Annotated in this window: 55 protein-coding genes, 2 tRNA genes and 5 pseudogenes (1 of these 62 only partly in view); 22 read left to right on the top strand and 40 right to left on the bottom strand. The window is 59.1% G+C overall.

Translation table 11 applies throughout. The features are described from left to right. The 3 genes in view from mksF to mksB are tightly spaced (each overlapping or abutting the next) and all read right to left on the bottom strand, a layout consistent with a single transcriptional unit that may run on beyond the window. Window positions 1-1254 carry the 5' portion of an Mks condensin complex protein MksF gene (mksF, locus tag H8S56_RS22515; protein WP_187519837.1) on the bottom strand. Its footprint begins 1566 nt before the window's first position, so only the first 1254 of its 2820 coding nucleotides appear in the window; the start codon lies at window positions 1252-1254; its stop codon lies off the left edge, out of view. Next, window positions 1251-1952: an Mks condensin complex protein MksE gene (mksE, locus tag H8S56_RS22510; RefSeq protein ID WP_073173212.1), complete on the bottom strand. Its 702-nt coding sequence runs from the start codon at window positions 1950-1952 to the stop codon at window positions 1251-1253. The genes mksF and mksE overlap by 4 nt, the downstream gene beginning before the upstream one ends. Next, window positions 1942-3219: an Mks condensin complex protein MksB gene (mksB, locus tag H8S56_RS22505; protein ID WP_024693989.1), complete on the bottom strand. Its 1278-nt coding sequence runs from the start codon at window positions 3217-3219 to the stop codon at window positions 1942-1944. The genes mksE and mksB overlap by 11 nt, the downstream gene beginning before the upstream one ends. Window positions 3220-3363: 144 nt before the next feature. Between mksB and H8S56_RS22500 the strand changes: the two genes are divergently transcribed. Both H8S56_RS22500 and rimI read left to right on the top strand, forming a co-directional pair. After that, window positions 3364-4161, top strand: a complete 798-nt coding sequence (locus H8S56_RS22500; RefSeq protein WP_024693988.1) for a hypothetical protein — start codon at window positions 3364-3366, stop codon at window positions 4159-4161. Further along, window positions 4154-4606 (top strand): ribosomal protein S18-alanine N-acetyltransferase, encoded by a 453-nt coding sequence (gene rimI / locus H8S56_RS22495; RefSeq protein WP_024685761.1) that lies wholly within the window; start codon window positions 4154-4156, stop codon window positions 4604-4606. The genes H8S56_RS22500 and rimI overlap by 8 nt, the downstream gene beginning before the upstream one ends. 18 nt (window positions 4607-4624) lie before the next feature. Here rimI and H8S56_RS22490 read toward each other — a convergent pair whose 3' ends face one another. Continuing rightward, a complete protein-coding gene (locus tag H8S56_RS22490) occupies window positions 4625-5032 on the bottom strand; it encodes a hypothetical protein (RefSeq protein ID WP_024685762.1) in 408 nt (135 codons plus the stop codon). 161 nt (window positions 5033-5193) lie between these two features. On the opposite strand from H8S56_RS22490, the gene can reads away from it, so the two are divergent. Beyond that, a complete protein-coding gene (can, locus tag H8S56_RS22485; protein ID WP_024685763.1) occupies window positions 5194-5832 on the top strand; it encodes a carbonate dehydratase in 639 nt (212 codons plus the stop codon). Window positions 5833-5886: 54 nt separating this feature from the next. On the opposite strand, the gene H8S56_RS25080 is transcribed toward can, so the two are convergent. From H8S56_RS25080 to H8S56_RS22475, 3 genes and pseudogenes are all read right to left on the bottom strand, one after another. Beyond that, on the bottom strand, window positions 5887-6675 hold the full coding sequence (locus tag H8S56_RS25080; RefSeq protein WP_408003842.1) for a methyl-accepting chemotaxis protein: 789 nt from the start codon (window positions 6673-6675) through the stop codon (window positions 5887-5889). Between the two features lie 69 nt (window positions 6676-6744). After that, window positions 6745-7611: pseudogene (locus H8S56_RS25075) on the bottom strand (MCP four helix bundle domain-containing protein); the annotation flags it as partial. Between the two features lie 70 nt (window positions 7612-7681). Then, window positions 7682-8341 (bottom strand): HD domain-containing protein, encoded by a 660-nt coding sequence (locus H8S56_RS22475; RefSeq protein WP_187519836.1) that lies wholly within the window; start codon window positions 8339-8341, stop codon window positions 7682-7684. Between the two features lie 280 nt (window positions 8342-8621). On the opposite strand from H8S56_RS22475, the gene H8S56_RS22470 reads away from it, so the two are divergent. From H8S56_RS22470 to H8S56_RS22460, 3 genes are all read left to right on the top strand, one after another. Next, window positions 8622-8963, top strand: coding sequence for a zinc ribbon domain-containing protein YjdM (locus H8S56_RS22470; protein ID WP_187519835.1), 342 nt, complete (start codon window positions 8622-8624; stop codon window positions 8961-8963). Between the two features lie 62 nt (window positions 8964-9025). Further along, the gene (locus H8S56_RS22465; protein WP_024693985.1) at window positions 9026-9475 is read left to right on the top strand and encodes a thiol-disulfide oxidoreductase DCC family protein; all 450 of its coding nucleotides are present in this window, start codon (window positions 9026-9028) and stop codon (window positions 9473-9475) included. 369 nt (window positions 9476-9844) lie between these two features. Then, window positions 9845-11056 carry a sugar transporter gene (locus tag H8S56_RS22460; protein WP_187519834.1) on the top strand — a complete coding sequence of 404 codons (1212 nt, stop codon included), beginning with the start codon at window positions 9845-9847 and terminating at the stop codon, window positions 11054-11056. 50 nt (window positions 11057-11106) lie between these two features. Here the strand turns inward: H8S56_RS22460 and pcsA are convergent, their stop codons facing one another. After that, window positions 11107-11826 carry a phosphatidylcholine synthase gene (gene pcsA, locus H8S56_RS22455; RefSeq protein WP_024686071.1) on the bottom strand — a complete coding sequence of 240 codons (720 nt, stop codon included), beginning with the start codon at window positions 11824-11826 and terminating at the stop codon, window positions 11107-11109. Window positions 11827-11913: 87 nt separating this feature from the next. Next, a complete protein-coding gene (locus tag H8S56_RS22450) occupies window positions 11914-13923 on the bottom strand; it encodes an alkaline phosphatase D family protein (RefSeq protein ID WP_187519833.1) in 2010 nt (669 codons plus the stop codon). 204 nt (window positions 13924-14127) lie between these two features. On the opposite strand from H8S56_RS22450, the pseudogene H8S56_RS25070 reads away from it, so the two are divergent. After that, window positions 14128-14679: pseudogene (locus H8S56_RS25070) on the top strand (MCP four helix bundle domain-containing protein); the annotation flags it as partial. A gap of 24 nt (window positions 14680-14703) precedes the next feature. Continuing rightward, a pseudogene (locus H8S56_RS22445) lies at window positions 14704-15843 on the top strand (methyl-accepting chemotaxis protein); the annotation flags it as partial. 57 nt (window positions 15844-15900) lie between these two features. On the opposite strand, the gene H8S56_RS22440 reads toward H8S56_RS22445, so the two are convergent. The 4 genes and pseudogenes from H8S56_RS22440 to H8S56_RS25060 all read right to left on the bottom strand — a co-directional run. Continuing rightward, window positions 15901-16329 (bottom strand): GNAT family N-acetyltransferase, encoded by a 429-nt coding sequence (locus H8S56_RS22440; protein ID WP_032622619.1) that lies wholly within the window; start codon window positions 16327-16329, stop codon window positions 15901-15903. 97 nt (window positions 16330-16426) lie between these two features. Then, window positions 16427-17623, bottom strand: a complete 1197-nt coding sequence (locus H8S56_RS22435; protein ID WP_187519831.1) for a GGDEF domain-containing protein — start codon at window positions 17621-17623, stop codon at window positions 16427-16429. A gap of 160 nt (window positions 17624-17783) precedes the next feature. After that, window positions 17784-18287, bottom strand: a pseudogene (locus tag H8S56_RS25065) (methyl-accepting chemotaxis protein); the annotation flags it as partial. Window positions 18288-18917: 630 nt separating this feature from the next. Further along, a pseudogene (locus tag H8S56_RS25060) lies at window positions 18918-19430 on the bottom strand (MCP four helix bundle domain-containing protein); the annotation flags it as partial. A 279-nt stretch (window positions 19431-19709) separates the two neighbouring features. Here H8S56_RS25060 and H8S56_RS22425 point away from each other — a divergent pair. Beyond that, entirely contained in the window at window positions 19710-19967 is a 258-nt protein-coding gene (locus tag H8S56_RS22425) for a DUF1652 domain-containing protein (RefSeq protein ID WP_024694417.1), read from the top strand. Between the two features lie 119 nt (window positions 19968-20086). Here the strand turns inward: H8S56_RS22425 and H8S56_RS22420 are convergent, their stop codons facing one another. Both H8S56_RS22420 and H8S56_RS22415 read right to left on the bottom strand, forming a co-directional pair. Next, on the bottom strand, window positions 20087-20539 hold the full coding sequence (locus H8S56_RS22420; protein WP_235986848.1) for a GFA family protein: 453 nt from the start codon (window positions 20537-20539) through the stop codon (window positions 20087-20089). 218 nt (window positions 20540-20757) lie between these two features. Continuing rightward, a tRNA-Met gene (locus tag H8S56_RS22415) sits at window positions 20758-20834 on the bottom strand. A 631-nt stretch (window positions 20835-21465) separates the two neighbouring features. Between H8S56_RS22415 and H8S56_RS22410 the strand changes: the two genes are divergently transcribed. Both H8S56_RS22410 and H8S56_RS22405 read left to right on the top strand, forming a co-directional pair. After that, on the top strand, window positions 21466-23523 hold the full coding sequence (locus H8S56_RS22410; protein WP_024686065.1) for a methyl-accepting chemotaxis protein: 2058 nt from the start codon (window positions 21466-21468) through the stop codon (window positions 23521-23523). Window positions 23524-23716: 193 nt separating this feature from the next. Next, entirely contained in the window at window positions 23717-24703 is a 987-nt protein-coding gene (locus H8S56_RS22405; protein WP_187519829.1) for a glycosyltransferase family 2 protein, read from the top strand. Between the two features lie 10 nt (window positions 24704-24713). Here H8S56_RS22405 and H8S56_RS22400 read toward each other — a convergent pair whose 3' ends face one another. The 11 genes from H8S56_RS22400 to H8S56_RS22350 form a co-directional block, all read right to left on the bottom strand. Continuing rightward, window positions 24714-25616 (bottom strand): glycosyltransferase, encoded by a 903-nt coding sequence (locus H8S56_RS22400; RefSeq protein ID WP_187519828.1) that lies wholly within the window; start codon window positions 25614-25616, stop codon window positions 24714-24716. A gap of 44 nt (window positions 25617-25660) precedes the next feature. Beyond that, on the bottom strand, window positions 25661-26551 hold the full coding sequence (gene rfbA / locus H8S56_RS22395; RefSeq protein ID WP_024695384.1) for a glucose-1-phosphate thymidylyltransferase RfbA: 891 nt from the start codon (window positions 26549-26551) through the stop codon (window positions 25661-25663). Next, a complete protein-coding gene (gene rfbD, locus H8S56_RS22390) occupies window positions 26548-27453 on the bottom strand; it encodes a dTDP-4-dehydrorhamnose reductase (protein ID WP_187519827.1) in 906 nt (301 codons plus the stop codon). The genes rfbA and rfbD overlap by 4 nt, the downstream gene beginning before the upstream one ends. Before the next feature lie 198 nt (window positions 27454-27651). Beyond that, window positions 27652-28752, bottom strand: coding sequence for a redox-regulated ATPase YchF (gene ychF, locus H8S56_RS22385; protein ID WP_024686060.1), 1101 nt, complete (start codon window positions 28750-28752; stop codon window positions 27652-27654). Window positions 28753-28773: 21 nt separating this feature from the next. Then, on the bottom strand, window positions 28774-29358 hold the full coding sequence (pth, locus tag H8S56_RS22380) for an aminoacyl-tRNA hydrolase (RefSeq protein ID WP_187519826.1): 585 nt from the start codon (window positions 29356-29358) through the stop codon (window positions 28774-28776). Window positions 29359-29523: 165 nt separating this feature from the next. Beyond that, window positions 29524-30132 (bottom strand): 50S ribosomal protein L25/general stress protein Ctc, encoded by a 609-nt coding sequence (locus H8S56_RS22375; RefSeq protein WP_024686058.1) that lies wholly within the window; start codon window positions 30130-30132, stop codon window positions 29524-29526. A gap of 138 nt (window positions 30133-30270) precedes the next feature. Continuing rightward, entirely contained in the window at window positions 30271-31212 is a 942-nt protein-coding gene (locus tag H8S56_RS22370; RefSeq protein WP_002552145.1) for a ribose-phosphate pyrophosphokinase, read from the bottom strand. A gap of 45 nt (window positions 31213-31257) precedes the next feature. Further along, window positions 31258-31332, bottom strand: a tRNA-Gln gene (locus H8S56_RS22365). 37 nt (window positions 31333-31369) lie between these two features. Next, complete coding sequence (gene ispE, locus H8S56_RS22360) at window positions 31370-32218, bottom strand: 4-(cytidine 5'-diphospho)-2-C-methyl-D-erythritol kinase (protein ID WP_024686057.1); 849 nt, start codon at window positions 32216-32218, stop codon at window positions 31370-31372. Window positions 32219-32220: 2 nt separating this feature from the next. Continuing rightward, a complete protein-coding gene (gene lolB, locus H8S56_RS22355) occupies window positions 32221-32838 on the bottom strand; it encodes a lipoprotein insertase outer membrane protein LolB (RefSeq protein ID WP_024686056.1) in 618 nt (205 codons plus the stop codon). Between the two features lie 4 nt (window positions 32839-32842). Beyond that, on the bottom strand, window positions 32843-34570 hold the full coding sequence (locus H8S56_RS22350; RefSeq protein WP_080266009.1) for a tetratricopeptide repeat protein: 1728 nt from the start codon (window positions 34568-34570) through the stop codon (window positions 32843-32845). Between the two features lie 226 nt (window positions 34571-34796). Between H8S56_RS22350 and hemA the strand changes: the two genes are divergently transcribed. The 6 genes from hemA to H8S56_RS22320 all read left to right on the top strand — a co-directional run bounded on the left by hemA (window position 34797) and on the right by H8S56_RS22320 (window position 40194). Continuing rightward, window positions 34797-36074, top strand: coding sequence for a glutamyl-tRNA reductase (gene hemA, locus H8S56_RS22345; protein ID WP_187519825.1), 1278 nt, complete (start codon window positions 34797-34799; stop codon window positions 36072-36074). Continuing rightward, a complete protein-coding gene (gene prfA / locus H8S56_RS22340) occupies window positions 36071-37153 on the top strand; it encodes a peptide chain release factor 1 (RefSeq protein ID WP_187519824.1) in 1083 nt (360 codons plus the stop codon). Before hemA ends, prfA begins: the two co-directional genes overlap by 4 nt. Next, window positions 37154-37987 carry a peptide chain release factor N(5)-glutamine methyltransferase gene (gene prmC / locus H8S56_RS22335; RefSeq protein ID WP_187519823.1) on the top strand — a complete coding sequence of 278 codons (834 nt, stop codon included), beginning with the start codon at window positions 37154-37156 and terminating at the stop codon, window positions 37985-37987. It abuts the gene before it with no gap. Next, complete coding sequence (locus H8S56_RS22330; RefSeq protein WP_187519822.1) at window positions 37981-38751, top strand: molybdopterin-synthase adenylyltransferase MoeB; 771 nt, start codon at window positions 37981-37983, stop codon at window positions 38749-38751. Before prmC ends, H8S56_RS22330 begins: the two co-directional genes overlap by 7 nt. Next, window positions 38744-39559, top strand: coding sequence for a glutamate racemase (gene murI, locus H8S56_RS22325; protein WP_187519821.1), 816 nt, complete (start codon window positions 38744-38746; stop codon window positions 39557-39559). Before H8S56_RS22330 ends, murI begins: the two co-directional genes overlap by 8 nt. A gap of 116 nt (window positions 39560-39675) precedes the next feature. Continuing rightward, window positions 39676-40194: an acyloxyacyl hydrolase gene (locus tag H8S56_RS22320; protein WP_024686049.1), complete on the top strand. Its 519-nt coding sequence runs from the start codon at window positions 39676-39678 to the stop codon at window positions 40192-40194. 115 nt (window positions 40195-40309) lie between these two features. Here H8S56_RS22320 and H8S56_RS22315 read toward each other — a convergent pair whose 3' ends face one another. The 12 genes from H8S56_RS22315 to H8S56_RS22260 form a co-directional block, all read right to left on the bottom strand. Then, window positions 40310-40612 (bottom strand): YkgJ family cysteine cluster protein, encoded by a 303-nt coding sequence (locus H8S56_RS22315; RefSeq protein WP_235986847.1) that lies wholly within the window; start codon window positions 40610-40612, stop codon window positions 40310-40312. A gap of 8 nt (window positions 40613-40620) precedes the next feature. Then, the gene (locus H8S56_RS22310; protein WP_187519820.1) at window positions 40621-41142 is read right to left on the bottom strand and encodes a DUF2878 domain-containing protein; all 522 of its coding nucleotides are present in this window, start codon (window positions 41140-41142) and stop codon (window positions 40621-40623) included. Then, entirely contained in the window at window positions 41135-42403 is a 1269-nt protein-coding gene (locus H8S56_RS22305; RefSeq protein ID WP_024695391.1) for an SAM-dependent methyltransferase, read from the bottom strand. Before H8S56_RS22305 ends, H8S56_RS22310 begins: the two co-directional genes overlap by 8 nt. Further along, on the bottom strand, window positions 42390-43190 hold the full coding sequence (locus tag H8S56_RS22300) for a DUF1365 domain-containing protein (RefSeq protein WP_187519819.1): 801 nt from the start codon (window positions 43188-43190) through the stop codon (window positions 42390-42392). The genes H8S56_RS22305 and H8S56_RS22300 overlap by 14 nt, the downstream gene beginning before the upstream one ends. Further along, window positions 43187-44434, bottom strand: a complete 1248-nt coding sequence (locus H8S56_RS22295; protein WP_187519818.1) for an NAD(P)/FAD-dependent oxidoreductase — start codon at window positions 44432-44434, stop codon at window positions 43187-43189. Before H8S56_RS22295 ends, H8S56_RS22300 begins: the two co-directional genes overlap by 4 nt. Continuing rightward, window positions 44431-45228 (bottom strand): SDR family NAD(P)-dependent oxidoreductase, encoded by a 798-nt coding sequence (locus tag H8S56_RS22290; RefSeq protein WP_024686043.1) that lies wholly within the window; start codon window positions 45226-45228, stop codon window positions 44431-44433. The genes H8S56_RS22295 and H8S56_RS22290 overlap by 4 nt, the downstream gene beginning before the upstream one ends. After that, window positions 45225-45650, bottom strand: coding sequence for a nuclear transport factor 2 family protein (locus tag H8S56_RS22285; protein WP_024695394.1), 426 nt, complete (start codon window positions 45648-45650; stop codon window positions 45225-45227). Before H8S56_RS22285 ends, H8S56_RS22290 begins: the two co-directional genes overlap by 4 nt. Beyond that, entirely contained in the window at window positions 45643-47091 is a 1449-nt protein-coding gene (phrB, locus tag H8S56_RS22280; protein ID WP_024686041.1) for a deoxyribodipyrimidine photo-lyase, read from the bottom strand. The genes H8S56_RS22285 and phrB overlap by 8 nt, the downstream gene beginning before the upstream one ends. A gap of 9 nt (window positions 47092-47100) precedes the next feature. Further along, window positions 47101-48003 (bottom strand): MerR family transcriptional regulator, encoded by a 903-nt coding sequence (locus H8S56_RS22275; RefSeq protein ID WP_408003841.1) that lies wholly within the window; start codon window positions 48001-48003, stop codon window positions 47101-47103. 2 nt (window positions 48004-48005) lie between these two features. After that, window positions 48006-48968 carry a YbgA family protein gene (locus H8S56_RS22270; protein ID WP_024686039.1) on the bottom strand — a complete coding sequence of 321 codons (963 nt, stop codon included), beginning with the start codon at window positions 48966-48968 and terminating at the stop codon, window positions 48006-48008. Between the two features lie 252 nt (window positions 48969-49220). Then, window positions 49221-49436, bottom strand: a complete 216-nt coding sequence (locus H8S56_RS22265; protein ID WP_024686038.1) for a TIGR02450 family Trp-rich protein — start codon at window positions 49434-49436, stop codon at window positions 49221-49223. Further along, window positions 49433-50419 (bottom strand): NAD(P)/FAD-dependent oxidoreductase, encoded by a 987-nt coding sequence (locus H8S56_RS22260; RefSeq protein ID WP_187519816.1) that lies wholly within the window; start codon window positions 50417-50419, stop codon window positions 49433-49435. Before H8S56_RS22260 ends, H8S56_RS22265 begins: the two co-directional genes overlap by 4 nt. 299 nt (window positions 50420-50718) lie before the next feature. Here H8S56_RS22260 and H8S56_RS22255 point away from each other — a divergent pair, with 299 nt between their 5' ends. After that, a complete protein-coding gene (locus tag H8S56_RS22255; protein WP_024686036.1) occupies window positions 50719-51621 on the top strand; it encodes a TIGR01777 family oxidoreductase in 903 nt (300 codons plus the stop codon). A 23-nt stretch (window positions 51622-51644) separates the two neighbouring features. Further along, complete coding sequence (hemH, locus tag H8S56_RS22250) at window positions 51645-52667, top strand: ferrochelatase (RefSeq protein WP_024686035.1); 1023 nt, start codon at window positions 51645-51647, stop codon at window positions 52665-52667. 81 nt (window positions 52668-52748) lie between these two features. On the opposite strand, the gene H8S56_RS22245 is transcribed toward hemH, so the two are convergent. Both H8S56_RS22245 and upp read right to left on the bottom strand, forming a co-directional pair. Beyond that, window positions 52749-54026: a uracil-xanthine permease family protein gene (locus H8S56_RS22245; protein WP_024686034.1), complete on the bottom strand. Its 1278-nt coding sequence runs from the start codon at window positions 54024-54026 to the stop codon at window positions 52749-52751. A gap of 4 nt (window positions 54027-54030) precedes the next feature. Next, window positions 54031-54669, bottom strand: coding sequence for a uracil phosphoribosyltransferase (upp, locus tag H8S56_RS22240; protein ID WP_024686033.1), 639 nt, complete (start codon window positions 54667-54669; stop codon window positions 54031-54033). A 212-nt stretch (window positions 54670-54881) separates the two neighbouring features. Between upp and H8S56_RS22235 the strand changes: the two genes are divergently transcribed. The 3 genes from H8S56_RS22235 to H8S56_RS22225 all read left to right on the top strand — a co-directional run bounded on the left by H8S56_RS22235 (window position 54882) and on the right by H8S56_RS22225 (window position 56356). Next, window positions 54882-55439, top strand: a complete 558-nt coding sequence (locus tag H8S56_RS22235; RefSeq protein WP_002552171.1) for a hypoxanthine-guanine phosphoribosyltransferase — start codon at window positions 54882-54884, stop codon at window positions 55437-55439. A 69-nt stretch (window positions 55440-55508) separates the two neighbouring features. Continuing rightward, window positions 55509-56003, top strand: a complete 495-nt coding sequence (locus H8S56_RS22230; RefSeq protein WP_187519815.1) for a hypothetical protein — start codon at window positions 55509-55511, stop codon at window positions 56001-56003. A 65-nt stretch (window positions 56004-56068) separates the two neighbouring features. Then, entirely contained in the window at window positions 56069-56356 is a 288-nt protein-coding gene (locus H8S56_RS22225; protein WP_187519814.1) for a PA4642 family protein, read from the top strand. Window positions 56357-56367 lie beyond the last annotated feature (11 nt).

The following is a 56367-nucleotide window of genomic DNA, read 5'->3' as shown; positions in this document are numbered from 1 at the left end:
CATCAGGCGTTCGACATCGGGCTGCGAGAACTCTTCGCGCAGGCGCGCATAGCTGTTGTTGTCTGCGTGATCGAGTTGCTGCTTGACCGATTTGAGACGCTTCTCCAAGTCGCGCAGTCGTTCATCAAGGTCCTCGGCGCTGAACTGCCGAGACTGTGCCAGTGCACCGGCCAGCTCATCGTGAGCATCCTTGGCGGCGAGCAATTGCTGCTCCAGGACTTTGACGTCGTCGACCAGGGCAAAACGGTTTTTCAGTACGGAAAGCTCACCGAGCCAGCGCTGAAGGCTGCTGATTTCGCGTTCCAGACGCATCAGCTCCTGAGTGCTGCTGCGCTGGTCGTTCTGCATGGCATCCTGCTGAGCGCGATAGTGCTCAGCCTGGATGACCAGTTCTTCCTTGCGGGCCCCGGAATAGTCCGACCAGGTACCCAGCAGCGAGTCCAGCACCGGTGAAAGGCGATGCAGTTTGCCGCGTAGCAGGTCGCGTTGCTTGACGCCTGCAGCCAGTGCCTCGACCAACGGTCCGGCCAGCACCAGCGAGTTGTAGTCCTGTTCCATGCGGCGCACATCGCGGAAGGCTTCTTCACACGCGGCAATATAATCGACGCTGCCGGAGCGCAGGCTGTGCTCGAACGCATCGAGAAACAGCTGCTTGAGTTTGGCGGCGGTGATCTCGCGCATGTGCAACAGGTTGATGAACAGTGCGCGGAAGGTCTTGAGGCTCTGCTCGCTGGTCGAGCGCAGCGGGATCAGCGTCAGGTCCAGCGGAATCGAGGTGTGGCCGCCGACCAGCAGGCGACGCAGTTCGTCTGGCTTGAGCTCGTAGGCTTTGAGGCCCTTGCTTTCCAGATTGCTGAACAGCTCCTTTTGACGCAGGCAGGTGTCATCTTTCTGGTAATGCCCCAGGTCCAGCTCGCCAGCGTAGGCGAAGAACTGGTGCCCGAAGCCACCGCCCGGGCCGCGTCCAACTACACCTATGACGTGCGGGCCGTGAGGCAGGGAGACCTCGACCAGGATGTAGCTGGTATCCGAGGCAAAGTAAAAGCGCCGGGATTGCTCCAGGCTGTATTTGCCGAAGCTCATGTCTGACATGCGCGCCAGAATCGGGAATTGCAGCGCGTTGATCGAGGCGCTTTTGCCGAGGTTGTTCGCGCCGTACACCGACAGCGGATTCTCCAGCGGGAACAGACCCAGGCTGTAGCCTGCGGTATTCAACAGGGCGAAACGGCGAATGCCAAAGCGTTCCTGGCTCATGCGTCCAACTCCTGTTCATCGGCGATGGCGCGAGCCAGAGCCTCTTCTTCGGTTTCCTCGCTGAATTCAGCCAGGTCCAGTGGATCGTCGGTTTCCAGCAGCTTTTCATCGCTGTCGTCATCGATGAGAACGGGCGTCGGCAAGGGCAGGGCGCTGTGCAGGCTGGCTGCCAGGTCACGGTCCTGTTGCACTGACAGGCACACGTCGAGAAAACGGTGCATAGGCGGCAAGAAGCGATAGGTGCCGACTTCTTCGCTGGCAAAACCCAGTTGGGTCATGCGGCGCATGATTTTCTCTTCCAGTTCTTCCTGGGTCTGGACCTCGGCCTGCAGAAACAGGTCGCGGTACTTCTCCAGCATGGAGGGCAGCTCATCGCGCCCCAGGCTGCCGCCGTCCAGCACCGCCATCGGGTCGCGACCCTGATCGGCCAGGTGCTCAACCAGAATGAAGGTGAACAGTGCCAGGCGCTGTGCAGTCTTGTTGACCTGCGCGGCAGCCAGGTCTGGCACGAAGTAATAGAAGCCGCGGGTGTCGCACACCAGCTCAAAGCCCAGTGCCTTGAACAGGGTGCGGTACTGGTCCTGGAAATTGGAGAGTTGAGCGTACAGTTCCGGGTCGCGGCGGCTGACGTGGTAGCCCTTGAACAGCTCGCGAAAGATCGGGGCGAGCTGGGACATTTCGGATAGATCAAGATGCATGAACAGTGCTCTCGGAATTCTCTGGCTGCTTGTCTTCACCAGCAAGCAGGGCAAAGGAGCGCAGGCTGACGCGGTGCTCCCGTGTGTAGTAGTCGCGGCGCTCCAGGCGTTCGCGCTCGAAGCGCTTGTCGCGGGACAGGCGCGAAAACCAGTACAGCAATTCTTCTGTTTCGCCGTTCGGTTCCTGCTCCAGCAGCCAGGTCATCAGGTCCGGCATCGGCAGAGCGTTTTCACAGCGATCAAGCATTTCCTTGACCGTACGTGGCGCGCGCGGTGGCTCGCCTTTGCGCGTGGTGCTGGCCTTGGGAAAGCGTGCGGGTTTGGGCTCGAAGCGTGCCAAAGCGTAAACGTAGGCTTCAACCTGACTGGCGCTGCCCAGAAAGGTGCTTTGCGGACGCGTGAACATCGGCATCGCCGCCTGCGGCACCGCATCAAGCCCTTTACGGCGGATGGCCGACAGCGCCAGCGCGGCACCTCGCGTGACCGCGTTGTGGCGGCGTGCTTCTTCGCGCAGCGGCAACAGCAGCTCGCGAGCATGACGCAGAGTGAGCTGGGCGCTGGTCTGCATTTCCAGAATGCGCGCATGGGTGCGCAGCAGCATGTCGTCATCGACCAGATGACCGAGACGTTGCTGTTCGGTCAGCAGGCGCAGCAGAACATTTTCGACCTTACGCACACCTTGCTCGAACGCGCCGTCGGCGTTGACCAGTTGAATCATCGGCTCGACATACTCATCCCACGTTGCCAGCACTTCTGCATAGCGTTGACGTAGCGGGATCTGTCGGTCGCTGGTCTTGGCGCGATCGGCTACAGCCACCAGTGCCTGTTCGTCATTGGCGAGCTTTTTAAGTACGTCGCGTACGCGCATGTCCAGCAGTCGCAGTTGCCGGGCCAGGTCATTGGCATCGCGGATATCGAAAGCGTCCTGGATGTAACCGGCCAGGCGCTCCAGATGGCGCAGATAGGCTTCGATCTCAAGGCACAGGCCCAGACGGTGTTCGCGGCGCAGGTACGACAGAAAGTCGTGAATCTGCGCGTTGAGTTCAAAGCGGTTCGGGCTTTTGGCGACAGGTACCAGAATGTCCAGACGAATCCACACGTCCAGCAGATTGGTGATGTCTTGCGGGGTGCTGTCCTGTTGTTGAGCGGCAAGCTGCAGGCGCAACTCGCTCAGGCTCAGGGTGCCCTGGTCGAAGTGTTCGCATAAGGGCTCGAGTAGCGCCCAATGCTCGGCAAGGGCGCGCAAGACGCGCTTGGGTTCGATCATGGAGAGGCCGACTGTTGGCAAATGAAAGGCGGCGATTGTACTGCATCATTCGCCCAAGATTTCACCGCCGGACGATATGCTGCAGCACGAACGGGCGAACAACGCTAGAATTGCGCGCCTAACTTATCCACAGGTGACCGACCCTTGCTCAATGAGTCCCGTCGCCGCGCCTATCTGACCGCCATGCAGGTGGTCAACTGGCTGCCGCGCACTGAACTGCCGTTCGCTGCACCGTCCCGTCCGGAACTGCTCGCGCCGTTGCCGCCGCCGGTCGAGGTGCCGAGTGCCGTGCCAGCAGTTTCGTCGCCTGAGCCGGTGGTCGCGGATAACGTCGTACCGATGCAACGGCCGCCTGAGCGCCCCAGGATTGAAGTACCGCGGCCCTCTCTGGCCAGTACCCGAACCGTCGCGGCTGCCGCCGAGGAGGCCGAACCCGCGCCGCCCAAGGCAGTGGTGATCCCGCCGCCGCGCTTTGCCCTGCAATTACTGCGTGCCGGACGTTGCTTGCTGCTGGTGGAGTTATCCACTGGCCAGCCGTTCCAGAGTCGCGACCCCTCCTATCTGTTGCTCAAGGACATGCTGCGTGCCGCCGGTTTGCCGGACAGCCCGCAGATCATCGGCGAGCCTGTGCGCTGGCCGTTATTGGTTCGTGGTCAGATGGATCAGGGGCCGGAAGCGGCGCGTGATTTCTTGCAGGGTTTCGTGGGTGCCAGGCTTGAGGATGAGCCGTGCGCCTGTCTGTGGCTGGTCGGTCTGCCTGCCGTGAAATTCGCTGGCGAAGCCGATGCCGAATCCTATAATCGCGAGCTTCAGGTGGAGGGCCTGGGTACTGCCTGGGCGCTGCCGGGGCTGGAATTACTGATGGACGAGCCTGAACGCAAGGCCGATGTCTGGACAGCCATGCGTCGGCTGATGACGCGCTGGAAAACAATTGATGAGTGATGCAATAAGCTTCCGCCCGATGACCGAGGCCGATCTGGATGCGGTGCTGAAGATCGAATACGCAGCCTTCAGCCATCCCTGGACCCGTGGCATTTTTCTGGACGGGCTCAAGTCGTATGAAATCTGGCTGATGTTCGAAGGCGCTCAGCAGGTAGGGCATGGCGTGGTTCAGGTCATCATCGACGAAGCACACCTGCTCAACATCACGGTGAAGCCCGAAAGTCAGGGCCGTGGCCTGGGGCTTCTGCTGCTGGACCACCTGATGAAGCGTGCCTATGCGCTCAATGCCCGTGAGTGCTTCCTTGAGCTGCGCGACAGCAACCGCCCGGCCTATCGTCTGTATGAAAACTACGGTTTCAACGAGATAGGCCGGCGGCGCGATTATTACCCGGCAGTGGGCGGTCGCGAAGACGCTGTGGTCATGGCCTGTACTCTGCTGGAATAAACCGGGTCATAACCGGCCTCAGCGCCCGGCCTTGCCGTCCAGCGGGTCGACGATAGCCATTTCTTCTTCATCCAGCCCATCACCTCCACCGATATCGTCTTCATCGACGACCGTCAGGTCCAGGTCCGCAGGGCTGTTTTCGCCGCGTTCATTGGCCGAGCGCGCACCGTCTTCGTGAATCAATGTTTCCGGGGAAAGGTCGTCGTCGGTCGGCTGATGGTCTGGCGTGGATGCCCCTGTCATTCCCGCCTGGCGTACGCGCTCATCCGGAATTTCATGTTGCAGCTCGTCTTCGGGAATAAGATCACCGATACGGGCGGTTTCTTCATCCTTGAAGTTCAGCTCTTCCATCGAGCCCATCCGGTCTTCGTTGTCGTCGATGGGCTCCGGTTGGGTGGCATCGAATGGACGGCGTGAATCGTTCATGACAAATCCTCTTTGCAGGTGGTCTTGTTAGGTGGACCGGTCGCACCTTTGAAGATTCCTTTTTTTGTCATGCAAGGTGATTGCAAGTAGTGGCACAAAGACGTGACTCCCGGTGCCGAAGACCAGTCCAACGCTGAGCACCATAAACGAGGCATCAAAGCATGAACGATCTACAAGATTTGATTGATAACAATGCACGTTGGGCCGAGGCGATCAAACAGGAGGATCCTGATTTCTTCGCCAAGCTGGCTCGCCAGCAGACCCCGGAGTTTCTGTGGATTGGTTGCTCGGATGCACGCGTTCCCGCCAACGAGATTGTCGGCATGTTGCCTGGCGATCTGTTCGTACACCGCAACGTCGCCAATGTTGTGCTGCACACGGACCTGAACTGCCTGTCAGTGATTCAGTACGCCGTGGACGTCTTGAAGGTCAAACACATTCTGGTGACCGGTCACTATGGCTGTGGCGGCGTTCGCGCCTCCATGCAGGACCGTCAGTTCGGCCTGATCGACGGCTGGCTGCGCACGATTCGTGACTTGTATTACGAAAATCGTAATGTGTTGGCGCAACTGCCTACCGAAGAAGAGCGTGTCGATCGCATGTGCGAGCTGAACGTGATTCAACAGGTCGCCAACGTCGCCCACACCAGCATCGTGCAGAACGCCTGGCACCGTGGTCAGAGCCTCTCGGTGCATGGCTGCATCTATGGCATCAAGGATGGCCGCTGGAAGAGTCTGGACACCACCATCAGCGGCTTCGAGCAGTTGCCGCCTCAGTATCGCCTGCGTCCGCAGGACTGATCGAACGTCCGTATCCGGCGCTGTGCTGCCTGCAAGGCACACAGCGCCCGGTGTTCACAGGACAAATCGTTGCACCATCAGGTTCAGATCGGTCGCCAGCATCGACAATGCGTTACTGGCGACCGTGGTCTGCTGCGCGCCGGATGCGGTTTGCGTCGACAAGTCGCGAATGCTGCTCAGGTTGCGGTCCACTTCACCCGCCACCTGCGCCTGCTGTTCTGCAGCACTGGCGATCAACAGATTGCGGTCGTTGATGGTGCCGGTCGAGCTGATGATCACGTTAAGTGCCTCGCCGGTCGCAGCGGCTTGCTCCAGAGTCAGGCTGGCTTGCGAAGCCGTGTTACGCAGTGAGCTGGCGGTTTGCTGGGTGCTTTGCTGCACGCCACTGATCAACCCTTCGATTTCCGTGGTCGAGGCGCTGGTGCGCTGCGCCAGTGAGCGAACTTCATCGGCGACCACGGCAAACCCGCGCCCGGCTTCACCGGCACGTGCTGCTTCGATGGCGGCGTTGAGCGCCAGCAGGTTGGTCTGGTTGGCGATGGCACGAATCACATCAAGAATACTGCTGATGCTCTGAGTGCGCTCGGCCAGCCCTTCGGCCTGATGCGAAGAGTCCAGCACGTTCTCGGTCAGCTCCTTGATTGAGCTGATGGTTGCCGACAGTTTGACCTGGCCCTGCGCTGCCGCCTGAGTGGACGCTTCGGACTCGCTCACTGTGTTGCTGGCATTGCCTGCCACTTCGACGGCAGCCTGACTCATCTGGTTAACGGCCACTGCCGCCTGTTCGATTTCGGTGTTCTGCAACTTGAGATTGAGGGCGCTGGCTTCTGCAATGCTGCCCATTTCCTGCACCGCCTGAGACAACTGCGTGGCGGCCGCATAGATCTGATCGATGGTGCCATGCAGGTTGGTGCGCATGCGCCCCAGTGTGGTCAGCAGCAGCGCGGTTTCGTCCTTGCCTTGCGGTATGTCGTGCTGGGTGAGGTCGCCATCGGCAATCGTGCTGGCGATGTGCAGGGCGTGGCGAACGGGGTGGATGATGCTCACGCTCAGGCGCCAGGCCAGCAGCAGGGTCAATATCAGGGCGGATGCAATAGCACTTAGCGCAATGATGCGCGTTTGCTCGAAACTGACGCTTGCGGCGTCTACGGCAGCAGCGGCACTTTGCTTGTTGAGTTCGCGCAGCAATTGCACCTGCATGTCCATCAGGTCGCCCTGCATCGCCAGCATGGTATTAGCCAGCATGCGTGCGTCATTCAGCTTGTTTTGTTCGATCAGGGCAATCTGATCCTGCAACCCTGGCATGAAGGCTTTGTAGGCGTCCTGCAGGGCGATGATCGAATCATGTTCGGTACCTGTGGTGACACGCGCCAGGTAATCCGCGAAGCCTTTTTCGACTTCGTTCTTGAGCTGCTCGACGTTGATCTTGCTGTTGATGACTGCGCCCGGATCATCGGCGTTGGCAATCAGGCGGGTTGTCTCGCTGCGCAGTTTGACCAGGCCGATGGCAATGGCATCGGCCATGGCAATGCTGGGTAGCGCGCCGCTCTCTACAGCTTCGCCCTGATTGCGGATCGACTGCATCTGCAGCAGACAGAAAGCGCCCAGCGCGACCATCAACAATGATGTGATACCGAAGCAGATCACCAGGCGTGGCGTGATTTTGAAGCGGCGCAGCACTGTCGTCCTGGACTGTCGGCGCAAGAAACGGGGCAGGAATTTTTTCACGGCACATGACCTTAATAAGCGGACCCTTTCGGAGAGCCGTTTATAAGGCATCTGTGTGATGTCTTTGTGACATCTTTTGCGGGTGTCGCCTGGATGTCCGAAAGAGCCAGATCGTGAGGCGTCAGTCGTCTGAAACGCCGATTTCTTCCATCAATTCGTCCAGGCAGCGCTTGAGTCGCTCATGCCTCACTTTCGCCAGAGAAGCGCCCGTATCGGTTTGAAAACCGTCGGCCAGATGCAGCAGCTTGGTGTGAAAGTGATCCACCGCAAACTGCTGGTCGTCATAGGGGCGCTGTGTGGCCTGAGGATCTTCGGGGTCGTACAGATGGCGACCCATGCGTCCGGACACGTAAAACACCCGTGCTACGCCGACCATGCCCAGCGCATCGAGGCGGTCGGCGTCCTGCAGGATTTTGGCCTCAAGCGTCAGCGGCGTGATCTGCGCAGAAAAGCTGTGGGCCTCGATGGCGTGGGCGACCGAGGCAATGCTGAGTTCGTCCCAGCCCATTTCAGTCAACACGTCGGTTGCCCTGGCTGCCGCGAGTCGCGATGCGCTGGCGCGAAAGGGCGAGTTCTTTTCAACGGCGACACAGTCATGCAGCAACGTGGCCGCCAATAGCAGTCGCGCGTCACCGCCCTCATGGTTGCGGATGGCACAGACATTCTTCCAGACGCGCAGCAGGTGCGCGATATCGTGTGAACCGTCGACTTTCTCGGCGTGGGTATGCGGGATCAACACGCGAGCCAGATCTTCGAACGGGGCGAAGCGGTCGGTAATCATCTACGTCTCCCGATGCATGTGCGCTGACCGAAGCATTGCAGAAAGCTGATCGAGAGACCAGCGTGCCGGGAAACATGATCCGACCTTCGACGGGTGCAATGAGCTGGAACTGATGTGGCATCAATTGCAGGAAAAGTATCGCAATAACCAGCCGATGCTGGCGTTGCTGGGTGAAACCTGGCCGCACCTGTGAAGGGTAGGGCGTTAAAACGCGCGCTCGCCCCCTGAAAGTGTAAAAGCCCTTTATAATCCATGGTTTTTACCCGATGCGAGAACCCCTGTGAGCTTACCGTCCTGCCCGAAATGCAATTCCGAATACACTTACGAAGACGGCTCTTTGCTGATCTGCCCGGAATGCGCCTATGAGTGGTCCGCTGACGGTGGCAGCAGCGATGCCGCTGACGACGTGAAAGTCATCAAGGATTCCACCGGAAACGTGTTGCAGGACGGCGATACCATCACCGTGATCAAGGACCTCAAAGTCAAGGGTTCTTCGCTGGTGGTCAAGGTCGGCACCAAGGTGAAGAACATCCGTCTGGTCGATGGTGATCACGACATCGATTGCAAGATCGATGGCATCGGTGCCATGAAGCTCAAGTCCGAGTTTGTCCGCAAGGTCTGATCCCACGCCTCGCCGGTCTAATGACCGGCGGAGCCTTTTCTTTTCTACAGCAGGGCCCGCTCATGCCGAAAACGCCCGCACCCTATCTCAAGCCGGATGAGTGCGTCGTGCTGTTCGACGGCGTCTGCAAACTGTGCAACGGCGTGGTGAAGTTCCTGATTCGCCACGACCCAGAGCGGCGCCTGCGACTGGCGGCAGTGCAGTCCGAAGAAGGCCAGACGTTGCTGAGGTGGGCGGGGCTGCCACTGGATGACTTTCATACCATTGCGGTGATCCAGAACGACCGCGTGTATCTGCGCTCCGACGGCTTTCTGCACATCATGCGTTTATTGCCTGCGCCGTGGCCGCTGCTGAGTGTCCTGCGGGTGTTTCCGCGTTTCCTGCGCGACTGGGCCTACAACCGCATCGCGCGGAACCGCTATCGCCTGTTTGGCCGTTACGATCAGTGCCTGCTGCCATCGCCTGATCATGAGACGCGCTTTCTCGGGGCGTCTTCGTCAGAGCGTGGATAAGGCGATCCTTACATGACCGGCGGTCACTTGCCGCACGTGTGTTTCATGGATGTGTTGTGATCCACTGCATCGGGCCTTAGAATTTCGCTCATTCGGCTGCATCTCCCATATCGACAATAATCCACTTCGCACGCTGCGCTCGGTCTTCATCATTGAGCGGGGCGTTTTCGCGTTGGTTTTTTCGTTGGGAATGTTGTCATGTGTCTGACGGCGCGCGGTCTCGCGGCACACAAGCGCTATGAATGGCGGCTTGCTGCGATGGCGCCGGTTTGACAAGCGGCAGCCCCGGATTTGTAAAAATGCCATACGTGATGCACATGTGTGGCGGTAGACCTTCGGGTCGCAACCCACTTTTAGCGTTGTATATTTTTGATGACGACACCTCCGAATGCACATACCGGCAGCTGGCTTGGCGTACTCGCCCTGGCCCTCGCTGCCTTCATTTTCAATACCACGGAGTTCGTGCCGATCGGCTTGCTGAGCAACATCGGCAAAAGCTTTGACATGACCACGGCGCAGGTCGGCCTGATGCTGACGATCTATGCTTGGGTCGTGTCGCTGATGTCGCTGCCGATGATGCTGATGACGCGCAATATCGAGCGGCGCAAATTGCTCATCGTAGTGTTTGGTGTGTTCGTGGTCAGCCACATTGTTTCGGCCGTGGCCACCAGCTTTACGGTGTTGTTGATCAGTCGGGTTGGCATTGCGTTTGCGCATGCGGTGTTCTGGTCGGTCACGGCATCGCTGGCGGTACGTATCGCGCCGCCCGGCAAGCAGGTCCAGGCGTTGGGATTGCTGGCCACCGGCACGTCGCTGGCCATGGTCTTGGGCATTCCGTTGGGTCGGGTGCTGGGCGAAGCGCTGGGCTGGCGCACAACCTTCATGGGAATCGCAGGCGTTGCCGCCTTGGTCGTGGTGCTGTTGACCCGCTCACTGCCTCTGCTGCCAAGCCAGAACTCAGGATCGCTGAGAAGCCTGCCGATGCTGTTCAAGCGCCCGAAACTGATGGCGGTGTATCTGCTGACTGTGCTGGTTGTCACCGCTCACTTCACAGCCTACAGCTATATCGAGCCCTTCACGGAGACCGTTGCGCACCTGAGCGGCGAAGTCACCACCATCCTGCTGTTGGTCTTCGGTGGCGCGGGCGTCATGGGTTCGATCGTGTTCAGCCTGTTCAGTGACCGTTTTCCCAATGGCCTGTTGATCACAGCCATTGGCACCATTGCGCTGTGTCTATTGATGCTGCTGCCGTTGTCCGGCGATGCCGTGACGCTGGGCACGCTGACCGTGGTGTGGGGCATGGCCATCATGAGCTTCGGCTTGCTGTTGCAGGCCCGCGTGCTGTCGCTGGCACCGGATGCAACGGACGTGGCGATGGCGCTGTTCTCGGGGATCTTCAATATCGGGATTGGTGGCGGGGCGCTGCTCGGCAGTGTGGTGAGCAGTCAGTTGGGCGTATCGAACGTCGGTATTGTCGGTGGCCTGCTGGCCCTTTGCGGGTTGGCGCTGTGCTGCTTTACCACCTATCACTTCGGCAAGTCGGCCGAGGCTGCCGAACTTCAGGCCGAACGCAAATTCTGATCAGTTCATTGACTCACTGACCGGCCTTGCCGGTCAGTGAGCCCGTCAGGTCAGGCCTTGAGACGGCCCAGCCATTCCAGCGACGTTCTCCAGATACAAATCCCCAGAAAATACGCCGACATCGCCAGCCACAGCCCCATGACAACCGGGCCGTTGTGCGGATGGTTGATGATCAGCAGTGCGCTCGCTAGCAACCAGACCGCTGTGACCGCAATGTTGATTGGCATGAAACGGCGTACCCGGAACGGGTGCAGAAACTTCATGCGGGTCAGGGTCAGCAGCGCCAGCGCGATGATAGTGATGAACGTCATCCACGGGCTTGGCGAGAGGATATAGAGGCACAGTACAACGACGTTCCATGCGGCGGGGAAGCCCTGGAAGTAATTGTCCTTGCTCTTCATATCGACGTTGCAGAAGCAGAACAGCGACGACACCAGAATCACCGACACGCTCAGCAGCAGCGTGTAATCAGGCACTGGGATGTAGCGGTAGAGGAACAGTGCAGGAATGAACACATAGGTCAGGTAGTCAATGACCAGGTCCAGCACCGAGCCGTCGAAGTGCGGCAGCACCGAGGTGGTGTTGACTTTGCGGGCCAGCGAACCGTCCACCCCATCCACGATCAGGGCAGCGCCAAGCCACAACAGGCAGGCTTTGGGTTCATTGTTGAACAGGGCAATCGTCGCCAGGAACGCAAGGACCACGCCAGTGGCGGTGAAGCCATGCGCGCCCCAGGCGTTGAGTCTGGCTATGCGTTGATTGGTTATCACGGGGCGCTCTCCAGGAAATAATGCTTGTCAGGGTTTGCCGTAAACCTGACCGGTAGCAACTATCGACCCGGCAACCGGCGATAAGGTTCAGCGGTGACTATCGCTCGTTTCCCTGTCGTTTTCCAGAAAACGGCGATCCGAACTGGACCGCTCGTCTCTGTATTCTTCCGGTTCGACGAAGCGGGTAGGTGGCGCGCCATTGGCATTGAGCTGGTTGATCAGCGTTGGCTGGCCTTTGTCGTTGAACAAAACCTGACCCACACCCGCAGAATTCCACAGCCGTTCGCCGGCTTTGCTGTGTTCTGGCGTCCGTGGGATTACCTTCATCAGGCGTCGCTGGGTGAACCAGTTCAGCGGCGAACGTGGCGAGTATAACCACCGATTCAACCGATCAAAAGTGTCCAGCAGACGTCGAGGGAATTCATTCTTGATTCCACTGCTGGTGATTTGCCAGATACGGGGGCCGCCATTGCGATGGCGAATCAGGATTTCATAGACGAATGAGTAGTGAACATCACCCGACAGGATCACGTAATTGCCCGGCGTTCTGGAGTGCCGGAAGATGTTCAGAATGACCTGGGCAGCGCCACGATGGGCCATCCAGTTTTCCGCATCGACCAGCAACGGGTAGCCGCACCAGCTGAAAATACGCTGGATGGCCTCGATCAGCTTGACCCCGAAGATCGGCGCAGGCGAAACGATGATGGCTGATTTGTGATCAATCAGTTCCTGCTGCAGTTCGCACAGCGCTTCCCAGTCCATCAGGCCGGACGGGTGATTGAAGTTCGATTCACTGCGCCAGCGACGCGTGCGCGTGTCCAGCACCACCAGCGCGGGGCGGGTCGGCAGCACGTAGTGCCATTGCTGAAATTTCAACAGTTGATCAATCAGCGCATCCTGAGTCTTGCTGCGCAACTGATGGTTGTCGCTGAGCGCTTCCTTGCTCAGTATCTGGGCTTGCCCGATGAGTTCGCTCAGCGCGTCCGGGTTGTTGCCCCAGCCCTGACACAGCAGGTAGGCGATCAGCGCGTTGCCGATAATGCGTTTCGAAAAGGGATGGCCATAAGCGGTCTGTTCCCAGTTCGCTGACAGGTTCCAGTCGTCGGTGATGTCGTGGTCATCGAATATCATCATGCACGGCAGGTGCGCCATGGCGCGAGCGACGCCACCCAGGCCGTCACGGAAATCGTCGATGATCACCTGTTCCCTGGCATAACGCTCGCGCTCTTCGGTGTCGAGCGCCGGCATGTCCGGTTTGACCAGGGACCAAGGGGTCGGCGACCAGACCAGCAGGTACATCGCCATGACCTCTGCCAGCGTCACCAGATGGTTGTCGGCGGTCGCGCTGGTGAATACTGGCTTGCTGGTGCCGCCGAAGAAACGCTCACGCAGCGTGTCATTGCTTTTCAAGGCGGGCAGCAGGTCGGCGCGCTGATAATAGCTGGCCGGGTGGTCATACAGGCTCTGGCTGTCATCAACCACTGCACCTTCAAGCATCTCGTCGAACAATCCCAGACGGTCGATCAGCAGGTGAATCTCGCGCAGCATCGGGCCTGCAACGTCGTCCGAGTAAACCTGATCGCCACTCATCATCAGCAGCGCGGGGCGCTGCAACGGATCGGTAGACTCCGCCAAGAGGCGGTCAACGCACAGCAATCCTTCCGCCGAGCCGTGATGAGGCTTGCGACACGAGCCGTGGAGCATGTGGTCGATGGTGCTGCGCACCACGAAGTTGGGGTAGCTCGCGCCGCTGTACAGCAGGTGAGGTGCCCAGTCGGCAATGCCGGTCTGCTCGTCGTCGATGCGCAGATCGTAGTCGATCAGGCAGTCCCGGGGCAGCTCACGGTCCAGATGCACATCAATTAAATGGATGAACGCACGCTGGCCGATGGCAATGACCTGGCATTGCTGGTCGTCGAGCGGGTAGTCCGCGAACGCCGCATCAGCGTGCCCGACAACCCGCAGGCGCAACGTCAGGGGCAGTGGGCGTGAGCCCACGAGCCATAAAACCAGACGATTGGCTTCCTGGCGGCGCAGTACGGGACCGGCAAGAACGACAGGTAACGAAGCAGGCTGTGTTGCGGGCGAGGGGTGCATCCTGATTTAAGGCTCTGACTGATAAAGACTGGAAATAGTAACGCAGGGCAGCTGGAAAGTTCCTGTTACACAAAAGCGTATTGCTCTCAGCATGTTTCAACGTTCCCTAAGGACAAGGCGTTCCGTGAGAAAGCTCTTACGTCATCTCAGAAAGTATCGTTCGTACACTTTAGTGTTTTGGTGCATTGCCGATAGACGGTGTACATGGAGCTCCACGTCGACGCATGCACGCGTTTTGTAAGGGAGCCTCACCCAGCTGTTTTGACTAAGGGTTCTGTCATGAACTGGTTCTACAACGCCAAGCTGTCCACCAAACTCTTCATCTCGTTCGCGCTCTGTGCGCTCATCACCCTTGTGGTAGGCATGATCGGTAGTCAGGGCATCGGTGACCTTTCCGAGAGACTCAAGCTCACGTTCTCCAACAACCTGGTCTCGGTCGCCAAAACCAGCGAGACCAAGACCAACGCCATTGCCCAGAACCGTGACTTGTACCGCCTGCTGTCGGCAGTAGCCGCTAATGCGCCGCAGAGCGCCAAGGACGAGGTTATTGCTAACTTGCGTGAAAACCGTGCTCAGGCTGAAAAGGCTTACGCCATCTACCGCAGTACGCCGCTTGCGGACGACGAGCGCGCCGCTGCGGAGCTGATGGACAAAGACTGGCCTGCTTATCAGGCATTAGTTGATCGGGCCATCAGCGTGGCAATGTCCGGTGACATCGTGGCGGCAAGATCCCTGATCGACGGCGAGGTGCGCGACATCTATCGCAAGATTATGAATGAGCTGAACATCATGGTGGACTCCAACGCTCGCCAGACGGGTGAGGGTGCCGTCGCTGCTGGCAAGACCGAGTCCGCTGCCAAGCTCAATCTTTACATCGGCATCGGTGTCGCCTTCCTGGCGGCGTTCCTGCTGGGGATGTTCATCAGCCGCGTGATCAGCCGGCCGATTGCCTCTGCGCTGGTCAATGCGCAGCGCATTGCAGGCGGCGACCTGACCCAGCCGATTGTCAGCACTCATCGCGATGAAGCCGGGCTGATGCTGTCCGCGCTGGGGGATATGCAGAGCAGCCTCAAGAGCACCATCGGGCAGATTTCCAGCGCGGCGGACCAGCTCGCTTCGGCCGCCGAGGAGTTGAATGCGGTGACCGAGGAAAGCAGTCGTGGTCTGACGCGTCAGAATGACGAAATCCAGTTGGCTGCCACTGCCGTCACGGAAATGACTGCCGCCGTTGAAGAGGTAGCACGCAACGCCATGTCGACCTCCGATGCCTCGAAGCTGACCAGTACCGAGGCCGCCAACGGTCGTGACCAGGCGCGTGAAGCGGTGAACGCCATCAATACAGTGAGCAGCGAGATCAGCAGTTCCACCGCGATGGTGGAAGAACTGGCAGGACGTGTTCGCGAAATCGGGCAGGTGCTGGACGTGATTCGCGGCATTGCCGAACAGACCAACCTGCTGGCGCTCAACGCAGCTATTGAAGCGGCCCGTGCAGGCGAGCAAGGCCGGGGCTTTGCGGTCGTGGCTGATGAAGTGCGTGCGTTGGCCGCGCGTACCCAGGCCTCCACTGGTGAGATCGAGGCGATGATCGGCAGCGTCCAGAGCAGCGCTGACCAGGCGGTTCGCGCCATGGGCAATAGCCGCACACTGGCCAGCAATACGCAGTCGCTGGCGCAGGCCACGGGTCAATCGCTGGAACGCATTGCCCTGAGCATCTCGGAAATCAACGACCGTAACATGCTGATTGCGACGGCCTCGGAAGAGCAGTCCCACGTGGCTCGCGAAGTGGATCGCAACCTGATCAACATTCAGGACCTTTCCACCCAGACCGCCGCTGGCGCCAACCAGACCAGCGCGTCTAGCCAGGAACTCTCGCGTCTGGCTATCTCATTCAACAACCTTGTGGGCAAATTCAAGGTCTGATGGTTGAGCAAGGACCGCGCGTCCCGGACGCGCGGCGTTTACGAATGACGCATTCGGTCAGAGGCTCAAGCGCTTCTGAAAAAAGAAGCGTGTGTGGCCAGGTGGGTAATCGTCGATCTGGCCAAATTCGGTGTAGCCGTGGCGTCGATAAAAGTCCGGTGCCTGAAAGTCGAAGGTGTCCAGCCAGATTCCGACGCAACCTTTGTCGATGGCCAGCTCCTCGGCCATCTGCATCAGGCGGCTGCCCGTGCCTTGTCCTCTGGTTTGCTCAGGCACCACCAGTAGCTCGATGAACAGCCAGCGATAAAGAACCCGCGCATGGAGGCCGCCAATGATCTCCCCTGTCTGGTCATCACGTACCAGCAGCGCGATTTTTTCTGACAGTCCATCCCCGGCCTGCTGGGCGTTGTAGCGCCTCAGAGGCTCCAGAATCGCCAGACGGTCGTCCTCGGTGGGGTCGGTCTTGACTTCGATGTGCACGCTCATACGGTGGCTCCCAGCCATTGATTGCAGTCCGGGAGAGTAGAGCGCTACGCAAACAGGGTAAAGCCCAGTCGCCGCGCACGAACCTGACAGCGTCGCTTCAGGCCATACGGATGCAGTTGCGCCCGGCGTGCTTGGCCGCGTAAAGCGCGATATCAGCGGCGTTGATCAACTGATCGGCCGTGGCGCTGGGTGCGGTTGCCGCCGCGACGCCCAGACTGATAGTGACCACTGCGCCGTCACCTTGCGCCGGATGGGGCAGTTTTAGCATGGCCAGCGCGGCTTTCAGGGTATCGGCAAGATCCCTGGCCTGAGCCGCGTCCGTGTTGACCATCAGAATCAGAATCTCCTCACCGCCGTAGCGAAACGCCACGGCACCCTTTTCCTGTGCGTTCTGCTGAATCACCTGACTCATCAGCTTCAGGCAGCTGTCGCCCTGAGGGTGACCGTAGTTGTCGTTGTAGGATTTGAAATGGTCGATGTCCAGCAGGATGAACGCGACCTTCGTTGGCTTATCACGCGCTCGCTCCCAGATCGAGGTCACCAGCTCGTCCAGATAGCGGCGATTGAACAGTCGGGTCAGGGCATCGGTGCGCGCGACTTCCATCAACTGCACGTGCAGCAACCGCCCGCGCAGCGCGAATAGATAGCTCAGCCGGGCACCTCGCTCGAGGAAGTAGGACGCCATCAACAATAGAGCCACGGTGCAGACGAAGAGCAATGCATTGGCCTGCCAGGTCATGGCATCAGGGAAGGCGGCGAGGTGGGTAATGACAAGCAGGATGGTAAGCATGCACGGCATTGCAACGGCGGCGTAGCGAAACGGCAACTGCTGGATCATCGTGCAGTACACCATGACCAGCAGCATGCCCAACTGGTAGTGGAGTTTATAGGGGGTGTCGCTGTACAACATGACGGCCAGTGGCATCAGCGACGACAGTACCGTGCCGACCGCCGCAGTCGTCTCCATGGCCCATCTGGACTTCATGCGCTGAATCAGTAGCAACATGGCGATAAGCATCGGGGTAATCACGCACAGTCTGCCCAGCGCTGCATAGACGAATACATCGCGCAGCATCAGCCAGTCGCTGATCAGGTAGAGGTTGTACACCACCACACCGACGATACCCACAGCAGTGATGAAGCGACGTCGCTGTTGCTGCGTATCCGCCTCATACCGTTGTTCGAGCGCCGGGCTGAACCTCAACCTGCTCACCCCTGAGGCAATCGTTCGCTCGACCTCGGCAAGCGTCTGCGAGTCTTCAAGGCCTGAACGGTCTAGGGCGGGAGTGAGCATGCGGCACCGGGTAATAGCAACGAGTCTTTTACGACAGCGTAGACGATGTCTTAGTGCCATCATTCGATGTGTGCTTTTAGCTGCCGATATTTTACGGCAAGGCGTTGTCCGTTTTTGCCGGGGTCACGTGAATACGATTTACAGAGGTAGCGCCCTTGGCTCAGGGGGTGCCCACGTTGAAAATGGCCACTTTTTGGGTCAGGTGGTCGGCGAGCAATTCCAGCGCTTTGCTGGCGCCCGCGATCTGGTGCGATCCTGCTGCCGACCTGACTGTCGAGTCGTGGATGCGGCCGATGTTTTTGGCAACATCTTCGGCGACCGCACTTTGCTGGACAGCAGCGCTGGCGATCTGGGCGTTCATCTGATTGATGGCACCTACTTCCTGACTGATTTTCGACAGCGCACTCTGAGCGTTACGGGTTTGCGTGACCGTCCGGGTGACCAGGTCGCAACAATTGCGCATGGTCTGTGCCGCAGCCTCGGTTCCGCTTTGCAGGTTGCCGATCATTTCACGAATTTCCTGGGTCGACTGCTGAGTACGGTTGGCCAGCGAACGTACCTCATCGGCCACCACGGCAAATCCTCGTCCGTACTCGCCTGCACGAGCGGCTTCGATAGCTGCGTTCAGCGCCAGCAGGTTAGTTTGTGATGCAATGGAGTTGATGACTTCAATGACGGTCTCGATGCTTTCGCTGTGCCTGGACACCTCTTCGACAGTGACAGTGGTGTGCCCCAGCGCCGTTGCCAATTCTTCGATGGCTTGCGTGGTATCGGCCACCAGGCGGTTGCCGCTCTCGACTTCGCTGTCCGCCTCGCGGGTGGCTGTTGCCGCTCTGGAGGCATAATCGGACACCTCACTCACCGTTGCCGCCATCTGCTTGATGGCCGTCGCAACCTGCTCGGCCTCGCGTGTCTGAAGGCTGATGTGGTCATTGTTGAGTGCGGAGGTCGCCGAAAGCTGGCTGGAAGACTGATTGACCTCATTCGCTGACAGGCGCACCTGGGTGATAGTGTCGGCGAGGCGGCCAAGCGTGGTGTTCAGCACACCCATCACGCTGTCGGGGTAATGCGTGACGATGGTCTGCCGCAGATCGCCAGCGGCCAACTGCTGGATCGCTTCGGCGACGTCGACAGGTTCAGCGCCCAGTGTGGATTTCACGAAGCGAATGATAAAGAACGCCAGAGCGATGCTTAGCAGCAAGGCTGCGCCGGTGGCCAGCAGCATCAATCCGGAAAACCGGCTTGCGGTTGTCTGCACCTCATTGAGCTGAGCCTTGATGGTGGCTTCTTCGTAATCGATCAGCGCGTTGATGCGCTTCAACCATTCACTGTAATCGCCTGACGTGCGACTGAGCAGCAGCGCCTGGGCACCCGCAATGTCACCGGCGCGGCGCAGGTCTATCACAGCCCTGGTCGAGGCCAGCGTTTTCACTTCAATGTCTTTGATCGCGCGCAGCAGTTCCTGCTCTTCGCGTGTCACCCCCGGCGAACTGATCAGCACATCCATAGGGCGGGCCGAGTCGGCGTAGGCTTTTTCCAGGCTCGTAACCTCAGCCAGATGGATGGCCAGGTCCTGATCGTTATTCACCAGCACGGCGTCGCGTATGGCGATGGCCCGATTGTGCACGCTGCCGCGAAAGTTGATGGCGTAGCGCTGGACCTTGGCTGCGTTGTCATTGACGTCTTGCAGCGTGGCGTCTATCACGCCGACACGCTGGATACCCACGGCCGTAATCAGAACGAGCAGCGATACGATAGCGGCGAAGCCGAGACCGATGCGGGTAGCAAGGCGAACTGGTTTTTTCATGGGGGGTGGGCTCGGAGTTACCGGATAGGGTATGGCGATGATGCCATAGCGTCATCATCTTGAGTGTCGAGAACATACGACAGAGTGGGTAGAGGGGCTAATAAAGAATGTGCAACGTCATCAATAGAAAAGGGTAATCATAAATTTTTACGTGATAGAAAATATCGAGGCGTATTTTGTAATTGTCGGTGGAACGTCGGCTGCCGACCATCTACCTGGCTTTTTGGCGTAGTACTCGACTATTCTGGGTGAAGCGATTTAGTCAGCGGAGGATGCACGATGTATTCAAAGCCCGATCTTCAACGAGTTCTCGAAACAGCTTTTTCGCCCTCCCGATGCGAATGCGTCATGGCGGCGGACGACACGTTTTCCGTCAAGCTCCTCAACCCCGAATCAGGCGACCTGCAGCTCTATGTGACGGGGTTGCCTCTGTCTGAGCTGTCCACCAGCAGATCCATTGCACGGCTGGTGCTTTCACTGAAAGAGCAGAGAGACCTCATGGGGCAGATGGAATTGTCCATGAAGCGACTGGCATAAGCGGGCTGAAAACCCGGCGCCAGCCCAGACCGGGCTACTTTCGGAAACTCATCGACGGCCTCTTTGCCTCGGTAGAACGGGACATAATTGCGGGCGTCCTGCTAATACACGTGCCCGCCTTACTCTAGATAGGCCCAGCTATCGGCACCGTCGAAATGACGCACGGGTGTCATCCCGATCAGTTCGCGATCGAAATTATTGATATTCACGCCAACGCCGACACCTGGTTCGGGCAGGATGGCTTCCCAGTGCGTGACACATCCACAATTTTTGCAACGGATTGTCCTCAGCGTTTTCTGCCCCCAAACGTACGATGAGGTGTTTTGAGGGTGCCCTTCGAACGTGACTGCACCGGCTTCGTACTGAGCCCAAACAGCACCGAGTCTCAGGCATATCGAGCAATTACATTTGATAGCGTGAGCGGGCAGATGCGGGATGAGCACACGCACGTTTCCACAATGACAAGAGCCTGCTAGCAGCCCATCTTTGGCGTTGGTTTGCATGTCGATTCCGTGGCCGATTTTATGCCGGGTGCCCAACTGAAATTCAGCCAGGCACGCTTTGGTGTTCATTCATGGGGCAGCAGGTTATCTGTCTCACTTGCCCGCTGCGTCAGCAGAAGACGCAGAACGCCTTTAGCAGGACGCAACGCTTCAGCGCACTGGCAGTTGATACCATCAATTAGTTGCTAAAGACACACAGGACGATACACCGAGGGATGGCGCAGGGGATGCAATGAGGGAAAGCCAGAAACAAGAAAGCCCGCACGAGGCGGGCTTCTTGTTGAACTTGGTGGCTACACAGGGACTTGAACCCCGGACCCCAGCATTATGAATGCTATGCTCTAACCAACTGAGCTATGTAGCCAAGTGGCGCGCATTATTCGCGCAGAACGCATATGTGTCAAGCGTCAATGTGAAAAATAATTGCGTGTGATCAACCGGTTAGCCTGCGACCCGCTATCGAGGCCGCTTTTTCAAGGGGTTTAGCGAAGCCGATCGCCACACTGATCGGGTTCATTCACGTCGCGTTGATAACCTGGCCAGTCTTTGAGTCCTCCAGGACAGGTGAGCCGTTGCAGTTCTTCGCGTACGCCCTGGACCTGCTCTTCGTTCAACTGGAGCTTTCATGGCTGTAAGACGATGCGTGGCGAGGCTGAAGGCCTGTTCATGAATGAGGCCTCCTGTGTCAGACAATTCAGCGGGTCGAACCGGTTCCGAGAGCGACGCTTGCTTTTCATATTGCCGATGCAAAATGAATGGTTCATGGGCAAAACAGGTTCTTAGAGCTGCCAGTTCGGTCCGGTTCTTGCTTCGGTGCGTGGGATACGTCAATTACAGTACTTTTCAACACAAAAAAAGAATAGTGACCTCACTTTTCGTACCAATGTGAGGCGACATGTATCGCAACTGAATCAATTACATGGCATTTTGCCGTAAGCGTTTTATAAAAAAACACCTGCTGCGCTGTTGCAGGTGTACACGGGGAGTTGCAGGACATGAACAGTCTTTTGTCACCGGGCATGCGCTTGATGGGGCATTTTGGTTTTGCTCGCAAGTTTCAGGTCTTGTTCCTGCTGTTCATGCTGCCGCTGGTGGGCAGCGGCTGGGTGATCGCTACTGATTATCGCAACAAGCTGGCGGTTATCTCCGGCGAGCAGTCAGGTGTGCGGCAATTGATGGCGCTCGATGAGCTGAACGTCGAGCTGTCCGCCCAGCGCGATCATGCGGCGCGCTGGAAGGCTGCCGACATCCTCAAGGAGCCGACCCCGGAAGCCCGCGCAGCGATGGCCAATGTCGATGCAGGGAATCCGCGCATTGCCAAGGCGCTTGAAAACCTGGGCGCGGCCTTGAACAAGGAAAGCGCCCCCGACGACACCATGAACCGCTACAAGACGCTTCAGGCGTCCGTTACCGGCATGGACACCGTTTCGCTGCGCACTGTGGGCTGGTGGCCGGATGGGTACGACCGTTTTACGACTGCCCTGAGTAACGTGCAGGCGTTGCGCGAGCAGATCGCCATGGACAGCGGCCTGATCCTCGACCCCTGGCTTGAAACCTACATGCTGATGCAGCTGTCCACCCAGCAGGTGCCGGATCTCATCGAGCGTATCGGGCGCATGTCCAGTATTGGCCAGACCTCGGTCGCCTCGGGGCAATTCAGTCTGCAAAGCCGTCTGCAAATGCGCGATTTGCGCAGTCGTATCGACGATGCCAAGGATCAGATGAATAAGGCTGGCGGCCTGCTGATGTCCAAGCTGCCAGCACAAATGCAGGCGTGGGCGACGCAGTACGCGGCTATGACACAGGTGCTGAACGCTGAGTTGAAGGTGCTCGATGAAGGCGTCTTCGGTGGCAGCATCAAGCTCAAGCCGCAAGAGTTCGAGCGCAGCATCGACAGCGTGACCAAAAGCATGGCGGATTTTCGTAATCAGTCGCTGACTTCGCTCTACGACCGGCTTGATTACTACCATGACTCCTCGAACATGGAGTTCATTCCGTTGGCGGCGGTCTTCGGGGTGCTGATGCTGCTGGCGATGTACCTGTTTGCCTGCCTGCAGTCATCGATTCGTCAGAGCGCCAGCGGTATCACGACACTCGCCGAATCCCTGCGCGACGGCAACCTGTGTGTCGAGGTCCCTGTGCAGGGACGCGATGAACTGGCCGCCATCAGTCGCGCGCTGAACGTTGCGGTCGTGCAGTTGCGCACCAGCCTGCTGGGTGTGAATGAGGAAACCGTGCGGGTGGGTGATGCGGTGCTGACGCTCAATGCTCAGTCCAGCGGTACGCTCAACGAAGTCGAGGATCAGCAGCAGCAGATCAGTCAGATCGCGGCGGCGGCCACGGAGCTTGCGGCGACGTCTCAGGGTGTTGCCAGAAGCTGTGAGCAGGCCTCGGCCAGCGCACGGCACACGCGTGCCATCGCAGAGCAGAGCAGCCAGGACAGCCAGCGTACCACCGGCAGCATTCAGCAACTCAATCAGCGCCTGACCGAAACCGCCGCTGCACTGGGCCGTGTCAGCGAGCAGGGCCAGCAGATTCAATCGGTGGTGGATGCCATTCGCGGCATTGCCGAGCAGACCAACCTGTTGGCGCTCAACGCCGCTATTGAGGCTGCACGGGCAGGGGAGCAGGGTCGCGGCTTTGCGGTGGTCGCCGACGAGGTGCGCAGCCTGTCACAACGCACTCAGGCGTCGACGGCGCAGATTGCCGGAACCGTGGACAGCCTGCGCGCCACCGTGACGCAGGCGGTTGATCTGATGGAAGCGGCCTGTGGTCAGGCGGTCAACGATGCACGCTCGGTCACCGGGCTCGGTGAGCGGCTGGGCGAAATTGCCACCGCGGTGCAGGGCGTTACCGACACGCTGGTGCAGATATCCACAGCGGTGGAAGAACAGGCATCGACGGCCGATGAAGTCAGCAGCAACATCCAGCAGGTGGATCAGGCTGCCGGGCGCTTGCTCGAAGGGGCGCGTGCGGTCAACCGCGCAGCGGACACGCTGAGCCAGGGCAGTCGGGCGTTGAACGACAACACCGCGCGCTTCCGTCTGAGCTGACAGCGCCCTACACGCAGATCATCAAGACCGGCCCGGGATTCCCGGTCCGGTCTTTTTCGTTTCTGAGCGCGGTGTATTGTGCGACCAACGGGCGCGCCACGGGCATCAGGAGAGCTGACGGGTAATCGGGCAGCGCGGCATAATGCCCAGGCCTTGAAGGTGAAGTTCCCGCACTCACACCACTGAGAATGCCATGGAGAACGACGCTGCGCCGTCACCGGATCACCTTCCTCTCTCGACCGGGCGCTGCGCCAAAGAGTATCCCCGTGTGGCGATCCTGATGTGCACCTGCAACGGTGCCGCATACCTCAGGGAGCAACTCGACTCATTTGCCGCACAGACCTTTTCGAACTGGACGCTCTACGTGTCCGATGACGCCTCGACCGACTCGACACGCGACATTCTTGCCGAGTACCGGCGCCGTTGGGGGCATGATCGGCTTAACGTGTTCAGCGGCCCTTGCAGAGGCTTTGCCGAGAATTTCATTTCCCTGGTCCAGCGAGTCGAGCTGAGCGCCGACTACTTCGCGTTCAGCGATCAGGATGATGTCTGGTTCAGCGACAAGCTGATGCGAAGCGTGAACCGCCTTGCGTGCATCAGCGGGCACACCCCTGCGCTCTATTGCTCCCGGACCCGTCTGGTCGATGCCCGGCTACAGGTGATTGGCGTTTCGGCGCTGTTCGCTAAACCGCCTTCCTTCCGTAACGCCCTGGTCCAGAGCCTGGCGGGTGCCAACACGATGCTGATCAATCAGGCTGCTCGCAGTCTGCTTCTGCAACTCCCTAGGCAGACTCCCTTGGTCGCTCACGACTGGCTGACCTACCTGTTGGTGACCGGTTGTGGCGGGCGGGTGATCTATGAGGCTGCGCCAAGCCTTGATTACCGGCAGCATGGTGCCAACCTGATCGGCGCGAACGTAAGCGCTCGTGACCGGATGATGCGTGTCTACAAGACGCTGTCGGGACGCTTCATGCAGTGGAATGATTCGAACCTTTCGATTCTGCACACGTTTGAGCACGTACTGACCGAAGAGAATCGATACGTACTGGCGTGTTTCGAGAGGAGCCGCAGTCAAGGCGTTCTCGGGCGTGTACGAGCGTTTCGCGAGGCGGGCGTTTATCGACAGACACTTCGAGGCAATCTGAGTCTGTTGCTGGCCGTATGCCTGGGGAAGGTGTGAGTTCGTCAGGTCAGCGTCTCAGGGCGGCCGCCAGACACGCAATCACAAACAGAAACTTGTCCCGTGTCCGCCTGCGGCACTGGCCGGCTTTGGGGATCAGCCTGAGAAAGGACAAGCGCTTTGTGCGTGGCGGTTCGAACATCGTGCTGTTGCCAGCCAGACGGCCGATGAGTATCACCTGTTCAGGCCACCAGTTGTTCACGATTCGGCTCAACCTGGCGGTGAACGATGCGAGGCCGGCATTTGCTCCGATCTGGTTGTGCCCGTGCTGCCGGTAATCCAGGCCGGGCACGGGATCGATGAACCATTTGAAATCATGCGTGCGGGCGAAGGCGTAGCAGTACCAGTCATGAAGGTCGACGTGTTGCACAAGATCCCATTGATCGCGCACCGACACCTTCAGCGCGTTTGCCAGGCGACGCGTCGTGACGTAGGTGCAGCCGGGTCCTGCGGCTTCAAACAGATAGTCCCAGCGCACTTGAGGCTGAGCCTTGTCCAGCAGCAGGCGTCGCCCATCCGGCCAGAAGGCGATGACATTGCTGGAGTAGGCGTCCAGGTGCCCTGACTTCAAGGTCGAGACGGCGCGATGAAGCTTGTCCGCGTACCAGACGTCATCCTGATCGGCGAACGCCACGTAGTCGACGTCCGAACAATCCACGTCGCGAATCAGGCGGAAGAAATTGCCGGCTGCGCCCCCGAATGGGCCTGCTGGTGCCAGCAAGGTGGTATTGGCGTGTCGCTGCGTGTAGGCGGCACACCAGGCTTCAGTGCCGTCGCTGGACGCGTCGACACTGATGAAGACGCTGACAGCGACTGCCGCCTGCCTCTGGATGGAGTCGAGCTGTTCTTCCAGCCACGACATGCCGTTGTAGGCGGCCAGCAGCACGGCCACCCTGGGAAGATCTGAACACATAAAAGTCGCAACCCTGCGCTAATGATGTGTAAAGGTCGGCCGTATTAAAACGATCCCAGATCCAGAAGCTTCTGCAGATACTGCCCATAGCCGGTTTTTTTGAGTTTCTCGGCCTGCTCACCCAGTTGCTGAGCGGTGATCCAGCCGTTGGTGTAAGCAATTTCTTCAAGGCAGGCGACTTTCAGCCCCTGACGTTGCTCGATGGTATGCACGAAGTGGCTGGCTTCCAGCAACGACTCGTGTGTACCGGTATCGAGCCAGGCGAAACCCCGTCCCAGCAGTTCCACCGTCAGTTCGCGCTGTTGCAGGTACGCGCTGTTTACATCGGTGATTTCCAGTTCGCCACGCGCCGAAGGCTTGATGCGTTTGGCGATGTCTACCACCTGGTTGTCGTAAAAGTAGAGGCCGGTCACGGCGTAGTTGGACTTGGGCATCGCTGGCTTTTCTTCGATGCTCAGCGCCCGGCCGCTTTCATCGAACTCAATGACACCAAAGCGCTGCGGGTCGGAGACGTGATAGCCGAAGACCGTTGCCCCTGTGGTTCGCTCATTGGCCGAACGCAGGTTGTCGGAGAAATGCTGCCCGTAGAAAATATTGTCGCCCAGAATCAGGCAGCAGGGGTCTTGTCCGATGAATGACTCGCCCAGAATGAACGCCTGTGCCAGTCCGTCGGGGCTGGGCTGCTCGATATAGCTGAGCGTTATGCCGTATTGGCTGCCATCGCCCAACAGCTTGCGGAAACCGGGCAAGTCATCAGGCGTTGAAATAATCAGGATTTCACGCATGCCCGCCAGCATCAGCACTGACAGTGGATAGAAAATCATCGGTTTGTCGTAGATCGGCAGCATCTGTTTGGATACGCCAAGGGTCAGCGGGTGCAAGCGCGTGCCTGATCCGCCAGCCAGGATGATGCCTTTACGATTGATAGACGTCATGGGGTCAGGATTTCCGTAAGCATTCGGGTAACGCCAGTTTGCCAGTCGGGCAAATGCAGCGAAAAATTGTTTCGCAGCTTCTCTGTATTCAGGCGCGAGTTCAGCGGACGCCTTGCCGGTGTCGGGTACTCGGTCGTCGCAATAGGGTTGATGGACTGCACGTTCAGCGTCTGACCCTGGGCGCGGGCAACATCGATGACGTAGCTCGCATACGCGTGCCAGGACACTTCCCCTGCGGGCGCCAGATGATAAACCCCGCACAGTTGCGGTCGTGCGAGTGCCTGCTGCAAAGCTGCTGTCGCTATATCGGCCAGCAGTTCAGCGCCTGTAGGTGCACCAATCTGATCCGCAATGACGCTGAGTGCATCGCGATCCCTGGCCAGTCGTAACATCGTTTTTGCGAAATTATTACCGCGGGCTGCATACACCCAACTGGTACGGAAAATCAGGTGCTTGCAGCCCGACGCGATGATCAACTGCTCGCCTTCGAGCTTGGTCGCGCCGTAGTAATTGACGGGCGACACCGCATCGGTCTCTTTCCAGGACGTGCTTCCCGAGCCGTCAAAGACGTAATCGGTGGAGTAGTGAACCAGCAGGGCATCCAGAGCGCAGGCCTCCTGCGCCATAACCTGGCAGGCGAGGGCGTTGACCCTGTGCGCCAGTTCACGCTCGGTCTCGGCCTTATCGACCGCAGTGTAGGCGGCAGCGTTGACGATGACCTGAGGCTGAACACGACGAATCGTCTCGCGCAGCAGGGTCAGGTCGGCTAAATCACCGGCGAGTTCGCCATACGCGCTTGATACCGTCTGACGATCAAGTGCAATCACTTCGCCCATCACTGCCAGCGAGCGTTGCAGCTCCCAGCCCACCTGACCGTTTTTTCCCAGCAGAAGAATTTTCATGAGTTATCGGCGCGCACTGTGTGGTTCTTGTCGATTCTGGAGCGGCAGCAGGTTGTGTTTGCCCGATCCCGTTTGTCAGTGATGAGGTTAGCATGCAGGCCATGTGCTGACGCTTGCCCGGAAACGCAAAAAGCCCCGATCAACGGGGCTTTTTGGGCTTAAGGCTATGTCGCGGTGCGCAGCGACGTCTTTAGCGGATCAGACGTTAAAACGGAAGTGCAGCACGTCACCGTCCTTGACGATGTAGTCCTTGCCTTCCAGACGCCATTTGCCCGCTTCCTTGGCACCGGCCTCACCCTTGTACTGGATGAAGTCGTCGTAGGCGACGCACTCGGCGCGGATGAAGCCTTTTTCGAAGTCGGTGTGGATCACGCCGGCAGCCTGAGGCGCGGTAGCACCAACGCGCACGGTCCAGGCGCGGACTTCTTCGACGCCTGCGGTGAAGTAGGTCTGCAAGTGCAGCATTTCGTAGCCTGCACGGATCACGCGGTTCAGGCCGGGCTCTTCAAGGCCCAGTGCTTCGAGGAACATATCCTTCTCTTCGCCGTCATCCAGCTCGGCGATTTCTGCTTCGATCTTGTTGCAGACCGGAACCAGCATCGCGCCTTCTTCTTCAGCGATGGCGCGAACCACGTCCAGCAGCGGATTGTCTTCGAAACCGTCTTCAGCGACGTTGGCGATGTACATGACCGGTTTAGTGGTCAGCAGGTGGAAACCACGAATGACGGCTTTCTCGTCATTGCTCATGGACTTCATCAGGCTGCGTGCCGGCTTGCCTTCGGTGAAGTGGCTGATCAGTTGCTCGAGCAGGCCTTTCTGGACCACTGCGTCCTTGTCGCCGCCCTTGGCGTTGCGGGTGACTTTCTGCAGCTGTTTTTCGCAGCTGTCCAGGTCAGCGAAGATCAATTCGAGGTCAATGATCTCGATGTCGCGCTTTGGATCGACGCTGTTGGAGACGTGGATCACGTTGTCGTCTTCGAAGCAGCGCACTACGTGAGCGATAGCGTCGGTTTCGCGAATGTTGGCCAGGAACTTGTTGCCCAGGCCTTCACCCTTCGAAGCGCCTTCCACCAGGCCTGCGATGTCGACGAACTCCATGGTGGTCGGCAGGATGCGCTTCGGGTTAACGATCGCAGCCAGTGCAGCCAGGCGTGGGTCAGGCATCGGTACGATGCCGCTGTTCGGCTCGATGGTGCAGAAGGGGAAGTTCTCGGCCGCGATACCCGATTTGGTCAGGGCGTTGAACAGGGTGGACTTGCCGACGTTAGGCAGGCCGACGATGCCGCAATTGAATCCCATGGTGTTTCCCCTCGAGTGATGTCAGGCCTTCTGGCTGTGCAGGTTTTTCATCGCCCGGTTCCATTCACCGGCGAAGATATCCGGCAGCACGCCGAGGGCAAAGTCGATACTGGCGTCCAGTTTTTCCTGCTCGGCGCGCGGCGCTCGACCCAGGACAAAACCGGACACCTTGCTGGCATCGCCCGGGTGGCCGATGCCAAGCCGCAAGCGATGAAAAGTGTTCTGATTACCCAGTTGCGCGATGATGTCGCGCAGACCGTTATGCCCGCCATGGCCGCCGCCCACTTTGAGTTTGGCAACGCCTAGAGGTAGATCCAGCTCGTCGTGCGCCACCAGTATCGAGTCGACCGGGATGCGATAGAAGCCGGCGAGTGCCGCCACGGCCTGGCCGCTGCGGTTCATGTACGTGGTGGGGATCAGCAGACGAACATCCTGACCCTGATGCGTGAAGCGTCCGGTCAGGCCAAAGAATTTGCGCTCGGGAACGAGGTTGACTCGTTGCGCCGCAGCAATACGCTCAACGAAAAGAGCCCCTGCGTTATGCCGGGTCTGTTCGTATTCAGCGCCTGGATTTCCCAGGCCAACGATCAGTTGTATGGCGGTCACGACAGGGGCTCTTCCTTTGGAGTTGTGGATCAAACCGCTGGCGACAGCGGCAATGCGAACGGAAACTGCTCATTTACCATGATGTAAACTCCGCGATCTCGCCCGTTTTGCCTGCTATCGCTCGCGATGTTTCCAGAGCAACTCCGACGCTACACAGTAATGAAATTACTCTGCTGCGCCTTCTTCTGCTTCGGTGTCTTCAGCAACAACACGTGGTGCGTGAACGTTGGCGATTGCCAGGTCAGTACCGTGTGCCAGTGCTACGAACTCAACGCCTTTAGGAGCTTTCAGCTCGGACAGGTGAACGTTCGAACCGATTTCCAGCGCGCCCAGATCAACTTCGATGAACTCAGGCAGGTCTTTAGGCAGGCAGGTCACTTCCAGTTCAGTGGTAGTGTGCGAGATCTCGCCGCCTTTCTTGACCGGAGCTTCTTCGTTGATGAAGTGGATCGGCACGATAGCGGTCAGTTTCTGACCTGCGATTACGCGCACGAAGTCAGCGTGCATCACGTGGCCTTTGGCCGGGTGACGCTGCAGTGCCTTGATCAGGACGTTCTGCTTCTTGCCAGCAACGTTCAGTTCGATAACGTGGCTGAAAGCAGCTTCGTTTTCGAGCAGTTTTGCAACTTCCTTGGCCAGCATGCTGATGGACTCAGGGGCTTTGTCGCCACCGTAGACAACAGCTGGAACCAGGCTAGCGATACGACGCAGGCGGCGGCTCGCACCTTTCCCCAGGTCGGAACGCTGTTCAGCATTCAGAGTAAAATCGTTCATGTTGTTTCTCCAAAATAACCACATTCACAATGGCGTTTGCGACCAGCGCCAGAGCTATATGGGCAAAAAAGCCCCGCCCTGACCGGATGCCAGGGCGGGGCGCTTTTCGTCGACGAAATGCAGGCTGAGGGAGAACCCTTAGCGGAACATCGCGCTGATCGATTCTTCGTTGCTGATGCGGCGAACCGCTTCGGCGACTACCGGTGCGATATCCAGTTGGCGGATACGGCTACAGGCTTGTGCTGCTGCGGACAACGGGATGGTGTTGGTCACCACCAGTTCGTCCAGCACGGAATTTTCAATGTTTTCGATCGCCCGACCCGACAGCACAGGGTGTGTGCAGTAGGCAAAAACCTTGGCAGCGCCATGCTCTTTCAGGGCCTTGGCCGCATGACACAAAGTGCCGGCGGTATCGACCATGTCGTCGACCAGAATACAGGTACGCCCTTCGACATCACCGATGATATGCATCACTTCAGAGTGATTGGCTTTCTCACGGCGTTTGTCGATGATCCCGAGATCGACGCCCAGGGATTTGGCCACTGCACGTGCACGCACGACACCGCCGATATCCGGGGAAACGATCATCAGATTTTCAAAGCGCTGGTCTTCGATGTCATCCACCAGAACGGGGGAGCCGTAGATGTTATCTACCGGAATATCGAAGAAACCCTGGATCTGGTCAGCATGAAGATCAACCGTGAGAACACGATCGATACCCACCACGGTCAGCATATCGGCAACGACTTTCGCGCTGATAGCAACACGTGCGGAACGCGGACGGCGATCCTGACGGGCATAACCAAAGTAGGGAATCACAGCAGTGATTCGGGACGCTGAGGAGCGGCGGAAGGCATCAGCCATCACGACGAGTTCCATCAGGTTATCGTTTGTCGGTGCGCAGGTCGGCTGAATGATGAAGACGTCTTTACCGCGGACGTTTTCATTAATCTCAGTGCTGATTTCGCCGTCGGAAAACTTTCCAACAGAAACATCACCCAGTGGGATATGCAGCTGACGTACTACACGCCGAGCGAGATCGGGGTTAGCATTCCCCGTAAAGACCATCATCTTGGACACGCGCAGTACCTAGAGGCTGAGGGTAACCTGGATGAGTATAGAAAATGGCAGGGGCGGCTGGATTCGAACCAACGCATGGCAGGATCAAAACCTGCTGCCTTACCGCTTGGCGACGCCCCTGTATTGAATCAATCGAGTGCCTAGCACTCAATTCCTGCTACAGATTTTGAAGCTTGCGATGCAACATCGAGATGTTGCTTCCTTTCGCTACAAACCCTGTAAGGGTCTCTGTAAGAAGGGCCGAGACTTTATCAGCTTCAGCTTTGTTTGGGAAGGCCCCAAACACACAACTTCCAGTTCCGGTTAATTTTGCTTCGGTAAAATTACCTAACAAATTCAAAGCGTTACGTACTTCAGGGTAACGCCTCTCTACAACCGCTTTACAGTCATTTCGACTGTTTCCCTTGGGAACGGGGCGCACTTTAATGGGAGCAGAGTCGCGTGTCAACAACGGATCTGAAAAAATTTCTGCTGTACTTACAGCGACTTGCGGCACAAGCACCAAATACCACGGTTCTTCGGGGTTTACAGGGGTCAGAATTTCTCCGACGCCTTCGGCAAAGGCTGCATGTCCACGCACGAAAACCGGAACATCCGCGCCCAGCGTCAGGCCCAGTGCGGCCAGGCGATCTTCATCCCAGCCAAGATTCCACAAGTGGTTCAGGCCCAGCAGTGTGGTCGCCGCATCAGAGCTTCCGCCGCCGATGCCGCCGCCCATGGGCAGACGCTTTTCCAGCCAGATGTCCATTCCCAGTGTGCAACCCGACTGTGCTTGCAGTGCGCGGGCTGCCTTGACGATCAGGTTGCTGTCATGCGGGACGCCGGGCACTTCGGTCTGCAGACGTATCTCGCCGTCTTCCCGAACCGCAAAGCCCAGTTCGTCCCCGTAATCGAGGAACTGAAAGAGGGTCTGCAGTTCGTGATAGCCGTCGGGACGACGTCCAAGAATGTGCAGCATGAGGTTGAGTTTTGCCGGGGCGGGCAGTACCAGTTGTGGTGTGCGCATGATCACTGCCCCAGTTTGCGAGGCTGCCAGTCCTTGATGACCAGCGTGACATCGAGGTCCTGGCCATGCAGTTTCACGCGCTCGGGCAGCCAGAAGCCATTCTGTTCGACATAACTGAGGTATTCGACCTGCCAGCCATCCTGGTCAAGACTGGCCAGGCGGCTGTCGCCATCCAGCGTGACCTGGCTTTTGCTGTCCGGCGCAGGCAGGCCACGGACCCACCAGACCAGGTGCGATACCGGAAGTCTCCAGCCCAACTGGTCCTGAAGCAGTTCTTCAGGCGTTTTGGCTTCGTAGCGGCCTTGATTCGCCACTTCGAGCGAGACAGCGCCAGGTCTGCCGGTCAGACGTGCCGCGCCGCGTCCCAGAGGGCCGGAAAGGCGAATATCGTAATAATCCTGGCGTTGCAGCCAGAACAACGTGCCACTGCCGGAATCCTTCGGTGCACGAATGCCGACCTTGCCGTTGATCTGCCAGCCGTCGAGGCTGCTCAGTTGTTGTTTGTGTTCGCGCCATTGCGCGGGATCGCCCTTGCCCTGAACCGCTTCGCGGGAGGTGAGGCCGGCGCAGCCGGCGAGCAGGGCGATGAGGCTGAATACAACTACGTGGCGCAAAAACATAACGTCAAAGGGTCTCTGATCCGGTCAAGCGCCGCAGTGTGCTGCGCAGAATAGGGCTATCGGGTTGTTGTTCCAGGGCCTTGCCCCACACTTTTCGGGCTTCGCGCTGTTCACCCTTGGCCCACAATACTTCGCCCAGGTGAGCGGCGACTTCGTGGTCGGGGAAGCGTTCAAGCGCCCTGCGCAGCAAGCGCTCGGCCTCGTCCAGGTTGCCCAGTCGGTAGTTCACCCAGCCGAGGCTGTCGAGAACCGCAGGGTCGTCAGGCGTCAGCGCGAGGGCCTTTTCGATCAGGTCCTTGGCCTCGGCGTAGCGCGTGGTGCGGTCCGAGAGGGTGTAACCCAGCGCGTTGAGCGCCATGGCGTTTTCCGGTTCGCGCTTGATGATCGCCCGCAGGTCTTTCTCCATCTGCGCCAGATCGTTGCGCTTCTCCGCCAGCATGGCACGGGTATAAAGCAGGTTGACGTCGTCCGGGTATTGCTTGAGCGCCTGGCTGAGTACCTGCCAGCCACGATCCGCATGATTGTTGCTGGTCAGGGTTTCTGCTTCGATCAGGTACAACTGGATGGCGTAATCCGGCTGATCGGCACGTGCCTCTGCCAGCCGCCTGGAGGCTTCGGCAGCATTGCCGTTGCTGATCAGAATATCGCTCTGACGCAACTGGGCGGTCAGGAAGTCGGTACCGGGGCCAACCTGAGCGTATTCGTCCAGCGCGCTTTGCGGGTCGTCTTTCTCTTCATGAATGCGGCCCAGGTTCAAGTGCGCCGAGTCAACGTGAGCGCCGCGTTCAATCAGCTCTTCGAGGTAGCCTGCCGCTTCGTCCCAGGCCTTGGCTTCCAGGCAGACCAGTGCCAGCGAAAAGCGCAGTTCATCATCATCGGGGTACTGCTGCACAAGGCTTGAGAACTGCACCTTGGCGTCTTCCATGCGGTTCTGTTCGACCAGCATGCGGGCATAGGTCAGGCGCAGACGCTTGTCGTCCGGGTATTTCTTGATGCTTTTTTCCAGGATAGGCAGCGCTTCCTTGCCACGCCCCATGCTCTGCAGCAGACGGGTGCGCAGGAGGATCGGCGCGACTTCGCCTTCCTTCGGCGGGTTGTCTTCCAGCAGTTTGAGCGATTGTTCGGCGTCGCCATTCTGTTGCAGCAGCAGGGCCTTGCCGAAGATCAACTGGCCATTGTTCGGGTATTTGCCGAGCAACCGGTCAAAACTCTTGAGCAGCCCGTTACGGGTGTCGGAGTCAGTCTCGGCGGCAGACAACGCAAGAAAATCGAAATGTGTGTCGCCCTGGCCCTGCAGGACTTTTTCCATGTACACCATGGAGTCGTCATAGCGTCCCGAGCGCGCCAGCTGAATGGCAGCGGCGCGTTGTGCCTCAAGATTGGTCGGGTCGTTTTTCGCCCAGATCATCGCAGTGTCCAGCGCCGACTGATCGGCACCCAGGTACTCGGCGATACGATAGGCTCGCTCGGAAACGCCCGGGTCCTGAGTCTTGATCGCCTGGGTGACATAGTTGTCCAGCGCAATATCGAAACGATTGCGTTGGCCAGCCAGTTCGGCGCTCAGCAGGCTGACCAGGGTTTCCTGGGTGAACGAGCCATAGACCTGCGGCTTGGTTTCAGGCGCGGGCGGAGCGTCTTTTCGGGCAGGCTCGGGCTGCGGAGACACCGGAGCCATGGACTGACAGCCACCGAGAAAGGCGAGGGCGAGGAACAGCGCGGAGGATCTATTCATATATAAAAAGGGCGGCTTACCTGCGGTTTGGAGCATCATGACACAAGGCTGGTGGCAAACCCACAGCCGTCGGAAAAACTACCGTAATGCTGATTTTAGCGATGTCGCAGGCCTTCTGGCGTGTCCTGCGACGAGCGATTCTAGTGGGACAATAATATGCGGTGGTTGTTCTGAGCTTATCGAAGTAGGACAATTGCCGGCTTCACGTCACCACCAGCGACCCTGAATGGCCTTCCTTGCACTTGGTATCAACCATAAGACCGCCTCGGTCGACGTTCGCGAGCGCGTTGCATTTACGCCGGAACAGTTGGTTGAGGCCCTGCAGCAGCTATGTCGTCTGACCGACAGCCGTGAGGCCGCCATCCTGTCGACGTGCAACCGAAGCGAGCTGTACATCGAGCACGATCAGTTGGCGGCCGACCAGATCCTCGCCTGGCTTGCCGATTATCATCATCTGAGTCTCGATGAGCTGCGCGCCAGCGCCTACGTTCATGAGGACGATGACGCTGTTCGGCACATGATGCGGGTGGCGTCGGGGCTGGACTCGCTGGTGTTGGGCGAACCGCAGATTCTCGGTCAGATGAAATCGGCGTACGCTGTGGCCCGCGAGGCGGGTACCGTCGGTCCGTTGCTCGGTCGTCTGTTTCAGGCCACGTTCAGTGCCGCCAAGCAGGTGCGCACCGACACAGCCATCGGCGAAAACCCCGTATCGGTGGCGTTTGCCGCGGTCAGTCTGGCCAAACAGATCTTCAGTGACCTGCAGCGCAGTCAGGCGTTGCTGATCGGTGCGGGCGAGACCATCACGCTGGTCGCCAGGCACCTGCACGATCTGGGTGTCAAACGTATCGTGGTGGCCAACCGTACGCTGGAGCGTGCGAGTATTCTGGCGGCCGAGTTCGGTGCCCACGCGGTGCTGTTGTCGGATATTCCGGCCGAACTGGTCAACAGCGACATTGTCATCAGCTCCACGGCCAGTCAGTTGCCGATCCTTGGCAAGGGGGCGGTGGAAAGCGCGCTCAAATTGCGCAAGCACAAGCCGATCTTCATGGTGGATATCGCCGTACCCCGGGATATCGAGCCCGAGGTCGGCGAACTGGATGACGTTTATCTGTACAGCGTCGACGACCTGCACGAAGTCGTCGCCGAGAATCTCAAGAGTCGTCAGGGCGCAGCCCTTGCGGCTGAACAACTGGTCAGCGCCGGGGCCGAGGACTTTATGTCCCGTCTGCGCGAGCTGGCAGCGGTTGATGTACTGCGCGCCTACCGTCAGCAGAGCGAGCGGTTGCGGGACGAAGAACTGAGCAAGGCGCAACGGATGCTGGCCAATGGCGGCAATGCCGAAGAAGTGCTGATTCAACTCGCGCGCGGTCTGACCAATAAATTGCTGCACGCGCCAAGCGTTCAGCTCAAGAAGCTGTCTGCCGAAGGCCGCGTCGATGCGCTGGCCATGGCCCAGGAACTTTTTGCCCTCGGTGAGGGCTCGACGGATAAAACCCCGCAATGAAAGCTTCACTGCTCAACAAGCTGGATGTGCTCAGCGACCGCTTCGAGGAACTGACTGCGTTGCTGGGCGACGCAGAAGTCATCAGCGATCAGACCAAATTTCGTGCCTACTCCCGTGAGTACGCCGAGGTAGAGCCGGTGATCGCGCTCTACACTCAGCGCATCAAGCTGGTGTCCGACCTTGAGGGCGCACAGGCGCTGCTCAAGGACAGCGACCCTGACATGCGCGAAATGGCGGTCGAGGAAGTGCGCGAGACCAAGCTGCAGTTGGTCGAGCTGGAGGCGCAGTTGCAGCGCATGTTGCTGCCCAAGGACCCGAACGACGGGCGCAACGTCTTTCTGGAAATTCGTGCCGGCACTGGCGGCGACGAGGCCGCGATTTTCTCCGGTGATCTGTTTCGCATGTATTCGCGTTACGCGGAGCGACGTGGCTGGCGTGTTGAAGTGCTGTCCGAGAACGAAGGCGAGCACGGCGGCTACAAGGAAGTCATTGCCCGTGTCGAAGGCGAGAACGTCTACGGCAAGCTGAAATTCGAGTCCGGTGCTCACCGCGTACAACGTGTGCCCGAGACGGAGTCCCAGGGGCGTATTCATACCTCGGCCTGCACAGTTGCGGTTCTGCCCGAGCCCGATGAGCAGCAGGCCATCGAGATTAATCCGGCCGATCTGCGCGTCGATACCTATCGCTCGTCCGGTGCCGGTGGTCAGCACGTCAACAAGACTGACTCGGCCATCCGCATCACGCACTTGCCGTCAGGTATTGTTGTCGAGTGTCAGGAAGAGCGTTCGCAGCACAAGAACAGAGCCCGGGCGATGTCCTGGCTGTCTGCCAAGCTCAACGATCAGCAGACCAGCGCCGCCGCCAATGCAATCGCCAGTGAGCGCAAACTGCTCGTAGGCTCGGGCGATCGTTCGGAGCGTATTCGTACCTACAATTTCCCTCAGGGGCGAGTGACGGATCACCGTGTGAATTTGACGTTGTATTCACTGGATGAAGTAATGGCCGGTGGAGTCGATGCAGTGATAGAGCCGCTACTCGCTGAATATCATGCTGATCAACTTGCGGCACTGGGTGAGTAAATGACCATCATCGCCAGCTTGTTAAGAAGCGCTGAAATTCCCGATTCTCCGACCGCGCGGCTCGACGCCGAGCTGCTGCTCGCTGCCGCTCTGGGCAAACCTCGCAGCTTTTTGCACACCTGGCCGGAGCGTATTGTCAGCACCGAAGCGGCCCTGGCGTTCGCCGATTACCTGCGGCGCCGACGCACAGGCGAGCCGGTGGCGTACATTCTGGGTCAGCAAGGCTTCTGGAAGCTCGACCTTGAAGTGGCACCGCACACGCTGATCCCGCGTCCGGAAACCGAGATGCTGGTCGAAGCTGCACTGGAGCAGGTGCCTGCCTTTGCGCCAGCCAGGGTGCTGGATCTGGGAACCGGAACCGGGGCCATCGGCCTGGCGCTGGCCAACGACCGTCAGCAGTGGAAAGTGACCGCTGTCGATCGTGTGCCTGAAGCCGTAGCCCTGGCCGAACGCAACCGCCAACGACTGCAGCTGGATAACGCTGAAGTTCTTGAAAGCCACTGGTTCAGTGCGTTGCAAGGGCGGCAATTTGACCTGATCATCAGCAATCCGCCGTACATCGCCGAGGCCGACCCACATCTGTCGGCCGGTGATGTGCGTTTTGAACCGAGCAGTGCGCTGACCGCAGGCGCGGACGGTCTGGACGATTTACGCATGATTATTGGCCAGGCACCGGCCCATTTGAGTCCGGGTGGCTGGTTGTTGCTGGAGCATGGTTATGATCAGGGTGCCGCGGTGCGCGACCTGCTGATCCAGCAGGGTTTCGAACGCATACAGACTCGCCGCGACCTCGGTGAGCACGAGCGCATTACCTTTGGATGCAGGCCGTGCTGAGTGATCAGGAGCTGTTGCGCTATAGCCGTCAGATCCTGCTGCAACACGTGGATATCGAGGGGCAACTGCGTCTCAGGCAGAGTCGTGCGCTGGTGGTCGGCATGGGCGGGCTTGGCTCGCCGGTTGCGCTTTACCTGGCCGCTGCGGGCCTGGGTGAACTGCATCTGGCGGATTTCGACAGCGTCGACCTGACCAATCTGCAACGGCAGATCATCCATGACACGCCGAGTGTGGGCATGGCCAAAGTGGATTCGGCCATCGCCCGCCTGACCGCCATCAACCCCGAAGTGAAACTGGTCGCCCATCGCGAGGCGCTGGACGCCGATTCGTTGAGCGCTGCCGTACAGGCGGTTGATCTGGTGCTGGATTGCTCCGATAACTTTTCCACTCGCGAAGCGGTCAATGCCGCCTGTGTGGCAGCAGGCAAACCCTTGGTCAGCGGCGCGGCCATCCGGCTTGAAGGTCAATTGTCTGTCTTCGATCCGCGTCGTCCTGAAAGCCCTTGTTATCACTGCCTGTATGGACATGGCAGCGAGGCTGAGCTGACCTGTAGCGAAGCGGGCGTCATCGGTCCGTTGGTCGGCCTGGTGGGCAGCCTGCAGGCGCTTGAAGCCTTGAAACTGCTCGCAGGCTTTGGCGAGCCGATGGTTGGCAGGTTGTTGCTGATCGATGCGCTGAGCACCCGTTTTCGAGAGCTGAAGGTCAAGCGCGATCCGGGTTGCCGTGTGTGCGGTGTGGCGAGCGGGCAGGGCGGACATGCCTGAGGTTCACATGAATTACAGCGGCGATGCGCCTGTCGGTGTATTCGATTCCGGCGTAGGCGGGCTGTCGGTGCTGAGCGAAATTCGCCAGTTGCTGCCCCACGAATCGCTGATGTACCTGGCCGACTGCGGTCACATTCCTTATGGCGAGAAAAGCCCGGAATTCATTATCGAGCGTTGCCTGACCATTGCCGGTTTCTTTCGCGAGCAAGGTGCCAAGGCGCTGGTGGTTGCGTGCAATACCGCCACGGCGGCAGGTGTTGCCCATATCCGGCAGCGTTACCCTGACTGGCCTATCGTCGGCATGGAGCCTGCCGTCAAACCCGCAGCGCTGGCGACACGCAACGGTGTGGTGGGCGTGCTGGCCACCACCGGGACATTGCAGAGCGCGCGCTTTGCAGCGTTGCTCGATCTGTTTGCCAGTGATGTGCGTGTGGTGACTCAGCCTTGCCCTGGACTGGTCGAACTGATCGAAACCGGCGATCTGCACAGCCAGCGGATTCGTCAGCTGCTGGAACGTTATGTCGAGCCGCTACTGGCCGCTCGTTGCGACACCATCATCCTGGGGTGCACGCACTATCCCTTCCTCAAGCCGCTTCTGCAGCAAATGCTCCCTGAATCGATCAGCCTGATCGATACCGGCGCAGCCGTGGCGCGCCAACTGCAGCGCCTTCTGACCAATACCGGTCTGCTGTCGTCGGGCCCGGCGCGCGAGACGGTGTATTGGTCCAGTGACGATCCGGACAAATTCAGAAAAATCCTACCTGCCCTATGGAAAAGTTCTGACAATGTGAGAAGCTTCAGTTTGTAAAAAAAACGTGAAAAAGGCGTTTTGGGGCTGAACTTACGCTTCGTTTTTGATTTCTATAAACGCGGCTGATGATTTTCGACACTTTTCATAACTTTATACAATTTAGGACGTTTCTCATGAAGAGACTCTTTTGCCTGGCCGTGTTCTCGGCCATCCTGGCGGGGCAGGCTTCAATGGCACAGGCCGATGGTGTTGAATTCTCGGTGGGGCAAACCGGCGAATCGACCATGACGTATCGTCTCGGCGTGCAGTTCGATTGGGACAAAAGCTGGTTGCAGAGCGATATCGGTCGTCTGACCGGCTACTGGGACGGCGCTTACACGTACTGGGACGGTAAGGATTACAAGGACAACCACAGTCTGTCCTTCTCCCCGGTGCTGGTGTACGAGTTCGCAGGCGACAGCGTGAAGCCGTATGTCGAGGCAGGTATCGGCGTTTCGGTGTTCTCGAACACTCAGGTTGAAGACCACAAGTTCGGCTCGGCCTTCAACTTCGAAGACCGTATTGGCTTCGGTCTGCGCTTTGCGGGCGGTCATGAAGTGGGTATTCGTGCGACTCACTATTCCAACGGCGGCATCAAACAGCCGAACGATGGTATCGAGAGCTACGCACTGCACTACAAGATGCCGTTCTGATTTCAGAATTGATCGTGCCAATGCTTCGCGTTGGCATGCATCGGACAGGGTCTGTTGTCTCGTCAGAAACACCAGACCGTGGAATCGCGACCATTCAGCACGTTATGTCTGAGCATCAAAGATAAGCCGTCGCAATCCCCTTGCGCTCGTTCAGACAATCTTCCGCACCCTCCTCGAACTCCCGACAGATCAAGGGTCGCTTCTCGTAGATCGTACACATCATCGTGTTGCGATCCAGCGCTGCGCACCAGCCGTCGTCCAGACGCAGCATGACTTCGCCACCCCATTCATCGATATCGATGTAGCGCTCAGGCACGCCCGTGTCGGTGATCAGCATCACCTCCAACTGGCAGCAGCACGCCGCGCAGGTGGAACAGGTGACTTGCGTCTCGCTAGCAACGGCGACGACCGGAATCAATGTATCGTTCAGAGAGACGCTCCAGAGTGTTTGGCGCGAGACGCAGCGGTTCGTGCTGCCAGCCACTGAAGCAGGGGGAAGATACCTGCCCAGACCAGCCCCAGTATGACCATGCTCGGCCAGAACCCGAGAGGAAGATGGACTTGCGCCAGTTGCGAACCGGCATAGTAAGACATCGGGCCGCCGATAGCGCCCAGAACGGCCGCCCGCCACCACGGAACTGCCGTCCACGCCAGGCAATGATTGAGCGTGGTGCCCAGAACCGCCCACAGCATGATCAGCCACAGCGGTATGAGATGACCGCCGGTCCCGAAATCAAAGACGCCAAGGGCCATCAGCACGCTGTCCAGTACCGTACCCGTCAGCGTAACCATCAGCACCAGTCTGCCTTCGGCAGCCCATGAACTGATCCAGATGAAGTGAACAAGCAGCACACCGACGGCGATCAACAGCCAGTAACTGTCGCTGCCCAGCACGCAGGCAAACCAGCCTGCCTGGAACAGCAGCGCATTAGCCAGGGACTTAAGCATTGAAGCGTCCGAGCAGCGGCTCACGCAGGGCTTCGGGTTTGGCCAGCAGCAATTGTGCGGTGCCGATGGTGCGCTCCAGGAAGCCGCCTTCGCAGTAGCAGAGGTAGAACTCCCACAACCGCAGGAAGTACTCGTCGTAGCCCAGCTCGGTCAGCTTGACGTGTGCGTGCCTGAAATTGTCGTACCACAGGCGCAGCGTGCGAGCGTAGTGCAGGCCGAAGTCTTCCATGTGCAGCAGGTTCATGTCGGTGTCGGAGCCGACGATGTCGAGCATCTTTGCCACCGACGGCAGCGCGCCGCCGGGAAAGATGTAGCGCTGGATGAAGTCCACGTTGCGCTTGGCCTGCGCGTAACGCTGCTCGCGAATGGTGATGGCCTGCAGCAGCATCAGTCCGTCGCTTTTGAGCAGGCTGGCGCATTGCTTGAAATAGGTGGGCAAGAAACGATGGCCCACGGCTTCGATCATTTCGATGGACACCAGCTTGTCGTATTCGCCGGTCAGGTCACGGTAATCCTTCAGCAGAAGGGTGACTCGATCCTTCAGGCCCAGCTCGTTCAGGCGTTGCTCGGTGTACGCGAACTGCTCGGCCGACAGCGTAGTGGTGGTGACCCGGCAGCCATAATGCTGCGCCGCATAGATGGCCATGCTGCCCCAGCCTGTGCCGATTTCCAGCAGGTGATCGGTTGGCTTGAGCGCCAGCTTCTGACAGATACGTTCCAGTTTGTTCAACTGGGCCTGTTCCAGGGTGTCGTTTTCGCTCAGAAACTGTGCAGAGGAATACATCATTGTCGGGTCGAGAAATTGCTCGAACAGCGTGTTGCCCAGATCGTAATGGGCCGCGATGTTTTTCTGTGAGCCCTTGCGCGTGTTGCGATTGAGCCAGTGCAGGCCATGAATCACCGGGCGTGTCAGGCGCGCAAAACCACCTTCCATGGCGTCCAGAACATCCAGGTTACTGACGAAAATCCGGACCACCGCCGTCAGGTCGGGTGTGGTCCAGTAGCCGTGGATGAAGGCTTCGGCGGCACCAATCGAACCGGTGCTGGCGATCATGCCCCAGGCGGAGGAATCCAGGACATGCACTTCACCCTGAATCAATGCGCCTGTCTTGCCGAACACATGGCGCTCGCCTCTCTCGATGACGACCAGTTGACCGTTGCGCAAGCCTGAGAGTTGTCGAAGCACGCCTCGACGCAGGATGCTGGCGGTCAGGCTGTTGGTACCCAGATTGGCAGAAAAACTGCTGCTACTGCTTTTCATGGCGTGAATCCTTGGGTTGCGCGGCGGCAGCACGGTACTCGCCGTCGGCGGCCTGATGGGAAAAAATCGGAATACGTTTGGCGAGCAGGCGCATGGCCTGCCAATAAATCGCCAGACAGGTTTTAGCGGTCATCCAGGGAAACGAGATCAGGTAACGATGCAGCGTCTGACGGCTCAGGCTCTGGCGCGTCAGGTTGAGCGTGGCGTCGAACATTTTCAGATCGCCCTGCCAGTCGGCCATGTGCACGCCGATGCGCTCGGCGGGCTGGCTGAAACTCATACGGTATTCCAGGTCGCGGGGCAAAAACGGTGAAACATGAAAGGCCTTCGCCACGGCGAAATACTGGTGCCCGTCGCCATTGGCAGGCAATACGTAGCTGTAGCGCTCACCCCACGGCGTGTTGGTCACTTCACACAGGATGGCGGCCAGCGTGCCGTCCGCCTCATGGCAGTAGAAGAAACTCACCGGGTTGAACGACAGGCCCCAGCTGCGCGCCTGGGTCAGCAGACAGACACGGCCCGTGGGTGTGCGCCCCAGCGCGCTGTTCACCCGCTCGCGTACCGCCTCGATCAGGGGCAGACCTTGCCCCGTCAGTTCCGGCAGATAATCGCGATCACGGAACGAGAACGGCGCGAAGCGCCCGCTGCCCGCCAGGGGCGACAGGCCGAGCACGTTGTCCTGCTCGTCCAGGTCCAGATACAGCAAGCCTATCCGATAGGTGAACGCATGCGCTCGGGGGGCAAACCTCCGATGGGAGATCCAGCCGCTGTAGAGCGCGCTGTTCACAGCGCTTCCCCGAATGCTTGCGCCACGCGCAAGCCGCTGACCACGCCATCTTCATGGAAACCATTGGCCCAGTATGCACCGCAATACCAGGTGTGATCGACACCGTTGATCTCCTGCCAGCGCGCCTGCGCGGCAATCGCCTCAAGGCTGTATTGCGGATGTGCGTAGCGATAACGGCCGATGATTTTGTCCGGGGCAATGGCAGCGGTCTGGTTCAGGCTGACGCAGAATGTGGTGTCGCTTTCAATGCCCTGCAGAATGTTCATGTCGTAGGTGACGGCGGCCATTTGCTGCTCGCCACCGCCCAGTCGGTAGTTCCAGCTGGCCCAGGCCAGGCGACGGTCCGGCAACAGACGGGTGTCGGTGTGCAGCACCACGTCGTTTTCCGCGTAGCGCAAGGCCCCGAGTACAGATTGCTCGGCACTCGACGGTTCGGCCAGCAGTGCAAGGGCCTGGTCGCTGTGGCAGGCGAAAACGACTTTGTCGAAGCGCTCGGTGCCCATGGCGCTGTGCAGTGTGACGCCGTCTTCATCGCGCTCGACCCGCGTGACCGGGCAGGACAGGCGAATCTTCTGGCGGAACGAGGCCGTCAAGGGCTCGATGTAGCTTCTGGAGCCGCCGTCGATCACGCACCACTGTGGCCGGTTCGTGACGGACAGCAGGCCATGATTCTTGAAGAAGCGCACAAAGAACTGCAGTGGAAAACCCAGCATGTCCGCCAGCGACATGGACCAGATCGCCGCACCCATCGGCACGATGTAATGGTCGATGAAGCGCTGGCCATAGCCGCCATTCTTCAGGTAATCACCCAGCGTGGTGTCGGCCGCGATACGCTGGTTTTCCAGATCCTCAATGGACTGGCGATTGAAGCGCAGGATGTCGCGCAACATGCCCCAGAACCTGGGCGACAACAGATTGCTGCGTTGTGCGAACAGGCTGTTGAGGTTGTTGCCGTTGTACTCGACGCCGGTACGCGGGTCGTGGACCGAGAAACTCATCTCGGTCGGTTTGAATGCAACACCCAGCTGGCTGAGCAGGCGGATGAAGTTCGGGTAAGTCCAGTCGTTGAACACGATGAATCCGGTATCGATGGCGTGATGACGCCCATCGATTTGTACATCGACTGTGTGCGTATGCCCGCCAATCCAGTCGGACGACTCGAATACGGTCACATCATGCGACCGATTGAGCAGGTAGGCGCTGGTCAATCCGGCAATACCGCTGCCGATCACGGCAATTTTCATGGCATGTCCTTATTCGCCGCTTCCTGAGCTGACGAACGTGCCATGCGCTTGCCAATCGCGAGTCGCGCGCGCGCGGGCAGCATTGCCAGTAGCCGCATGCTGAAAATGAAGACGGCGGGGAAGGCGATATCCAGCGGGCGTTTGTCCTTGGCCAGATGCTTGGCGATATAACTGGCGGCCTTGGCGACCGGCCAGCGCATGGGCATCGGAAAATCATTTTTTGCGGTCAGCGGTGTGTCGACAAATCCTGGGCTGATCACGGTCACGTCGATGTTTTCACTGGCCAGATCCAGCCGCAGTGCTTCGAACAGATAGCGCAGGCCGGCCTTCGACGCGCCGTACGCTTCGGCGCGAGGCAAGGCCAGAAAGGTGACGGCGCTGGCAACACCGACCAGGTGCGGACTGCGTCCCTTGCGCAGCAGCGGCAGGGCTTCCTGAATGCAGAAGCTGCTGGCCAGCAGATTGGTGCGCACCACACGCTCGACCATGGCCGCTTCGAAATGTTGTGTATCGATGTATTCACAAGTGCCGGCATTGAGGATCGCCGTGTCCAGCGCGCCCCATTCCTGCGCGATAAGCGCAGCGATGGACGTCACTTGCAGGCCGTCGGTGAGGTCACCTGTCGCCAGCAGCACTTGGGTGGGGTACTGACGAGCCAGATCCTGCAACGGCTCCAGCGTTCGGGCGGTCAGTGCCACGCGATGGCCCGCCTTGAGCAGTTCCACGGCGAGCGCAAAGCCAATGCCGCTGCTTGCACCGGTCAGCCAGATACGTCGTGCGACAGGAGTGTTCATGCCAACCTCTTCTTGAGCCAATTGATCACCCGACCCATGATAGGCAAATGCTCGTAGAGCAGTGCCCCTGCGTCGAAGTAGTCCCGATGCCGATAAACCTTGTCGTCGCGCCACTGCAAGTGCGAGCAGCCGTCGACGTGGATGCTGCTGCCATTGGCCAGGCGCGGGTGTGAGTAGTGCATGGTCCAGGTCAGATAGCCTTCGCCAGACCTGACTTCGTCAAACGTGTGAAAATCGAAACGCAGGTCGCTTACGTTGGCATACAGCTCGTCGAAATAATGTCGTAGCGCCGCAAGGCCCTGAATCTCGTGCAGCGGGTCGCGGAAGGAAGCGTCCTGGCTGTAAAGCTCGCCAAGCTGGTCAAGGTTATCCTTGTTCAGCGCCGCGAAGCGTTCAGCGAACCGATGCAGGAAATCAGACATCGGCTTGCTCCGTCGCAGATTGACGGCTGGGAAGGGCCTTGAAGGCCGCCAGGGCGCGGGCGCGGCTTTTACCCAGGTCAACGATCGGAGCCGGATAGTTGGCCACGCCGAACAGACCGCCGACGGAGGCCGGGTTGTGGACCTGCTTCTTGTTCAGGTCGGTCAGTTCCGGCAGCCAGCGCTTGATGAACACGCCTTCAGGGTCGAATCGCTCCGACTGTGACAGCGGGTTGAAGATGCGGAAGTAAGGCACTGAATCCGTACCGGTTGACGAACTCCATTGCCAGCCGCCGTTGTTGGCGGCCAGGTCGCCGTCTATCAGGTGGCGCATGAAAAAGCGCTCGCCTTCCCGCCAGTCGATCAGCAGATTCTTGGTGAGGAACATTGCAACGACCATCCGTAGTCGGTTGTGCATCCAGCCGGTTTCCAGCAACTGACGCATGGCTGCATCAATGATCGGCAAACCGGTGCGTGCTTCTTGCCAGGCCAGCAGTTCGTCGGGCGCATGGCGCCATTTCAGCGCTTCGGTTTCCGGGCGGAATGCGCGGTGGCGTGAAACACGTGGGAAGCCGACGAGGGTGTGTTTATAAAACTCTCGCCACAGCAGTTCATTGATCCAGGTCACGCTGCCTTCGTTACCGGTCTCGAATTCGCCATGATTGCTGGTCAGGGCTGCGTGCAGGCATTGGCGCGGCGACACCACGCCCGCTGCCAGATAAGCAGACAACTGACTGGTGCCAGGCCTGGCCGGGAGGTCGCGTTCGCTTTTGTAATAATGGATCTGATCGTCGGTGAACACGGCAAGACGCCGATGCGCCTCGTTCTCGCCGGCAGGCCACAGGTCGCGCAGCGTTTGTGATGGCGTGGCAAAACCCTTGACCTTGTCCGGGACCGGATCGCTTCGGGTCGACATCGGGTCCTGAGGTGTGGGCGTGCGTACTGTGCTCGGTGTGGCTTCGTGCAGCCGCGAGTAGCAGACTTTCTTGAACTGGCTGAAGACCTGAAAGTAGTTGCCGGTCTTGGTCAGAACACTGCCGGGCTTGAACAGCAGTTGATCCAGATAGCTGTGGAAATGGACGCCATCGTCTTCCAGCTGTTTCTGCACCGCCTCATCGCGGCGGGTCTCGTTGATGCCGTATTCCTGATTCGTGTGGACGGCTTCAATCTTGAACTGTGCACACAGTTTCGACAGCACCTCAGGTGCCTCGTCCCAGGTGTCGGCGTCTCGTATCAGCAATGGCACATTGAGCTTACCCAGCGCCTTCTCCAGCTCCACCAGATTACGCAGCCAGAAATCCACCTTGCAGTCCGCGTCGTCATGGCTCTGCCACTGGGCCGGGCTGAGCAGGTAGACCGCCAGCGTCGGGCCCCGCTCCATGGCGGCGCGCAAGGCCGTGTTGTCGTGAACGCGCAGGTCGCTGCGCAGCCAAAGCAGTTGCATGTTGAGTCCTTAGATGAGGCCGAGCCTGTTGAGCTCAATCTGAGCACTGAGCGGGTCGTCGACGAGGGTCAGACCTGCAACCTCGTTTGCACTTACGAGCAGCTCGGCATTATGGATCTTCACCGTTGGTCCACCCAGAACGACGGGGCAGGTGATGTTGGCCAGCAGCCTGGGCAACTGGGCAGTATTCAGGGCTTTGCTGGAATACAGCACGATACCGCGCGGCTGCAGGTATTCGGCCGCCAGCGCCAGTTCACCCACGGGCAATGGCCAGTCGAACACCTCCACCGGACAGTCGGCGCTGCTGACCAGCCAGGCCGTTAGCCACAGATGAGGTTCGAGCGGCAGGTCGGACTGGTTGACCAGCAATACCGGCTTGCCGCTGAGCTGGCGGTTGTTATGGTAGATGCGTGCGCCAAACTTGCTGCGCAGCCAGGAATAGAAGAAGGTGCGCTCCAGTTGTGCACCGAACTTGCCCTGCCAGCGTTGTTCCAGCTCTGCCAGCAGCGGCATCAGGAGCTGTTCGCACAAGGTGCGCGGCGGATAAAGCGACATCGCCTGATTGAACACATCGTCCACCCGGCGCTCTGCCAGTTCGCCTATGGCGACCAGCAGCATCTGGCGCAACGCATCCCAGTCGCTGGATGGACTGGGTGCATCCTGCCGATCATCATCGATCAACGCCTTGACCTGACTGACGGACACGCCACGGTTGAGCCAGGTAAGGATCATCATCACGCGCTGGACGTGTTCCTGCGAATACAGGCGATGTCCCTTGGCAGTGCGGTGCGGGACAATCAGGCCGTAACGCCGCTCCCAGGCCCGCAGTGTCACAGCATTGACGCCAGTCTGGCGTGCCACCTCGCGGATCGGCAGCCAGTCGTCCGGCGCATCCTTATCCAGTTCATTCATGTTCAAATCGCATTGCGCAGGCTGAGGTTTTCCGGATGGGGCTGCATGTATACCTGCAGCGCCACATACGGATCCGGGTGTTGGCGAAAGTGGTGCTTGAGCAGGGTCAGCGGCACGATCAAAGGCACGATGCCTTGATGGTATTGAGCGATGAGCTGCTGTATTTCCTGCTTGTCTTCGGCGCTGATGGTCTGTTTGAGATAACCGGCCAGGTGTTGAAGCACATTGGTATGGGTGCGACGCGTCGCGCACTTCTTGAGCGCGGTCATCAAGTCGCTGAAATACTGCGGGGCGATTTCATTCGGATCACTGCGGCCCATGCTCCCCAGCATCTTGCCCAGTGCCTTGTACTGCACCGGGTCGTTGGCCATGAGCTGATACTTGTAGCGCGAGTGGAACTCAGTCAGCGCGCGTCGCGTGACGCCTTCCTTTAATAGCTGTTGCCAGGCGAAGTAGGCGAACACGCGAGTCACGAAGTTCTCGCGCAGCACGGCGTCGTTCAGGCGGCCGTCTTCTTCCACCGGCAGGTTGGGGTGACGCTCGCAGAAGGCCTTGGCATAGATTCCGCTGCCGCCCCCATCGACCGGCGCGCCGTTTTCACGGTAGACCTTGACCCGCTCGAGTCCGCACGATGGGGATTTCTGCATGAAGATATAGCCGCAGATATCGCCCAGTTCACCGGCCATCTGCGCGCCGTAGTCGGCCAGCGCTTCGGTGACGTCCAGCTCGCGATTGACCGTGCCGAGGGCGCGCGGGTTTTCAGCGTCGCCGACCAATCGGATCGGTTCGCGGGGAATGCCCATGCCAATGGCGACTTCGGGACAGGCCTGGACGAAATCGAAGTATTCACTCAGCGCACGTGTGCACAGGTGAGACTCCTTGTGGCCGCCATTGAAGCGAACTTCGGCGCCCATCAGGCAGGCACTGATCCCCAGCTTGGGCTTTTCGATTACGGGCGTGGACATCAACGACCTCTACAAAAGACTTGTACAGACAGAATGCTCTGTACAACTTGCCCTCATCATAGGTGCCTAGCTATACAAGTCAAATTGTTTGTAGAGGATTTGGGTGAGCGGCGAGACAGTGATTACTGGCCGTGGGAAGCGGCTTGCCGGCGAAGCCATCGTCAGGCCCCCGGTCACTGACCGGCCTTACGCCATTACTGGCAAGCCGCATTCCACGTGCCTGGCTGTCATTTTTGCGGCCTGACGGCCGCTTTATTTCCAGCCCATTCGCCACACATCGTCTGCCTGCAGTACTTGCCACGGCAGGCGCTCGCTGCGTTGGGTCAGTACTGCCTGCAGTTCGATCTCCAGCACCGTGCCTTCTTCATCCTTGAACAGCTCGGTGACCAGAAAGTGCTTTTCACGGTTGACGGGGGTGGCTGCTGTCCATTTCGACAGCAGCAGTTTACGCGGGTTGATCTGATTCATTGTGCGTTTGCCATTAGGCGGCGTGCCGCTTCCTGTCCGCTGAGCCAGGCGCCTTCGACCCGGCCTGACAGGCACCAGTCGCCGCAGACATAAATCCCCAGATCGGCATCCGACAGTGCGCCCCATTCGTGCGAGCCTGCCGGTCGCGCATACAGCCAGCGGTGGGCGAGGGTGAACACCGGTTCCGGCATGGTGCAGTCGATCATTTCCGCAAATGCGCCTTGCAGGTGCTCGATAACGGCTTCTTTGGACATGTCCAGATGTTGTCTGCTCCAGTTGCTGGTGGCATGCAGAATCCAGGTGTCCAGTGTGTCGTCGCGTTCGGGCTTGCTGCGATTGCGTGCCAGCCAGTCGACCGGGCTGTCCTGTACGAAACAGCCTTGCATAGGCGTTTGCAGCGGTGTGCTGAAGGCCAGCGCAACGGCCCAGGTCGGGTCCATCTTCACGCCGGCCACCACGCCCGCGAGCTTGGGAGCGGCAGCCAGTAATGGCGTGGCCTGAGGCGCTGGCGTTGCAATGATGACGTGGCTGAATGGCCCGTGGCTCTCGCCCTCGGCGTCGAGCAGATTCCAGTGCTGCTCACCCCGAAATACTTCAGTGATGCGGCATGAGAACGACACGGGCATATCACCGCGCATGGCGCGCGTGATGGCGCTCATGCCCGGTTTGCCAACCCAGCGCACCTGCTCGTCGGGCGATGGGCTGAGCTTGCCGTTCTGGAAGTTGTAGAGAGAAGGGGTCCACTCGGCGACATGGCCTTGGGCCTGCCACTGTTTGACCGCGGTCGCAAAGCGCCGGTCGCGAGCGGTGAAGTATTGCGCACCCATGTCCAGCGAACCTGCATCGCTGCGTTTGCTGGACATCCGACCGCCGCTGCCGCGGCTTTTGTCGAACAGGTGCACCTGATGCCCGGCATCCGTGAGCGCCTGGGCTGCTGAAAGTCCGGCGATACCGGTACCGATGATTGCGATAGGGACAGTCATAGGGGCCTCGTTACCTTGTCTGCACAGACTACGCCGTAGTTAAAACCTGTACAATCTTCTTGTCTGGTATAACTTGCAGTGGTTCTCGATTTTGAGGTGAGTCACTCTGCAACCTTGAAGGTCGAAGACGTTCAGTCTGTACCGATCGACAATGGGCCAACCACCCCGGCGGGGCAGTAAAGCTCCAATCCGTTCAGGTGTGGCCTATTGTTCAGTCAACAGTCTCATTGTCTGGATAAGCGTCACCCGTAAAAAATAGACTACTCAATTGCCACGAACGCCACGCGAGGTAACCTGCCATGCACATATTGCTGACCGGCGGTACTGGTCTGATAGGACGAGCGCTCTGCAGGCACTGGTCTGCCCAAGGCCATCAGTTGACCGTCTGGAGCCGAAAGCCTGCTGACGTCCCTCAGCTGTGCGGTCCCTCGGTGAAGGGCGTCGCTCGCCTCGACGAGCTTGGCGATCAGCCGATCGATGCCGTCGTCAACCTGGCGGGTGCGCCCATCGCTGACCGGCCCTGGACCCGCAAGCGTCGCTTGATGCTGTGGGACAGCCGTATCGGCCTGACCGAGCAGTTGCTGGCCTGGATGGGTCGACAGACGCATAAGCCTGCGCTGATGATCTCCGGTTCTGCTGTGGGCTGGTATGGCGACAGCGGCGAGCGTGAGCTGGACGAAACGTCCCACCCCACCAAGGAAGATTTCGCCAGCCAGTTGTGTGGTGCCTGGGAAGAGACCGCGCAGCGTGGTGAAGCACTGGGTGTGCGCGTGGTGGTGATACGCACCGGTCTGGTGTTGTCCGATCGTGGCGGTTTTTTGCAAAAACTGTTGCCGCCCTTCAAGTTCGGCATGGGCGGCCCCATCGGTAACGGCCGGCAGTGGATGCCCTGGATTCACGTTCAGGACCAAATCGCGGCGATTGATTTTCTGTTGACGCTGGACGATGCGCGCGGTCCTTATAATCTTTGTGCGCCGACGCCGGTGCGTAACCGCGACTTTGCCAAGACGCTCGCCGGCATTCTTCATCGGCCCGCCTTCATGCCAATGCCTGCGCTGGCGCTCAAAGTGCTGCTGGGCGAATTGTCGGTGTTGTTGTTGGGTGGGCAGCGAGCCCGGCCCGAGCGTCTGCAGCAAGCCGGTTTCACGTTTCGCTTTACCGATCTGAAAACCGCCCTGCAGGATTTGCTGGGTCGACACTGAAAGCCATTGAATTAGGATGTTGCATGACCGATCACGCGTTGTTGCTGGTCAACCTGGGTTCGCCTGCTTCCACCCAGGTGGCAGATGTGCGCAGTTACCTCAATCAGTTCCTGATGGATCCCTACGTCATCGACCTGCCGTGGCCGGTGCGCAGGCTGCTGGTGTCGTTGATTCTGATCAAGCGCCCTGAGCAGTCCGCGCACGCTTACGCATCGATCTGGTGGGACGAGGGGTCGCCGCTGGTGGTGCTGAGCAAGCGTCTGCAACAGGCCATGAAGAAAGAGTGGAGCCACGGGCCGGTTGAGCTGGCGATGCGCTATGGAGAACCTTCCATCGAGACCCAACTGACGCGCCTCGCGGAGCAGGGTTTCAAGAAGGTTACACTGGCGCCGCTGTATCCCCAGTTCGCCGACAGCACGGTCACTACGGTGATTGAAGAAGCCAAGCGCGTCGTGCGCGCCAAATCGCTGAAGATGCAGTTCTCGCTGCTGCAGCCGTTCTTCGATCAGCCTGAATACCTCAGTGCCCTGGTGGAAAACGTGCGCCCGCATCTGGAGCAGCCGCACGACCACTTGCTGCTGAGTTTCCACGGTCTGCCCGAACGTCATTTGCACAAGCTCGACCCGACGGGTAAGCACTGCATCAAGGAAGACTGCTGCATGACCGCGCCCGCAGAAGTGCTCGCCACCTGCTACCGCGCCCAATGCCTGCAATCGGCTGCGGCGTTTGCCAAGCGAATGGGTATCCCCGACGGGAAGTGGTCGGTATCGTTCCAGTCGCGTCTGGGGCGCGCCAAGTGGATTGAACCCTATACCGAAGCACGCCTTGAGGAACTCGCGGCGCAGGGCGTAAAGAAGCTGCTGGTCATGTGCCCGGCGTTTGTTGCCGATTGCATCGAGACCCTGGAAGAGATTGGCGACCGGGGTGCCGAACAGTTCAAGGAGGCGGGCGGCGAGGAGTTGGTGCTGGTGCCGTGCCTGAACGACGACCCGAACTGGGCGAAGGAATTGAACAAACTCTGCGAGCGTGCTCCGCTGATGTTGTGAAGGGCTCGGCCGTAAGAGACGCAGAGCGTCCCGGGCTACCTGCCCATGCGGTGCATGGGCAGGACCAGTCAGCTTAAGGCGTTACGGCAACTGATCATCCACGTGCTTGTTCTTCCAGCTGTCATTGCCCGGAAGGATCAGGTTCAGCACGATCGCGGTCACGGCGCACAGGGCGATGCCCTTGAGGCCGAAGTCATCCGGGCCGTTGCCAGTGCCGATCAACACCCCACCGATACCGAACACCAGGGTCACTGAGACGATCACCAGATTGCGCGCCTCCGAGAGGTCGATCTTGTGGCGAATCAGGGTGTTCATGCCCACCGCCGCAATCGAACCGAACAGCAGACACAGAATGCCGCCCATCACCGGCACTGGAATGCTTTGCAGCAGTGCGCCGAACTTGCCGATGAACGCCAGGGTGATCGCGAAGATCGACGCCCAGGTCATGATTTTCGGGTTGTAGTTCTTGGTCAGCATCACCGCGCCTGTCACTTCGGCATACGTGGTGTTGGGCGGACCGCCGAACAGACCGGCTGCGGTGGTGGCAATGCCGTCACCGAACAGCGTGCGGTGCAGGCCTGGCTTTTTCAGGTAGTCACGACCGGTGACACTGCCGACCGCGATCACGCCACCGATGTGCTCGATAGCCGGAGCCAGCGCAACGGGCACGATAAACAGAATCGCCTGCCAGTTGAATTCCGGCGCGGTGAAGTGCGGGATCGCCAGCCAGGGAGCGGCGGCAATCTTCGCTGTGTCGACCACGCCGAAGTAGAACGACAGCGCAAAGCCGACCAGTACCCCGGAGATGATCGGCACCAGCCTGAAGATGCCCTTGCCGAACACCGCCACGATCAGCGTGGTCAGCAGGGCGGGCATCGAAATCAGCATCGCGGTCTGGTAATGAATCAGCTCGGCACCATCACCGGATTTACCCATCGCCATGTTGGCGGCAATCGGTGCCATGGCCAGACCGATGGAGATGATCACCGGACCAATCACCACCGGCGGCAGCAGGCGGTCGATGAAGCCGGTGCCTTTGATCTTCACGGCCAGGCCGAGGAAGGTGTAGACGAAGCCTGCAGCCATTACACCGCCCATGGTCGCGGCCAGGCCGAACTGGCCCTTGGCGAGGATGATCGGGGTGATGAAGGCAAAGCTCGATGCCAGGAACACAGGCACCTGGCGGCCGGTCACGATCTGGAACAACAACGTGCCCAGACCGGCGGTGAACAGTGCGACGTTGGGATCGAGTCCGGTGATCAGCGGCATCAAGACCAGCGCGCCAAAAGCCACGAACAGCATTTGCGCACCGGATAGAACCGTACGCCACAGTGGATCGTTGAACTCCTGCTGCGTCATCGGGTTATGCGTCCTTCTGTTTGGTGCCGAAAATCTTGTCACCGGCATCGCCCAGGCCCGGAATGATATAGCCGTGCTCGTTGAGGCGCTCGTCGATGGAGGCGGTGTAGATCATCACGTCGGGGTGTGCTTTTTCCACGGCGGCGATGCCTTCGGGGGCTGCAACCAGCACCATGGCACGGATTTCCTTGCAACCGGCTTTCTTGAGCAGATCAATGGTCGCAACCATGGAACTGCCGGTCGCCAGCATCGGATCGATGATCATCGCCAGGCGCTCGTCGATTTCCGGCACCAGCTTTTCAAGGTAGGTATGGGCCTGCAGGGTTTCTTCGTTGCGGGCAACGCCCACGGCACTGACCTTGGCACCTGGAATCAGGCTGAGCACGCCGTCGAGCATGCCGATACCGGCGCGCAGGATCGGCACGACAGTGATTTTCTTGCCGGCAATCTTCTCGACCGACACGGTTCCGGCCCAGCCCTCGATGTCATAGTTTTCAAGGGTCAGGTCGGCAGTGGCTTCATAAGTAAGCAGAGCGCCCACTTCCTGGGCCAGCTCACGGAAATTCTTGGTGCTGATGTCTGCGCGGCGCATCAGGCCGAGCTTGTGGCGGATCAGCGGATGACGGATCTCACGAATGGGCATAAGGAAAGGCTCCAGCGGGGGCAAAAAAAACGGCCTAGATTAATCTATTCAGCAGACACTGTCTTACGATGTGTGCAGTATTGTTCTTCGGCTTGGACGTCCGCGGCTTTTAGAAGACACTCGCAACGTTAGTCCAGAATCGCTTGCCCTGAGTCGAACGGATGCGTACCTTTGCCCGCTTTTCTCACACTGCCCCACCTGGAGAGCGCTTCATGTCTGCTGATCTCGAGCATATCCGTCAAATCATGCGCGAGGCTGACTGCCTGTACACAGAAGCCGAAGTCGATGCTGCCATCGCTCGTGTCGGCGCGCAGATCAATGCCGAACTGGCGGAACGCAACCCGGTTGTGTTTTGCGTCATGAACGGCGGCCTGATCTTTTCCGGCAAGCTGTTGACCCACCTGAATTTCCCGCTGGAAGCGTCTTACCTGCACGCGACGCGCTATCGCAACGAAACCACCGGCGGTGATCTGTTCTGGAAAGCCAAGCCGGAAGTCTCGTTTATCGACCGCGACGTGCTGATCATCGATGACATTCTCGATGAAGGCCACACGCTGGGCGCGATCATCGATTTCTGCAAACACGCCGGTGCACGCGCCGTACACACTGCCGTGCTGATCGACAAGGACCACGACCGCAAGGCCCGCCCGGACCTTAAAGCCGATTACGTAGGTTTGCCGTGCATCGACCGTTACATCTTTGGTTTCGGTATGGACTACAAAGGCTACTGGCGCAATGCTGCCGGTATCTACGCCGTCAAAGGCATGTAAACCTGTCTGAGCGCTGCCTCCGCCTACGCCGAGGCAGCGCTTCAGCGCATCGCTCAGGGACTATTCTGCATGAAGCTAGTGTTTCCAGGCGCCATTGCGCTGGCGTTGTTGTCGGGTCTGACCGCCGTTGCACCGGTGTCAGCCAGTCCCATGCACGAGCAATACCTGCCGCCTGACGAGCAGGGTCTGCGTGCCGCAGAGCCTGAACATCAACAGTTGATGCGGGTCACCGAGTTCACGATCGTTGCCGGAAACCAGCGCACATCGAGTCAGCAGCCTATCCCGGTCACGTCGCCGTTGCTGCTGCGCCTGAAGGGCAAGTCGTTGAACAAGGGCGCGTCCATCTCGCAGGTTCTGGTGCACTTCGATGCCGGCGACAGCAAGAGCCTGAAGAAGCCCGCCTATGACGAGCCTTCGCGCACGCTGACGCTCTACTACCCGCTGTCTCAATACCGCGTGCTGGTGGACCTGCTGCGCAACGAAAAGGTGTATTGCCAGTTTCTCAGCTACGCCAACGGTCATATCTGGGCCGACCTGCACACCACGCCTGCACGCGCGCGTTGAGCCGCACGCTCACGCAAGGGTAAACTGCCCGCCCGTGAAAGTGTCTGCGACAGGTGGAGCCCGCAATGCGTAAAGACAAGAAACAGTTGATTGGCGATGAGATCGGTGATGAGCAGATCAAACTGTTCCTGAACTTCGAACCCCACGACGCCACCTCGCCATCGCTGCACAAGCTGATCAAGGCCTATCGCGGCCTGCGCATCAACGACTTCGAGCGCTTTCTGGTGTTCTTCAAAGAGGCCGGTCATGACTTCGACGGCAAGGACGAGCACGGCAACGACTTCATCGCCCTGATCAAGGATCAGCGTAATGCCGAAGAGTACATCGAGCTGATCGAACAGGCGCGCGGCTGAAGCATCACGCT

This window comes from Pseudomonas triticifolii (genome assembly GCF_014358015.1).
In the GTDB taxonomy this organism is placed as follows: Bacteria; Pseudomonadota; Gammaproteobacteria; order Pseudomonadales; family Pseudomonadaceae; genus Aquipseudomonas; species Aquipseudomonas triticifolii.
Note: the sequence above shows the minus strand (reverse complement) of the source record. Positions and strands in the feature narration are given on the sequence as shown.

Coding starts and splice junctions, on each gene's coding strand:
- mksE (WP_073173212.1), bottom strand. CDS start 1,952: ATGCATCTTGATCTATCCGAAATGTCCCAGCTCGCCCCGATCTTTCGC.
- mksB (WP_024693989.1), bottom strand. CDS start 3,219: ATGATCGAACCCAAGCGCGTCTTGCGCGCCCTTGCCGAGCATTGGGCG.
- rimI (WP_024685761.1), top strand. CDS start 4,154: ATGAGTGATGCAATAAGCTTCCGCCCGATGACCGAGGCCGATCTGGAT.
- H8S56_RS22490 (WP_024685762.1), bottom strand. CDS start 5,032: ATGAACGATTCACGCCGTCCATTCGATGCCACCCAACCGGAGCCCATC.
- can (WP_024685763.1), top strand. CDS start 5,194: ATGAACGATCTACAAGATTTGATTGATAACAATGCACGTTGGGCCGAG.
- H8S56_RS25080 (WP_408003842.1), bottom strand. CDS start 6,675: ATGGGCAGCATTGCAGAAGCCAGCGCCCTCAATCTCAAGTTGCAGAAC.
- H8S56_RS22475 (WP_187519836.1), bottom strand. CDS start 8,341: ATGATTACCGACCGCTTCGCCCCGTTCGAAGATCTGGCTCGCGTGTTG.
- H8S56_RS22465 (WP_024693985.1), top strand. CDS start 9,026: ATGCCGAAAACGCCCGCACCCTATCTCAAGCCGGATGAGTGCGTCGTG.
- H8S56_RS22450 (WP_187519833.1), bottom strand. CDS start 13,923: ATGCACCCCTCGCCCGCAACACAGCCTGCTTCGTTACCTGTCGTTCTT.
- H8S56_RS22440 (WP_032622619.1), bottom strand. CDS start 16,329: ATGAGCGTGCACATCGAAGTCAAGACCGACCCCACCGAGGACGACCGT.
- H8S56_RS22435 (WP_187519831.1), bottom strand. CDS start 17,623: ATGCTCACTCCCGCCCTAGACCGTTCAGGCCTTGAAGACTCGCAGACG.
- H8S56_RS22425 (WP_024694417.1), top strand. CDS start 19,710: ATGTATTCAAAGCCCGATCTTCAACGAGTTCTCGAAACAGCTTTTTCG.
- H8S56_RS22420 (WP_235986848.1), bottom strand. CDS start 20,539: ATGAACACCAAAGCGTGCCTGGCTGAATTTCAGTTGGGCACCCGGCAT.
- H8S56_RS22410 (WP_024686065.1), top strand. CDS start 21,466: ATGAACAGTCTTTTGTCACCGGGCATGCGCTTGATGGGGCATTTTGGT.
- H8S56_RS22405 (WP_187519829.1), top strand. CDS start 23,717: ATGGAGAACGACGCTGCGCCGTCACCGGATCACCTTCCTCTCTCGACC.
- H8S56_RS22400 (WP_187519828.1), bottom strand. CDS start 25,616: ATGTGTTCAGATCTTCCCAGGGTGGCCGTGCTGCTGGCCGCCTACAAC.
- rfbA (WP_024695384.1), bottom strand. CDS start 26,551: ATGACGTCTATCAATCGTAAAGGCATCATCCTGGCTGGCGGATCAGGC.
- rfbD (WP_187519827.1), bottom strand. CDS start 27,453: ATGAAAATTCTTCTGCTGGGAAAAAACGGTCAGGTGGGCTGGGAGCTG.
- ychF (WP_024686060.1), bottom strand. CDS start 28,752: ATGGGATTCAATTGCGGCATCGTCGGCCTGCCTAACGTCGGCAAGTCC.
- H8S56_RS22375 (WP_024686058.1), bottom strand. CDS start 30,132: ATGAACGATTTTACTCTGAATGCTGAACAGCGTTCCGACCTGGGGAAA.
- ispE (WP_024686057.1), bottom strand. CDS start 32,218: ATGCGCACACCACAACTGGTACTGCCCGCCCCGGCAAAACTCAACCTC.
- lolB (WP_024686056.1), bottom strand. CDS start 32,838: ATGTTTTTGCGCCACGTAGTTGTATTCAGCCTCATCGCCCTGCTCGCC.
- H8S56_RS22350 (WP_080266009.1), bottom strand. CDS start 34,570: ATGAATAGATCCTCCGCGCTGTTCCTCGCCCTCGCCTTTCTCGGTGGC.
- hemA (WP_187519825.1), top strand. CDS start 34,797: ATGGCCTTCCTTGCACTTGGTATCAACCATAAGACCGCCTCGGTCGAC.
- prfA (WP_187519824.1), top strand. CDS start 36,071: ATGAAAGCTTCACTGCTCAACAAGCTGGATGTGCTCAGCGACCGCTTC.
- prmC (WP_187519823.1), top strand. CDS start 37,154: ATGACCATCATCGCCAGCTTGTTAAGAAGCGCTGAAATTCCCGATTCT.
- murI (WP_187519821.1), top strand. CDS start 38,744: ATGCCTGAGGTTCACATGAATTACAGCGGCGATGCGCCTGTCGGTGTA.
- H8S56_RS22320 (WP_024686049.1), top strand. CDS start 39,676: ATGAAGAGACTCTTTTGCCTGGCCGTGTTCTCGGCCATCCTGGCGGGG.
- H8S56_RS22310 (WP_187519820.1), bottom strand. CDS start 41,142: ATGCTTAAGTCCCTGGCTAATGCGCTGCTGTTCCAGGCAGGCTGGTTT.
- H8S56_RS22305 (WP_024695391.1), bottom strand. CDS start 42,403: ATGAAAAGCAGTAGCAGCAGTTTTTCTGCCAATCTGGGTACCAACAGC.
- H8S56_RS22295 (WP_187519818.1), bottom strand. CDS start 44,434: ATGAAAATTGCCGTGATCGGCAGCGGTATTGCCGGATTGACCAGCGCC.
- H8S56_RS22290 (WP_024686043.1), bottom strand. CDS start 45,228: ATGAACACTCCTGTCGCACGACGTATCTGGCTGACCGGTGCAAGCAGC.
- H8S56_RS22285 (WP_024695394.1), bottom strand. CDS start 45,650: ATGTCTGATTTCCTGCATCGGTTCGCTGAACGCTTCGCGGCGCTGAAC.
- phrB (WP_024686041.1), bottom strand. CDS start 47,091: ATGCAACTGCTTTGGCTGCGCAGCGACCTGCGCGTTCACGACAACACG.
- H8S56_RS22275 (WP_408003841.1), bottom strand. CDS start 48,003: ATGAATGAACTGGATAAGGATGCGCCGGACGACTGGCTGCCGATCCGC.
- H8S56_RS22270 (WP_024686039.1), bottom strand. CDS start 48,968: ATGTCCACGCCCGTAATCGAAAAGCCCAAGCTGGGGATCAGTGCCTGC.
- H8S56_RS22265 (WP_024686038.1), bottom strand. CDS start 49,436: ATGAATCAGATCAACCCGCGTAAACTGCTGCTGTCGAAATGGACAGCA.
- H8S56_RS22260 (WP_187519816.1), bottom strand. CDS start 50,419: ATGACTGTCCCTATCGCAATCATCGGTACCGGTATCGCCGGACTTTCA.
- H8S56_RS22255 (WP_024686036.1), top strand. CDS start 50,719: ATGCACATATTGCTGACCGGCGGTACTGGTCTGATAGGACGAGCGCTC.
- hemH (WP_024686035.1), top strand. CDS start 51,645: ATGACCGATCACGCGTTGTTGCTGGTCAACCTGGGTTCGCCTGCTTCC.
- H8S56_RS22245 (WP_024686034.1), bottom strand. CDS start 54,026: ATGACGCAGCAGGAGTTCAACGATCCACTGTGGCGTACGGTTCTATCC.
- upp (WP_024686033.1), bottom strand. CDS start 54,669: ATGCCCATTCGTGAGATCCGTCATCCGCTGATCCGCCACAAGCTCGGC.
- H8S56_RS22235 (WP_002552171.1), top strand. CDS start 54,882: ATGTCTGCTGATCTCGAGCATATCCGTCAAATCATGCGCGAGGCTGAC.
- H8S56_RS22230 (WP_187519815.1), top strand. CDS start 55,509: ATGAAGCTAGTGTTTCCAGGCGCCATTGCGCTGGCGTTGTTGTCGGGT.
- H8S56_RS22225 (WP_187519814.1), top strand. CDS start 56,069: ATGCGTAAAGACAAGAAACAGTTGATTGGCGATGAGATCGGTGATGAG.